58 protein-coding genes (1 of these 58 running past the window's edge) are annotated in these 57,671 nt (G+C 39.1%); 9 read left to right on the top strand and 49 right to left on the bottom strand.

Annotated elements, in window-relative coordinates:
- From PI85_RS06625 to PI85_RS06615, 3 genes are all read left to right on the top strand, one after another.
- Nucleotides 1-663 carry the 3' portion of a PucR family transcriptional regulator gene (locus PI85_RS06625; RefSeq protein ID WP_036124643.1) on the top strand. Its footprint begins 507 nt before the window's first position, so 663 of the gene's 1,170 nt are visible here — the last part of the coding sequence; the start codon falls outside the window, past its left edge; the stop codon is at nt 661-663.
- Between the two features lie 170 nt (nt 664-833).
- Complete coding sequence (locus PI85_RS06620; RefSeq protein ID WP_036124641.1) at nt 834-2,195, top strand: aspartate aminotransferase family protein; 1,362 nt, start codon at nt 834-836, stop codon at nt 2,193-2,195.
- 12 nt (nt 2,196-2,207) lie between these two features.
- Nucleotides 2,208-3,728, top strand: a complete 1,521-nt coding sequence (locus PI85_RS06615) for a CoA-acylating methylmalonate-semialdehyde dehydrogenase (RefSeq protein WP_036124639.1) — start codon at nt 2,208-2,210, stop codon at nt 3,726-3,728.
- Nucleotides 3,729-3,824: 96 nt separating this feature from the next.
- Here the strand turns inward: PI85_RS06615 and PI85_RS06610 are convergent, their stop codons facing one another.
- From PI85_RS06610 to PI85_RS06590, 5 genes are all read right to left on the bottom strand, one after another.
- Nucleotides 3,825-4,157, bottom strand: a complete 333-nt coding sequence (locus PI85_RS06610; RefSeq protein ID WP_036124637.1) for a DUF378 domain-containing protein — start codon at nt 4,155-4,157, stop codon at nt 3,825-3,827.
- A 170-nt stretch (nt 4,158-4,327) separates the two neighbouring features.
- The gene (locus tag PI85_RS06605; protein ID WP_036124635.1) at nt 4,328-4,825 is read right to left on the bottom strand and encodes a methylated-DNA--[protein]-cysteine S-methyltransferase; all 498 of its coding nucleotides are present in this window, start codon (nt 4,823-4,825) and stop codon (nt 4,328-4,330) included.
- Complete coding sequence (locus PI85_RS06600) at nt 4,812-5,726, bottom strand: DNA-3-methyladenine glycosylase (protein WP_036124633.1); 915 nt, start codon at nt 5,724-5,726, stop codon at nt 4,812-4,814. Before PI85_RS06600 ends, PI85_RS06605 begins: the two co-directional genes overlap by 14 nt.
- A 13-nt stretch (nt 5,727-5,739) precedes the next feature.
- Nucleotides 5,740-6,297, bottom strand: coding sequence for a bifunctional transcriptional activator/DNA repair enzyme AdaA (locus PI85_RS06595; protein WP_036124631.1), 558 nt, complete (start codon nt 6,295-6,297; stop codon nt 5,740-5,742).
- A 25-nt stretch (nt 6,298-6,322) separates the two neighbouring features.
- Nucleotides 6,323-7,090, bottom strand: a complete 768-nt coding sequence (locus tag PI85_RS06590; RefSeq protein WP_036124628.1) for an isocitrate lyase/phosphoenolpyruvate mutase family protein — start codon at nt 7,088-7,090, stop codon at nt 6,323-6,325.
- Between the two features lie 193 nt (nt 7,091-7,283).
- On the opposite strand from PI85_RS06590, the gene PI85_RS06585 reads away from it, so the two are divergent.
- A complete protein-coding gene (locus PI85_RS06585) occupies nt 7,284-9,104 on the top strand; it encodes a diguanylate cyclase (RefSeq protein WP_235318464.1) in 1,821 nt (606 codons plus the stop codon).
- Nucleotides 9,105-9,193: 89 nt separating this feature from the next.
- Here PI85_RS06585 and PI85_RS06580 read toward each other — a convergent pair whose 3' ends face one another.
- Both PI85_RS06580 and PI85_RS06575 read right to left on the bottom strand, forming a co-directional pair.
- Nucleotides 9,194-10,492, bottom strand: coding sequence for a nitrate/nitrite transporter (locus PI85_RS06580; RefSeq protein ID WP_036124626.1), 1,299 nt, complete (start codon nt 10,490-10,492; stop codon nt 9,194-9,196).
- Nucleotides 10,493-10,514: 22 nt separating this feature from the next.
- Nucleotides 10,515-12,548, bottom strand: coding sequence for a CocE/NonD family hydrolase (locus PI85_RS06575; protein WP_036124624.1), 2,034 nt, complete (start codon nt 12,546-12,548; stop codon nt 10,515-10,517).
- Nucleotides 12,549-12,835: 287 nt separating this feature from the next.
- Here PI85_RS06575 and PI85_RS06570 point away from each other — a divergent pair, with 287 nt between their 5' ends.
- Nucleotides 12,836-13,519, top strand: a complete 684-nt coding sequence (locus PI85_RS06570) for a TetR/AcrR family transcriptional regulator (RefSeq protein WP_036124622.1) — start codon at nt 12,836-12,838, stop codon at nt 13,517-13,519.
- Between the two features lie 55 nt (nt 13,520-13,574).
- On the opposite strand, the gene dinG is transcribed toward PI85_RS06570, so the two are convergent.
- The 5 genes from dinG to panB form a co-directional block, all read right to left on the bottom strand.
- Nucleotides 13,575-16,346 (bottom strand): ATP-dependent DNA helicase DinG, encoded by a 2,772-nt coding sequence (dinG, locus tag PI85_RS06565; protein WP_036124621.1) that lies wholly within the window; start codon nt 16,344-16,346, stop codon nt 13,575-13,577.
- Between the two features lie 216 nt (nt 16,347-16,562).
- A complete protein-coding gene (locus PI85_RS06560; RefSeq protein ID WP_036124619.1) occupies nt 16,563-18,686 on the bottom strand; it encodes a 5'-nucleotidase C-terminal domain-containing protein in 2,124 nt (707 codons plus the stop codon).
- Nucleotides 18,687-18,958: 272 nt separating this feature from the next.
- Complete coding sequence (panD, locus tag PI85_RS06555; RefSeq protein WP_036124618.1) at nt 18,959-19,342, bottom strand: aspartate 1-decarboxylase; 384 nt, start codon at nt 19,340-19,342, stop codon at nt 18,959-18,961.
- 2 nt (nt 19,343-19,344) lie between these two features.
- Nucleotides 19,345-20,199, bottom strand: coding sequence for a pantoate--beta-alanine ligase (gene panC, locus PI85_RS06550; protein WP_036124616.1), 855 nt, complete (start codon nt 20,197-20,199; stop codon nt 19,345-19,347).
- Complete coding sequence (gene panB, locus PI85_RS06545; RefSeq protein ID WP_036124614.1) at nt 20,196-21,035, bottom strand: 3-methyl-2-oxobutanoate hydroxymethyltransferase; 840 nt, start codon at nt 21,033-21,035, stop codon at nt 20,196-20,198. The genes panC and panB overlap by 4 nt, the downstream gene beginning before the upstream one ends.
- A gap of 419 nt (nt 21,036-21,454) precedes the next feature.
- On the opposite strand from panB, the gene PI85_RS06540 reads away from it, so the two are divergent.
- The 3 genes from PI85_RS06540 to PI85_RS06530 are packed head-to-tail and all read left to right on the top strand — an operon-like array spanning nt 21,455 to nt 23,207.
- Nucleotides 21,455-21,775 carry a PadR family transcriptional regulator gene (locus PI85_RS06540; protein ID WP_008181900.1) on the top strand — a complete coding sequence of 107 codons (321 nt, stop codon included), beginning with the start codon at nt 21,455-21,457 and terminating at the stop codon, nt 21,773-21,775.
- Nucleotides 21,768-22,370: a DUF1700 domain-containing protein gene (locus PI85_RS06535; protein WP_036124612.1), complete on the top strand. Its 603-nt coding sequence runs from the start codon at nt 21,768-21,770 to the stop codon at nt 22,368-22,370. Before PI85_RS06540 ends, PI85_RS06535 begins: the two co-directional genes overlap by 8 nt.
- Nucleotides 22,371-23,207: a DUF4097 family beta strand repeat-containing protein gene (locus tag PI85_RS06530; RefSeq protein WP_036124611.1), complete on the top strand. Its 837-nt coding sequence runs from the start codon at nt 22,371-22,373 to the stop codon at nt 23,205-23,207.
- A 53-nt stretch (nt 23,208-23,260) separates the two neighbouring features.
- Here PI85_RS06530 and PI85_RS06525 read toward each other — a convergent pair whose 3' ends face one another.
- From PI85_RS06525 to PI85_RS06500, 6 genes are all read right to left on the bottom strand, one after another.
- Nucleotides 23,261-24,244, bottom strand: coding sequence for a biotin--[acetyl-CoA-carboxylase] ligase (locus tag PI85_RS06525; RefSeq protein ID WP_036124609.1), 984 nt, complete (start codon nt 24,242-24,244; stop codon nt 23,261-23,263).
- A 143-nt stretch (nt 24,245-24,387) separates the two neighbouring features.
- Complete coding sequence (locus PI85_RS06520; protein WP_036124607.1) at nt 24,388-25,566, bottom strand: CCA tRNA nucleotidyltransferase; 1,179 nt, start codon at nt 25,564-25,566, stop codon at nt 24,388-24,390.
- Nucleotides 25,553-26,698: an N-acetyl-alpha-D-glucosaminyl L-malate synthase BshA gene (bshA, locus tag PI85_RS06515; protein WP_036124605.1), complete on the bottom strand. Its 1,146-nt coding sequence runs from the start codon at nt 26,696-26,698 to the stop codon at nt 25,553-25,555. Before bshA ends, PI85_RS06520 begins: the two co-directional genes overlap by 14 nt.
- A gap of 33 nt (nt 26,699-26,731) precedes the next feature.
- Nucleotides 26,732-27,136 carry a methylglyoxal synthase gene (gene mgsA / locus PI85_RS06510; RefSeq protein ID WP_036124603.1) on the bottom strand — a complete coding sequence of 135 codons (405 nt, stop codon included), beginning with the start codon at nt 27,134-27,136 and terminating at the stop codon, nt 26,732-26,734.
- A 19-nt stretch (nt 27,137-27,155) separates the two neighbouring features.
- Entirely contained in the window at nt 27,156-27,953 is a 798-nt protein-coding gene (gene dapB, locus PI85_RS06505) for a 4-hydroxy-tetrahydrodipicolinate reductase (protein WP_036124601.1), read from the bottom strand.
- A complete protein-coding gene (locus PI85_RS06500; RefSeq protein WP_036124599.1) occupies nt 27,953-28,288 on the bottom strand; it encodes a nucleotide pyrophosphohydrolase in 336 nt (111 codons plus the stop codon). Before PI85_RS06500 ends, dapB begins: the two co-directional genes overlap by 1 nt.
- A gap of 115 nt (nt 28,289-28,403) precedes the next feature.
- Here PI85_RS06500 and PI85_RS06495 point away from each other — a divergent pair, with 115 nt between their 5' ends.
- The gene (locus PI85_RS06495) at nt 28,404-29,273 is read left to right on the top strand and encodes a YitT family protein (RefSeq protein WP_008181565.1); all 870 of its coding nucleotides are present in this window, start codon (nt 28,404-28,406) and stop codon (nt 29,271-29,273) included.
- Between the two features lie 54 nt (nt 29,274-29,327).
- Here the strand turns inward: PI85_RS06495 and PI85_RS06490 are convergent, their stop codons facing one another.
- The 31 genes from PI85_RS06490 to der form a co-directional block, all read right to left on the bottom strand.
- Nucleotides 29,328-30,002, bottom strand: a complete 675-nt coding sequence (locus PI85_RS06490; protein ID WP_008181566.1) for a zinc metallopeptidase — start codon at nt 30,000-30,002, stop codon at nt 29,328-29,330.
- A gap of 60 nt (nt 30,003-30,062) precedes the next feature.
- Nucleotides 30,063-30,659, bottom strand: coding sequence for a DUF1405 domain-containing protein (locus PI85_RS06485; protein WP_008181568.1), 597 nt, complete (start codon nt 30,657-30,659; stop codon nt 30,063-30,065).
- A gap of 242 nt (nt 30,660-30,901) precedes the next feature.
- The gene (locus tag PI85_RS06480) at nt 30,902-31,669 is read right to left on the bottom strand and encodes a menaquinol-cytochrome c reductase cytochrome b/c subunit (protein ID WP_004232669.1); all 768 of its coding nucleotides are present in this window, start codon (nt 31,667-31,669) and stop codon (nt 30,902-30,904) included.
- Between the two features lie 41 nt (nt 31,670-31,710).
- Entirely contained in the window at nt 31,711-32,385 is a 675-nt protein-coding gene (gene qcrB / locus PI85_RS06475) for a menaquinol-cytochrome c reductase cytochrome b subunit (RefSeq protein WP_008181573.1), read from the bottom strand.
- 19 nt (nt 32,386-32,404) lie between these two features.
- Entirely contained in the window at nt 32,405-32,911 is a 507-nt protein-coding gene (locus tag PI85_RS06470) for a ubiquinol-cytochrome c reductase iron-sulfur subunit (RefSeq protein WP_025114703.1), read from the bottom strand.
- 154 nt (nt 32,912-33,065) lie between these two features.
- Nucleotides 33,066-33,515: a DUF2487 family protein gene (locus tag PI85_RS06465; RefSeq protein WP_036124597.1), complete on the bottom strand. Its 450-nt coding sequence runs from the start codon at nt 33,513-33,515 to the stop codon at nt 33,066-33,068.
- A gap of 146 nt (nt 33,516-33,661) precedes the next feature.
- Nucleotides 33,662-34,219, bottom strand: coding sequence for a ReoY family proteolytic degradation factor (locus PI85_RS06460; RefSeq protein WP_008181956.1), 558 nt, complete (start codon nt 34,217-34,219; stop codon nt 33,662-33,664).
- A 14-nt stretch (nt 34,220-34,233) separates the two neighbouring features.
- The gene (locus PI85_RS06455) at nt 34,234-35,502 is read right to left on the bottom strand and encodes a tetratricopeptide repeat protein (protein ID WP_080709379.1); all 1,269 of its coding nucleotides are present in this window, start codon (nt 35,500-35,502) and stop codon (nt 34,234-34,236) included.
- A 96-nt stretch (nt 35,503-35,598) separates the two neighbouring features.
- Nucleotides 35,599-36,885: a 3-phosphoshikimate 1-carboxyvinyltransferase gene (aroA, locus tag PI85_RS06450; protein WP_036124595.1), complete on the bottom strand. Its 1,287-nt coding sequence runs from the start codon at nt 36,883-36,885 to the stop codon at nt 35,599-35,601.
- A 56-nt stretch (nt 36,886-36,941) separates the two neighbouring features.
- Complete coding sequence (locus tag PI85_RS06445; RefSeq protein WP_036124593.1) at nt 36,942-38,039, bottom strand: prephenate dehydrogenase; 1,098 nt, start codon at nt 38,037-38,039, stop codon at nt 36,942-36,944.
- Nucleotides 38,036-39,136, bottom strand: coding sequence for a histidinol-phosphate transaminase (gene hisC, locus PI85_RS06440; RefSeq protein ID WP_036124591.1), 1,101 nt, complete (start codon nt 39,134-39,136; stop codon nt 38,036-38,038). Before hisC ends, PI85_RS06445 begins: the two co-directional genes overlap by 4 nt.
- A gap of 18 nt (nt 39,137-39,154) precedes the next feature.
- Complete coding sequence (gene aroH, locus PI85_RS06435) at nt 39,155-39,523, bottom strand: chorismate mutase (RefSeq protein ID WP_008180391.1); 369 nt, start codon at nt 39,521-39,523, stop codon at nt 39,155-39,157.
- Nucleotides 39,520-40,611: a 3-dehydroquinate synthase gene (gene aroB / locus PI85_RS06430; RefSeq protein ID WP_036124590.1), complete on the bottom strand. Its 1,092-nt coding sequence runs from the start codon at nt 40,609-40,611 to the stop codon at nt 39,520-39,522. Before aroB ends, aroH begins: the two co-directional genes overlap by 4 nt.
- A gap of 3 nt (nt 40,612-40,614) precedes the next feature.
- Nucleotides 40,615-41,796, bottom strand: a complete 1,182-nt coding sequence (gene aroC / locus PI85_RS06425; RefSeq protein WP_036124588.1) for a chorismate synthase — start codon at nt 41,794-41,796, stop codon at nt 40,615-40,617.
- 302 nt (nt 41,797-42,098) lie between these two features.
- On the bottom strand, nt 42,099-42,872 hold the full coding sequence (locus tag PI85_RS06420) for a protein-glutamate O-methyltransferase CheR (RefSeq protein ID WP_036124586.1): 774 nt from the start codon (nt 42,870-42,872) through the stop codon (nt 42,099-42,101).
- Between the two features lie 84 nt (nt 42,873-42,956).
- Entirely contained in the window at nt 42,957-43,187 is a 231-nt protein-coding gene (locus PI85_RS06415) for a hypothetical protein (protein WP_008180398.1), read from the bottom strand.
- A 125-nt stretch (nt 43,188-43,312) separates the two neighbouring features.
- On the bottom strand, nt 43,313-44,938 hold the full coding sequence (locus PI85_RS06410; protein ID WP_036124584.1) for a long-chain fatty acid--CoA ligase: 1,626 nt from the start codon (nt 44,936-44,938) through the stop codon (nt 43,313-43,315).
- A gap of 69 nt (nt 44,939-45,007) precedes the next feature.
- Entirely contained in the window at nt 45,008-45,775 is a 768-nt protein-coding gene (locus PI85_RS06405; protein ID WP_036124582.1) for a 3-hydroxyacyl-CoA dehydrogenase, read from the bottom strand.
- A gap of 14 nt (nt 45,776-45,789) precedes the next feature.
- The gene (locus PI85_RS06400; RefSeq protein ID WP_036124580.1) at nt 45,790-46,938 is read right to left on the bottom strand and encodes a thiolase family protein; all 1,149 of its coding nucleotides are present in this window, start codon (nt 46,936-46,938) and stop codon (nt 45,790-45,792) included.
- Between the two features lie 262 nt (nt 46,939-47,200).
- Nucleotides 47,201-47,617 (bottom strand): nucleoside-diphosphate kinase, encoded by a 417-nt coding sequence (gene ndk / locus PI85_RS06395; RefSeq protein WP_008180402.1) that lies wholly within the window; start codon nt 47,615-47,617, stop codon nt 47,201-47,203.
- Between the two features lie 86 nt (nt 47,618-47,703).
- Complete coding sequence (gene hepT, locus PI85_RS06390) at nt 47,704-48,678, bottom strand: heptaprenyl diphosphate synthase component II (protein WP_036124578.1); 975 nt, start codon at nt 48,676-48,678, stop codon at nt 47,704-47,706.
- 19 nt (nt 48,679-48,697) lie between these two features.
- A complete protein-coding gene (locus PI85_RS06385) occupies nt 48,698-49,402 on the bottom strand; it encodes a demethylmenaquinone methyltransferase (RefSeq protein ID WP_036124577.1) in 705 nt (234 codons plus the stop codon).
- A gap of 15 nt (nt 49,403-49,417) precedes the next feature.
- On the bottom strand, nt 49,418-50,185 hold the full coding sequence (locus PI85_RS06380) for a heptaprenyl diphosphate synthase component 1 (RefSeq protein WP_036124575.1): 768 nt from the start codon (nt 50,183-50,185) through the stop codon (nt 49,418-49,420).
- A 253-nt stretch (nt 50,186-50,438) separates the two neighbouring features.
- Nucleotides 50,439-50,657 (bottom strand): trp RNA-binding attenuation protein MtrB, encoded by a 219-nt coding sequence (gene mtrB / locus PI85_RS06375; protein WP_008180408.1) that lies wholly within the window; start codon nt 50,655-50,657, stop codon nt 50,439-50,441.
- A 62-nt stretch (nt 50,658-50,719) separates the two neighbouring features.
- Nucleotides 50,720-51,289: a GTP cyclohydrolase I FolE gene (gene folE / locus PI85_RS06370; protein WP_008180410.1), complete on the bottom strand. Its 570-nt coding sequence runs from the start codon at nt 51,287-51,289 to the stop codon at nt 50,720-50,722.
- A 220-nt stretch (nt 51,290-51,509) separates the two neighbouring features.
- Nucleotides 51,510-51,782 carry an HU family DNA-binding protein gene (locus tag PI85_RS06365; protein ID WP_004232618.1) on the bottom strand — a complete coding sequence of 91 codons (273 nt, stop codon included), beginning with the start codon at nt 51,780-51,782 and terminating at the stop codon, nt 51,510-51,512.
- Nucleotides 51,783-51,980: 198 nt separating this feature from the next.
- Nucleotides 51,981-53,459 carry a stage IV sporulation protein A gene (gene spoIVA, locus PI85_RS06360; protein WP_036124572.1) on the bottom strand — a complete coding sequence of 493 codons (1,479 nt, stop codon included), beginning with the start codon at nt 53,457-53,459 and terminating at the stop codon, nt 51,981-51,983.
- 92 nt (nt 53,460-53,551) lie between these two features.
- The gene (locus PI85_RS06355; RefSeq protein WP_036124570.1) at nt 53,552-54,334 is read right to left on the bottom strand and encodes a hypothetical protein; all 783 of its coding nucleotides are present in this window, start codon (nt 54,332-54,334) and stop codon (nt 53,552-53,554) included.
- 22 nt (nt 54,335-54,356) lie between these two features.
- Entirely contained in the window at nt 54,357-54,569 is a 213-nt protein-coding gene (locus PI85_RS06350) for a DUF2768 domain-containing protein (protein WP_008180416.1), read from the bottom strand.
- Nucleotides 54,570-54,791: 222 nt separating this feature from the next.
- Nucleotides 54,792-55,808: an NAD(P)H-dependent glycerol-3-phosphate dehydrogenase gene (locus PI85_RS06345; protein ID WP_036124568.1), complete on the bottom strand. Its 1,017-nt coding sequence runs from the start codon at nt 55,806-55,808 to the stop codon at nt 54,792-54,794.
- A gap of 111 nt (nt 55,809-55,919) precedes the next feature.
- The gene (der, locus tag PI85_RS06340) at nt 55,920-57,230 is read right to left on the bottom strand and encodes a ribosome biogenesis GTPase Der (protein ID WP_036124566.1); all 1,311 of its coding nucleotides are present in this window, start codon (nt 57,228-57,230) and stop codon (nt 55,920-55,922) included.
- Nucleotides 57,231-57,671 lie beyond the last annotated feature (441 nt).

The raw sequence follows: 57,671 nt of genomic DNA, 5'->3' as shown, positions 1-57,671 counted from the left end.
ATTATTACTTGCACAACGGTCGGCACTCAAGCCTCCATTGATCGATATGAGGTATTGGTGCAATTCGCTTTTCAAAATCGCTATCAACGCTTCTTAAAATTAAAACATAAAAACTACCTCATCTTTTTAATTGATAAAACACAGATCAATACACCAAATATACCCTTCTCAAAAATCGTTGAAGAAATCTATGAAAAAATTACGTTGAAAAATGGTTGCTTGGATATGATTATTGGAAAAGGCAACTATCACAAAGAGCTTGAAAATGTCCGTAAAAGCTATGATGAATCTTTAACAGTCATTCATTTAGCTCAGCTACACAACAATCGTTTTTTATATAAATATAAAGAAATAGGTGCCTATAAAATTATTATGGCTGTGCAAAATCAAGCACTCATGAAATCCTTCAGCCAAGATATTCTTGGTCATCTCTACCACTATGATGATGTGCACAACACAGATTATGTACCATTTTTACGCATTTTTCTTGAGGAAAATGGCAGTACAAGTAGGATTAGTGAGCGTCAGTTTATTCATCGCAACACGGTTCTTTATAAAATAAAAAAAATTGAAATGCTTTTAGATATGGACTTGAGTAATCCCTTTACTAAGACAAATTTGTATATTGCCTTTTTAATAGAGGATGTTTTAACACATCAATAATAGCTATATAGCCATTTAATTGTCCGAATTTTCTATCAAAAAATATTCCTTCTAAAACTCTTAAGGCATACATATAAAGTACAAATGGGGTCGACTTTGCATTTTTGTTGTCCACATCTGACCTAAGACGTATGCATGTTCTGCCATTATCTGTTTAAGGAGTGAATATAGTGACCAATGTAACAAGACCAAATTGGCAAGTCAAAGATGAACAATTTGTATGGCACTCCATGAAGCCATACAACCCAAAAGCAACGATGATTGTTCAATCTTCTAAGGGCGCATGGATTACTGACACTGAAGGAAAACGCTATTTAGATGCTATGGCAGGCTTATGGTGTGTAAATGTTGGCTATGGTCGAGAGGCAATTGCTAAAGTTGCTTATGATCAATTACTAGAAAATACGTATACACCGTTATCTGTCGGGCATATCCCTGCCATTCAATTAAGTGAAAAGATTAGTGAACTATTAGGAGATGATTATGTCGTCTTTTACTCGAACAGTGGTTCTGAAGCGAATGAAGCTGCCTTCAAAATCGCTCGACAATATCATCAACAAAAAGGACATGTCAATCGAACGAAGATTATTTCTCGTTATCGCGCTTATCATGGGAGCTCAATGGGGGCCTTAGCGGCAACTGGACAAGCTCAGCGAAAATACAAGTATGAGCCATTGGCACCTGGTTTTATCCATGTCACGCCACCTGATTCGTATCGTGCCAATGAAGACCATATTAAAAGTAAAGATCCATGTGCACTGCCATCCGTCCAAGCGATCGACCATGTCATGACTTGGGAAATGTCTGATTCTATTGCTGCTGTCATTATGGAGCCAATCATTACTGGCGGCGGTGTGATCATGCCCCATGAGAATTACTTACAAGGGGTTAAAGCAGTTTGTGAAAAACATGGTGCATTATTAATTGTGGATGAAGTGATTTGTGGCTTTGGGCGTACAGGGAAAGCTTTTGGTTTCCAAAACTACGGCATACAGCCTGATATTGTGACCATGGCTAAAGGCTTAACAAGCGCTTATATGCCACTATCTGCTACTGCTGTTCGACGTGAAATTTATGAGGCTTTTGCAGGGAATGATGATTATGATTTCTTCCGCCATGTTAATACTTTTGGTGGCTCGCCCGCTGCTTGTGCCGTGGCATTAAAAAATATTGAAATTATGGAAGAGGAAAATTTATTTAACTATTCCGCTACGTTAGGAGAAACGCTCCTTAAAACTTTACAAGAGCAATTAAAGGAACACCCATATGTCGGGGATATTCGTGGAAAAGGTCTTTTGATCGGTATAGAGCTTGTACAAGACAAGAAGAGCAAAGCCCCACTAGATGTCACACTCGTTAATAAAGTTATTGCGCAATGTAAGGAGCAGGGGCTAATTATTGGTAAGAACGGTGTAACTGTTGCAGGCTACAATAATGTTTTAACGCTATCTCCTCCACTAATCGTCTCCTCTGAGGAGATTGACTTCCTTGTGGAAAAATTCACCCAAGCCTTACATGCTATAAAATTGTAGGAGGACAGCTCAATGATAACGAATACGGATATTCAAGAATTAGGCCATTTTATGAATGGACAAACTGTTTTAGGAAAAAGTGGACATTTTTCTGATGTATATAATCCAAGCACAGGTTCTGTCATTGCGCGAGTTCCCCTAGCAACACAAGAAGAGGTAAAAGAAGCGATTAATGCTGCCCAAAAAGCATTCCCTGCATGGCGCGCATTATCCGTTGGGAAACGAGCAGAAATTATGCTCAAGTTTCGCCAATTACTAACAGACAATATGGATGAGCTCATCGATATGATTTGTAAGGAAAGCGGCAAAACCAAAGAAGATGCGAAGGGCGAAATTACACGTGGTTTAGAATCGGTTGATTTAGCCATCAATGCCCCACACTTTCTAAAAGGTGAGTATTCCGTTAATGTGGGTGGTCAAATTAATGCTTATTCCACAAAAGCACCATTAGGCGTAGTGGCTGCCATTTCACCATTTAACTTTCCTGTTATGGTCCCACTAGCCATTACAAGCATGGCTGTCGCAGTAGGAAACTGTGTCATTTTAAAGCCATCCGAGCGTGTCCCTTGTTCTGCGCTATATCTATCAGAGCTATGGACAAAAGCAGGCTTACCAGATGGTGTATGGACGGTCATTAACGGTGATAAAGATGCTGTCAATGAGCTGTTATCCAATCCACTAATTGAAGCAGTTTCCTTTGTAGGGTCCACTCCTGTTGCAGAAGCTATTTACGCCACGGCTTCTAAACATGGGAAACGTGTGACTGCGCTAGGCGGTGGGAAAAATAATATGGTTGTCATGCCAGACGCTGATTTAGAGCATGTCGCAAATGCCTTTTTAGGAGCAGCCTATGGGGCAGCTTCTCAACGGTGTATGGCGATTTCTACCATTATTCCTGTAAAGGAGGATACGGCGAATAAATTAGTCTCCATCCTAGCTGATAAAATTGCCAAATTAAAAGTGGGACCTTATACAGACCCCGACGTTGATTTCGGTCCAGTTATTACACAGCATTCGAAGGAAACGATTATTGGCTATATTGATCGTAGCCTACAGGAAGGCGCAACCATTGTTTGTGATGGACGACATCCGGAAATTGCCAAGCAATCAAAAGGGTTTTATCTAGGTCCTACTCTCCTCGATCATGTTAAACCAGGTATGGAAATTTATGAGCAGGAGGTTTTTGGGCCAGCCCGCAATATGGTTCGTGTGGATTCATTGGATGAAGCGATTGCTTTAATCAATGCCCATGAACTAGGTAATGGCGTGACAATTTTTACGAATGATGGTGCAGCTGCTCGTAAATTCACCACTGAAATTGAAGTAGGGATGGTTGGCGTGAACGTACCTATCCCCATTCCAGTAGGCTATCATAATTTTGGTGGCTGGAAACGCTCAAGATTTGGTGAGGGACATATGTTTGGACCAGATCAGGTACGCTTCTTTACAAAAACAAAGACCATTTCAGAAAAATGGATCACACAGGATCATGACACTACATCATCCTTTGCCTTCCCAAGCAATCAAGCATAAAGTTAACTTGCGTAGTCATCGAATGGACTACGCGAGTTTTCCCCTATTTGAAAAAAACTGATGAACCAAATATGGCCACCAGTTTTTATCAAAAGCTTACATATTGTCTTTCTTCTCCACTTTTTTCACTTCAGTTGTCTTCTTTACTTCAGTGAAATCCGCTTCTTCCCCAGCCTCCATGCCATAGCTAGGATTTCGATCGATACGCGTATAAGTATCTATGTCTTCCTCGTCTTCAAATCGCTTCACCAAAATTGGTAAAGTAATTAAACCAGCGATTCCGACTAGTGCGTAAATCCATCGCGATAAAACCGCTGTTTGCCCGCCAAATAAATAAGCCACTAAATCAAACCTAAAGAATCCAATGAGTCCCCAGTTGATTGCCCCTATAATGACTAACACTAATGCGATTCTATAGAGCACGCTCATGAGTACACCTCCTTTATCATTTTTACTCCTAGCTAATTTTTTTAGCAGAGAGGTGTCATAAGAAGCGATAAAATGATAAAGACTAGTCATTAAAACCGCCATATTGACGGTCTTATTTTTTGCAATAACCTCTTTTTTATACAGGAGGTGGCCAGATGGACTAGGTGTAATTAGCCTTTTTTGGCATTGCCCTTTAATTGATGAGATTGTTCATGTTGAAGGAGCCATTCTTTACGCCACATTCCACCACCATATCCAGTCAAAGATCCGTTAGAACCAATAATTCGATGACAAGGAACGACGATACTAATATTATTTTTACCATTGGCACTACCAACTGCTCTCACTGCCTTTTCATTGTGAATAGCCACAGCAATATCTTTATAGGAAGCTGTTTCACCGTAGCCTACGCTAGGTAAAGCATGCCAAACGGCTTGTTGGAAGTCTGTCCCTTTAAAAACATAGGGAAAAGAAAACTCATGTCGTTCCCCACTAAAATATTCATGTATTTGCTTTGCACATTCTAGGAGCACTGCTGGTGTGTCTTGTTGAGGAACATGGATGAGCTCTTCTCGTTCTGCAAAATTAATGCCAGCAATTGCTTCTTCATGTCCTTCGATTTCAATGATGCCAATCGGTGATTGATAATCTAATTTAAACTGTTTCATATAATGACCTCCATAAGTAAAAGGTGGCATAAGCCTGCCATCCTTGCCAATGTTGCGAATAGTGGGTGATCTCCTCAATCGTAGGTTTTCGTTTTAAACCTAATTGCCTTTTTAGAGCATTATGTAGACCCACATCTGCTATGGGGAATGCGGATAGCTCTTGGAAAGATTTCATTAGCACATAATCAGCCGTCCATGCCCCAATGCCCCGAATAGCCATTAAACTGTTTTTCATGTCCTCATAGTCCTTTTTTTGGCGCAGCATTTCCTTTGTCAATTGGCCGCTCGCTATACATTTCGCAATATCAATGATGTACTCTGCTTTTCTTTGCGTAAACTGAAGGTTCCTTAAATCCTCCACTTGGATAGTAGCGATTTTTTCAGGTGTTGGAAATAACCAGTGGCTTTCCCCTTCAAAGGTAACACTTTCTCCAAATTGTTCAACGAAGCGCTTTTTAAGTGTATAGGCAAACGTTAAATTAATTTGCTGTCCAATAATAGCCCACACGAGAGCCTCGAATAAGTCAGGTATTCCCAATAAACGTAATCCTCTATATTTTTCTGTCAATGGCAGTAAAATATTATCCTTGTTAGCCATCTGATAAAAACAAGCCAAATCCGTTTCTAAATCAAACCATTCTATAAGATAGCGGACAATTCCTTCTCTGTCATGGAGTGATGGCTGATTCATCGGAAATTCTACTTTCATTTTATAAGCTTGCTCACTTATTCTACATACAATTAGCTGATCCTTTATTTTTAGTAATTTAAAGAGAACATCCTCTTTTATTTGGTGGAGAATTTCTTGATTGGATCGTTTTAAAAACATCCAACACTCTGTAAAATTAAATTCCGCTGGAGGTTCGATTTCCACATAATGAGCGTGATTCATCCAGTTCATAGCCTACCCCTTTCTATGAAAGATTACGAAATTCTGTGGGCGAGCAATTTTTTAATCGTCGAAACACTTTATAGAAGTTAGACGGACTTTGAAACCCAGCTTTATAGCAAATATCCAAATTTGTATAGTCTGTATGTTTTAAAAGGTGGGCCGCCTTATCAATTCTTATTTTTTCAAGGTAGGCTCGAGGCGTCTCCGCTGTCACTTGTTTAAATAGTCGCTCAAGATGGAATGGACTAATACCAACATGCTCTGCCATATCCTGCAAGGTTACCTTTTGTTTATACGCACTAATGATAAAAGCTGTTACCTGTTGAATCAATTGTGTGTGTGGTGAACATTCGATTTCAGGCTGACATCGTTTACAAGCACGATAGCCCGCTGTCTCGACTTCTTGAATAGATTCATAAAAATCAACATTCATCTTTTTTGGCTTTCTTGATTTACAGGAAGGACGGCAATAAATTTTAGTCGTTTTAACCGCCGTATAAAATAGTCCATCATAGGTTTGATCACAGGCTATAATCTTTTCCCACTTCTCCTCAAAGGATAAATGGATTGCATTATCCATGAATGGCTCACCTCATTTTCATAGATTACACATATAAAGAAGAAGTATCTTGGTCTTTCACTAATTGTGCAGTATGCGCTGTCAAATAGGCAATGATTTTATCCGAAAGTGCATTGCCAAAACTCATGCGTCTTACCCCTAATTCTTTTAATGTTTGGCAATTTGTTAAACCTGGTAAAGAAAGTAGATTAATCGGTGCATCCACATTGCTTGTGATAGCTCTTATTTCATCTACATCTGTTAAGCCTGGGATAAAAACACCACTTGCTCCGCTCTCGACATAAGCCATTGCTCTAGTCATCGTTTCTTGATAAGGCTGTTCAACTTGAAAATACGTATCTGTTCTAGCATTAATAAAAAAATTTTGATAACCACGATTATCTAACATAGACCTCATATTTGTAAGCAAATGACAGTGTTCTGTAAGACTTCTTAAGCCTACTTGATGTTTGAATGAATCTTCAATATTAATTCCAGCTACTCCAACATCAGCAGTCCTTAACACATTGTCAATAATGCATTGTTCATCATGACCATATCCCGCTTCAATATCCGCTGATACGGGGATATTTACTTGCTCTGTTATAGCTTGAATAATGGCCAAATGACGCTGAAAATCAATCAGTTCCCCGTCTGCATGGCCTAGTGAATTCGCAATCCCCCAGCTAGTTGTACCAATCGCCTGAAAACCTGCTTTTTCTAATATGAGCGCTGATAACACATCCCAAGCATTCCCTAAAAATAAAAGCTCCTGCGAGTCATGTAAATCATTAAATTTCTGAATGTTTGACATATTGAAAGCCTCCTATCATTTACTAGCCTCATATTATCAGGAAGTTCCCATTTATTTCGTCCTCAATCTTGCTGTTATAGTCTATAATAAGGAGGTATCAATTAACTTAAATTTCCGAAAAGAGAAAATTAAACAAATGTTGTAGCTATTTAACTTCACCTAGTAACGGTAGAATGGGAGCAATGAATTTTTGATGAAAAACAAAAGGATCAGAAAAACCCTGTTATTGATTTGTTTTACCCTTTCTTTTATCATCCTTATACCTCCTGTAAGTGCTATGAGCCCAACAGATGAGCTAGTAGAACCTATTATAGTAGGAGAGCATTATGAAATTTTTCGAGATCCATCAAAAAAGGTCCCTATTGAAGATATATTGAACGGCACTTATGACCATCTCTTTGTGGCCAGCAATCAACCCTATCCATTCTTTTGGCATACTCAAGATACCATTTGGTTACGCTTATCTATGGACAAGATTTTATTAGATAAAGGGGAACCTTATTGGCTAGAGGTGACAGATAAATTAGATAGCATTGAGTTGTTCTCAGTAAAAGCGGATGGCTCCTATGATGTGCAACGAAGAGGCATTGCTAATCTAGGGGAACAATCACTTCCATCTCGTTCTAATTTATTTCACATCCACGACCCTTCTACTCAAGAAATTTTTATTAAGCTAGATGGTGCATTACCACTAAGTATTACCTCCTTTTTATATACCGAAATAAGTTTTACAAATAAGATGAGTGAATATAAATTTTTAACTGGCATTTTCTATGGTTTTTTATCAGCTCTATTAATTTATAACTTATTTTTATTTTTTTCATTGAAAGATAAAGCTTACTTTTTCTATGTTTTATATATGCTAAGTTTTATTTTCTATCAAGCAACGTTAAATTCGCTAGACATAGAATTATTGGGCAATTGGTTGTCACAAGAATTTTTTATTAAATCATTAACCATTAGCGGCAATCTACTGCTTTTATTTATGCTCCTATTTTGTCTTCAGTTTTTGGAGTTGAAAAAATTTCTACCGTCATTCCATACAATCGGAAAACTACTTTTATGGATCACCATCTGTTCTTTAATGGCATCTTTTATTCTTTCTGACGTTGCATTTATCAATAATTTCACAACTACCTTTGCGGTAGTAGTCTTTATCTTTCTATGGCTATCTGGCATTTTCGTTTTCAGAAAAGGGCAAAAGATGGCTCGATACTATATCATTGGCTGGACAGTTTTACTAAGCTCCATCATTGTTCAAGCGCTGGCGTTTTTAAGTATTATTCCATTCCATCCACGAGTTTTTGAGGAAGTACCAGCCATTGGTGCTATTTTTGAATCCATTTTTTTATCTTTAGCATTGGGCGATAAAATCAACATTATTAAAAAAGAACATCAACTCATGCAAGAAACATTAAATGAAACATTAGAATATAAAGTTCAAGAACGGACAAAAGAGCTTGAATCAGCCAAGCTTGAGCTTGAAGCATTAGCAAACACAGACCGACTCACTCAAATACCAAATCGTGTACGCTTAGATGACGTATTAGAAAAAGAATTTGAACAAGCTACAGAAAATGGCACACCCCTATCGATTATCTTGTTGGATATTGATCATTTTAAAGCTGTGAATGATGAATTCGGACATCAAGTGGGTGATCTTGTGTTACGTCATGCAGCAGACATTTTGAAAAATCACGTACGAGTAGAAGACATCGTGGGTAGATGGGGCGGCGAGGAATTTTTAGTTGTTTGTCCACACACTCGCTTAAAGGATGCTGTGCAACTGTCTGAAAATCTACGACAGCAGCTTGAACAACATTCATTTCCAGTTGTTCATCAAAAAACGAGTAGCTTTGGTGTAACAAGCTTTGTCATTGGCGATACGATTCATTCCTTATTATCAAGATGTGATAAAGCTTTATATCAAGCAAAGGAATATGGTAGAAACCGTGTGGAATTTTTACAGAATGATAAAAATTCAGAGACTAATCAAGAGGCATCCACCCTGTGATTCTCTTGACGAAAAAGATGACTTCGGCTTATACCAAAGTCATCTTTTATTTCATTGGAAGACGTTCTATGAATTTTTTTGAAGCTAAATTAAGTAAGTACTTGTTCCTTCGCAAGCCTTCTTTGCAATGCAATCTCCTTGCGTTTTTCTTTCGTTACACGTTGCCAAATGACTACTGTAACGAATCCAATTATAGCTAAACCTAATAATATACCAAAGAATACTTTATAGCCTGCTGTGCCACCCCAATAATCTAAACAAGCGCCTGCAATGATTGGCATAAAGATTTCCCCACTATAGCCAATAATCATTAGCGGCATGGATACTGTTCCTGTTGATTCAACAGGATAATCTCCTTCTACTAAAATAGCAAAATGCATTGCCTGCAAAGCATACATGGATGTATAAATAATCCCAATAAATATTAAGAGCATCAGGATAAAGGAAGCTTTGCCTGGTAATAAGATGAGTCCCACTAAGCCTAGTGCTAATAATATATAGCCGATTAACACCATATTAGACACACCTATCCGGTCACCAATAATGCCTGCACTAAAACTGCCGATTGGTCGACAATACTGAGAAAAGTAACCTAAAGCAGCAGCAATTAACGTAGATGCACCAAATGCGGCTGTTGCATAAGGTGTGATGTAATAATAGCTAATGATCATCGCATAAGACGTAAAAATAAGAATAGTTGCCAGCCAAGTTGTTGGCATCTTTAATACTTTCCAAAGGACGGCCCAATCAAATGATTTACTACCATCTTTATGCTCACTAGCTACAGTCCCTTGATCGGGGTCTTTATAAAGCATCATAATCATGAATCCTAACAAAAGACAAATGACAGAATACACTGTAATAACCGCTGAGAGCGCCATTTTATCACTCATATGCTTCGCAAAAAAAGCAAATATCCCTAAAATCACAGCAGATTGAATAATATTGGTTACGCCACGGCCACCTTCAAAAAATCCAAAAGCTTTTCCTTGTTCATTTTCAGAACCTAAAGAACGTACTGCTTTTACTAGCGCTCCCCAAAATGTCATAATGGACGTGATTCCCCAAGCAGCATGGATGAGGAGAAGCACTGGATATGGTGGATACAGTAATAATGTAAAACCTAATAGCCCTGTGGCCACTAGAGAAATAGTTAATAAATATTTTGTTTTCCAACGATCTGCACAAAATCCTCCAAAAATATAAGAAATTAAACAACAAACACCATATGCACTACCAAGTGTCCCCATTTGAGTATTCGTCAAATGAAATGCATCGAGAAAGACATCATAATAGTAATTTCTAAAATACGGTAATGCATAAATTAATGCACCTGAAACAGCTAAAATAACTAAAGTAGCTGTATTCTTTTTTAACTTAGCTTCCATATATTTACCCCTTATATGTTATTTACAAGCCATGACGTTTAATTTTTTGATCCCATTCCTTATGGAAGACCTGTTTGTCATTTTCTTTGATCGCCATTTCCCCAACAATTTGGAAGTTCTCTAGAGTAGATGTTTTAGTAACCGTAATATCGGCATCAATCCACCAACCCTCACGACCTATTTTCATTTTTTGATAGATTGTATACTGAGCTGACAATGGATCAGCATTCGTTAAGGTTAATTCCCGCTTCAAATTATGTTCTACCGTGACATCAATGTCATCAAAGCGATATATCCCTTCACCAAAAACGCCTCCAACCCCATCTGTAATACATGTCCATGTATCTGTTAAAATATCGTATGAAATAGAACGATCCACTCTTCCTTCTTGGAGTGTTGTGATAGGTGTTAATGGTGCACTTTCAGGATTCATATTGGGTCCAGCTATTTGATGTCCATGGTAGGTTGGCAATGTGAAAGTAGCTGTTTCAAGATTTAATGTTAATGTAGCATCTTCTGGCATCGGCCAAAACATAGGCCAAAATGTTGTGGCTAATGATAAGCGTAAACGGTGCCCTGCTTTAAATTGATGTCCGCAGCAATCTAATTGCACAAAGGCTTTCACTTTTTCACCAGGAGTTAACAGTTCTACATGGTCATGACCATTCAAATGTGTTAAATTCATCACCCCATAGGATACACGAGTAACAGCTCCATTTGGTGCTACGTCTGACAACTGCGCAAATAGCATTGCATGTTGTTTATCACTCATTAATTCCACTTCAAACTTCGGATAACCCACAATCTCTAGTGGATTCTCTAGCATGTCCGTTTCAAAAACCATAGCCATCCCATCATCAACTCGTTGATCTGCTGAACTTTCGCCAAGTACTCCAGCACCCATCCATTCTCCCGATAATAGACCGTGATTTTGTGGTGTTTTTAATTGCACCTGTTCTTGTTGATCACTACGTTGCTCTACTAATTTTCCATGTGTCAGTTGATACGCCTTCGTTTGTACCTCTTCTGCTGTTGGCCATGATTCCAGTCCAACCCAATAGCCATGGCTAACTGGTTTCTTAACAGATGGTTCCATGCTTTCTTCAACCCAAACATTCACCATTGGTCCATCCATTACATCATTGTCAATTCCTTTTAACCAATGATCCCACCATTTCACAGCCTCTTGTAAAAAGCCCATTGCTGGACCAGGAACTCCATCATGTGGGTAAACATGTGCCCATGGGCCAATAATGCCTTTTCTAGGAACAGAAAGCCCTTCCATTAAACTTAAGACTGTGTTCGTATAGGAATCTTCCCAACCATCTAGTGCAAAAACAGGGATTTCAATGTCATCGTAATTCTCACAAACTGAACCATGCTTCCAGTAGTCATCTCTTGTTTGATGCTCCATCCACTGCGCCATCCATAAAGGCATATTTTCTAAGCGCTCCATCCATTTCTCACGCCAGCAATCCCCAACAATATGAGGATCAATTGGACGGAGTTGATACGCTAACATAATAGCGCCCCACCAGAAGTTATCATTTAATAAACAACCACCCTTATAGTGAATGTCATTGTTATAGCGATCATCCGTGAAGCCTACTGTAATAATCGCCTTTAATGCCTTTGGTCTGCGAGCAGCTACTTGCAGAGAATTAAATCCGCCCCATGATTTCCCCATCATCCCTATATTGCCATCACACCAGCTTTGATTAGCGATCCATTCAATGACTTCAAGCGCATCATCCTGCTCTTGCTTTAAATACTCATCTTTTAATAAGCCATCTGACTCACCAGAACCTCGCATATCTACTCGTACAACAGCATAGCCATGTCCAGCAAAATACCCGTGCATAGGCTCATCTCTCGCTCTCGTTCCATCTGTTTTGCGATAAGGAATATACTCCAGAATAGCCGGTACTTTTTGTCCTGCCGCCACGGTCGGTAACCAAATTCGACTAGAAAGCTTTGTGCCGTCTGCTAATTCAATCCATGTGTTTTCAATCGTTTCATATGTACACTCAAATTGTGTCACAATTTTTTTACTCATTGAATAAATCCTCCCCTTGTGTTTGAACTTTTTGTCCTTGCATCCACTTCGTCTAATTATTTCGAATCTTAATTATTTAGTAATCATGATTATAAAATAATTGTGATTAGTATATCATCTGAAAATCCAATGTACAACACTGAAAATGCTAAAAGCTAATGCTATAATGGGAGATGGAAGTAAAAATTGTTATGCTATAATAAGGTTAAATTAGCTTATAAAATGATAAATATATGAATTAAACTAATAATTTTACATGACCATTGTACGTCGGGGGGGCTATTACTTTGAAAAAAAAGGAAATACAAAGGAGTCGTATGTGGAAATACTTTGTAGACGCCACAGCGGAAATTATTGAAGAAGAAGGAATGGAAAATGTCACGATTAGAAAGGTTGCCGATAAGGCTGGTTATAACAGTGCAACCATTTACAATTATTTTTCAGAAATCTCTCATCTCCTCTTTTTTGCATCGATGAGATGCATGCAAGATTATACGAACGAAGTTGCTCGTTACATAGAAAGAGGCAAGGACCCTATTGATAAATATTTATTAGCTTGGGAATGTTTTTGCCAGTACTCCTTCAAACAGCCACAAATTTTTCATGCCGTCTTTATTATGGATTTAGGGGAAACACCAGAAAAACTATTGGAAAATTATTACAACTTTTATCCTAATGATTTAATTAATATTCCTGAAGATTTAAAGACTATACTGTTTCAGCACAGCCTGACAAAACGGGGGCGTTCTATGTTAGAGATCGCTTTAAAAGAAGGCTATTTAACTGAGGGTAATGTGGATGCCATTAATGAAATCACCCTCTTAATTTGGCAAGGTATGTTTACTAACCTTTTAAATAATCGAAAAAGCTATGATGCCCAACAAGCAACAAAAATCGTTATGAGCTATATTACTAAGATTGTTCGAAATGCCAATCTTTTTGATGAGGAACATAACAACCAACAGTTATAAATCTATTGGTAACCACTTAAAAACCCCTTTTAGCTCATGCTAAAAGGGGTAATTTCTATTTTTGCCAATGATTCAGTTCTTTTAATAATTCGGGTAGCTGCAATTTCTTTACATCGATTGGCGGTAATGCTTTAATAAATTCTTTCCCATAGGATTTGCTAGTTATTCGACGGTCTAGGACGATAAATGCGCCTTTATCCTGAGAGGAACGAATTAAGCGACCAAAGCCCTGCTTAAAGCGCATAATAGCCTCGGGCAATGACAACTCTGTGAAGGAATTGCGTCCTTGTGCGGTAAGATGCTTAGCTCTCGCCTTAAAGACAGGCTCTTCTGGTGAAGAGAATGGCAGCCGTACAACGATAACAGAGGCAAGAGCATCTCCAGGAACATCGACACCCTCCCAGAAACTGTTTGTTCCAAAAAGAACAGCGTGGCTAAATTTTTGAAATGATTTCAGAATGCGCATACGGCTACCACCTGTAACACCTTGCGCAAAAAGCATATAATCATCTAAAAGTTCACTATCTTGAATGAGCTCGACTGTTTTCCGCAGCATATCCTGAGCTGTAAAGAGCACAAAGCAACGACCTTCCGTCATTCTAACAGTCCTCGTAATCGCATGAGCAACTGCCTCAATATATTCTTCTTGGCTGACATGCTGAATGTCTGGCATATCCGTGACAATAAATGCCTTTGCACCTGCGTAATAGGCTGGCGGTGCCTGTAGTTTTATCACTTCAACGCTATCAGAAATTCCTAATTGTCGTGTAACAAAACGCTCATTGCCTGGTACCGTTAATGTACCTGATGTCCATACAATGCTCGCTTGCTTACGAAGAGGTGCTAGCACTTGTTCAATAATCGGTGTGACATTGGCTGGCTTCTTAAAAACATGTAAACTGCCAGGAACACTTCGAACATCGAATTCTAGCCAAACCGAACTTCCATCATGCGATGACAGGAAAATGTCTTCCCACTCTGCAATTTTAATTTTCACTTCTCGAATCCAATAATGCCATTCGGATAAAATATACCTATCATTTTTATCTAATTGCTCAATATTATTTTCAAATGCTTGAGCTGCTTCAGTCGCAAGATCAAGCCATTGCTGCGTTAATTTACTTACTTGTAAAAATGACTCTTTGGCAAGCGTTACATCCTCTATAAATAAGGTACACTTACTACTAGCTCGCTTGCCTTTCATCTGTTGTTGCATGCTTTGTGCAGCTCGTTGAATGGTCTCATCAAATGCACGCTGTAACCGTATAAATTGAGCATCCAGTCGCTGTAAGCTTTGCATGGACACACGTTGTTTCTTCTTCGCCGCTTCACAAAAAAGTTGATAAAGTGCTGTGTCTTCCATTGTGCCAATTTGACCAAAAATATATTTCCATTGCGTATAGGAGAAGACTATTTCATCCTGTTGCATCGCAGCCTGTATAAATTGATGTGCCTCATCAATGACCCAGCCATCTATTTGTGTAAATATCGGTGTTTGACGAACTAAATCACTTAACACCATAGCATGATTTGTCACGATACAGTCAGCAAATGCGCTGTTCTTTAGCGCTTGTTCATAGAAATCAAAGCCTTTAGATGGTTTGTCATTTGGTATTTTGCGGATTTTCTCTAAGAACAGTTGTCCCCCACCTGAAACATTCAGCTCACTTAACACACCGGTCTCTGTTTTCGTCAGCCAAACGAGAATCTGTAAAATAGAAAACGTATCATCATAGGATTCGTCCGCATATGCCATGGATTGTTCAAAACGATCTAGATCAATATAATGCTGCATCCCCTTGAGTACACAAATATTTACTTTTGTTCCCAAGATTTTTTCTATCTTTGGTAGCTCCTCCTCTACAAGCTGTTCTTGCAGATAGGATGTATAGGTACTGATGGCGATTTTTTTATGGACAGTACGAGCATATACGATGGCTGGCAGTAAATATCCCGCCGTTTTGCCAATTCCCGTAGAGGCTTCAATTACACATTCCTTTTGCTCATGTAGAGCTTGCCAAATCGTATCCATCATCTTGAATTGAGCTGGACGTTCCTCAAAATTCGGGAGGGCCTTTGTCATTAATGCCGTTTTATCAGCCACCGTTTGCGGATAATCAATTGTCTCTGATGCATGGTCATGTTTATTACGACCATTACAAATCGCAAAATTCCGGTAATAATGCACATTCTCATTGCTTGTTTTATGTTGACGTTTTATTTGTAAGGCCTCGAAAAAAAGCTGAGAAATATTCGATTTTAAGCGAAATGAACGCTTATGCATTTGTTCTAATGTTAATTGAGGAAGATTTAAAAGCTCTTTCCAACAACATTTGAACAGCTCAGCAGTAGCACGAGCATCGTCGTCCGCTCGATGTGCATTGGCCAACTCTATATTTAATTCTGCTGCCAAGTCACCTAGCTTAAAGCCGAGTGACATCGGAAACAAAATTTTTGCCAGCTCTACTGTATCCATTTTTTTACCTTGCCATTTTGGAAGGCCAGCCCGTTTAAATTCCGCTTGTAAAAATGATAAGTCAAAATCCGCATTATGGGCTACAAATACACAATCAGCCAGTAGCTCATATATGTAATCCGCATGTTCTTCAAAAGGGTATGAATCCTTAACATCCTCATTTGTTATATGCGTTAAATCTTGAATGAACGATGGAATGGCTTTTCCCGGGTTAATAAATTTCGTATAGGTATGCTCAATTTCCCAATCCTTCATAATAACAATGGCAATTTGAATCATCCGGTCCCCATTTGCTGGTGAATGACCCGTTGTCTCCAAATCCACAATGGCATATTTTTGACTTTCCATCATACATCTCAACTCACAGTTCACATTAGATAAGAAGAATTTTATCATATATTTGGTTCAGCGGCATCCTTTCTCCCCTATATGCCGTCTAATATTCAATCCCTTTTGCTGCCGTACAATAAAAAAACCGCAACCTCAGGGTTATCCTTAAGGTTGCGGAAATAGCGATGTGACATACTTTAAAGCGAATGTCGTTTGTAAGCTATTCTTTTGAAGGTATTATTGCTTTTTAGCAACATCAACAATACGACCTTCTGCTGTTGTTTTCACTTCTTTTAATGATAGTAATTGCTCTTGTAGGTTTTCCCAATCAGATAAGCCTAAATCTGTTACACGACCTTCTTCATATGCTTTAGCAAACATATCAAAGCCGTCTCCACCTTTAGCAGTGAAGGCATTTGTTGCCACTGTATATGTTTTACCATCTTCTAGTGCAACATACTTACCAGTTGCTTTATCTAAATATTCGATTGAAACAACACGTGAGCCTGCTTCTTTTGATGAATCATATTGTAATTTCGCTCCACCAATGTGTAGGAAACCACCATTTTCTTTTGGTGCATTTTTCAAGGAAACTTCAAATGCTGCTTTAAGCTCAGCTCCTGTAGCATCCATTAATGCTAATGTGTTACCGAATGGTAATACTGTAATCACTTGTCCAACAGTTATATTGCCAGCTGGGATCGCTGCACGAATACCACCACCGTTTTGTAGTGCCATGACAACTGTTTTATCTGTATATTTTTGCGCTTTTGCCAACATACCATCTGTAATGATATTACCTAGAGCTGTTTCATTGCTACGTACACTTTCTAAGTTTGTTTCAGTTGCACGTGGATTTGCTAACTCCTGAGTAATTTTCACACCGATTTCTTTGTTGTTGACTTCATCAATTTTTGCTTTATATGGCGCTAGTAATTTTACTAATGCTGCATCTTCAGCAACTTTACCAAGGTCGATTAATTCGCCACCATACTTAGTGACAACACCTTTGCCATCAAATGTTACATCCAATGTTCCTAAATATTTTACATATTCATTAGCTTGTACGATTAATGTTGCATCTTTTGCTTCGCCTACAGTATTTGTATCTACAACAAATGGCTCGTCTAATTTTGTATGGTCATGTCCACCTACAATTATATCGATTCCTGGTACGTTTTTAGCTAGTAAAATATCATTATCTACATTTGGATTATCATTGTAACCAATATGTGTTAAAGCGATAATTTTATTAACGCCCATACCCTCAAATGCAGCTACTGCCTTTTTCGCTTCTTCAATATAGTTAGTAAATTTCACTTTACCTGGAGAAGCAATATCCAAAGTTTCTTCTGTTGTTAAACCGAAAATACCGACTTTTTCTCCATCAATTTCTTTTACAATACCTGAATAGATTTTACCGTTTTCAGGCTCACTTGAAACTAAATCTGTAAATAAGCCTGTAAATTTATCATCCGCTGAGAAATCTGTATTGGCACCCACAAATGGGAATTTAGCACCTTTAACAAAGTCTGCAAGTGCTTGATGTCCTTCAGGCGATGAACCTAAATCAAATTCATGGTTACCAAATACCATAGCATCAAAGCCAATTTCATTTAATAGCGCTAAATCTGCTTGACCATGGAATTCGTTGAAGTATAAAGTACCGCTAAATGCATCGCCAGCATGTAATGTTAAAACATTTTTCTTTGTTTCACGTTGCTCTTTTACAGCAGTTGCTAGTTTCGGTAATTCATTTGCGCGAGCATGTGTATCATTCACATGTAGAACTGATAATGTAAATGCATCTTCCGGTTTTTCAGGCGTTTCTGTGTTTAATTTTGTGAGAGCTTCTGCAATCAATGTTGCTAGTTGTCCACGTGTTACGCTTTTACTAGCTTCGTGATTTTTAGCACCTTCTAATTCTGGTAAGTTAGGAATAGATGATAAGATTTTTGCCAAATCACCATGTGTAATCGTTTGGTTTGGACGGAATGTGTTGTCTCCATAGCCTGAAACAACTTTTAATCCTACTAATGCAGCGATTGGACCGTAATACGTATTAGCTGTATCAATATCCTTAAAGTTTGGATTTACAACTTCTTTCGTGTCTAGCTTTAATGCGCCTGCAATCATTTTTGCAGCTTGCCCACGTGTGACATTTGTATCAGGTTTGAATGTACCATCTGGGAATCCACTAATAATACCTGCCGCATAAAGTGTCGAAATGCCCTTATAATCTGCATGACTTTCCTTTACATCCGAAAATGGACTAGCTGCTGATGCTGGTGCTGCTGCTACCGCTGTGATAGCCAATGCTGCTGCAGTAGCTGTTAAAAATTTGTTACGTTTATTTTCCATTACAAATGATACCTCCACTAGTAAAATGATGTACTAACAACTAAATTCTACATAAATATCTCATAAAATACTAGAACATTTGTAAAATTTTAATTTCACAAACTAGTTTAATAGTTAGAAAAACAAAATTTTACCAGTACTTTTGTAGTAGTTTTAACCACATAAAAAAGGAGGATGGCTATTCGGCTACACTAATTGAGCCTTGCCATCCTCCTATTTAATTCAATTTCCAGCAACTTTCCTCATTGTTGATTCTGGACCATTCTCTTGTCTTACATCACTGTTGCTTCGGGTTCATAGGAAATCATTTCTTTAATCGTATTACCTGCTCCCATAATGGCCACAGTCGGTTTATGATTCTTTGCCTCATCATTATCCACATACGCATAGGAAATTATAATGACAATATCGCCACGCTGTACGAGTCTTGCGGCCGCTCCATTCACACAAATTACACCTGAACCACGCTCACCTGCAATAATATACGTTTCAAAACGAGCGCCATTATTATTATTAACAACATGTACCTTTTCGTTTGGCAGCATACCGACTGCATCTAAAATATCCTTATCGATTGTTATAGAGCCCACATAATTTAAATCCGCCTGCGTCACTGTTGCACGGTGGATTTTACTATTCATCATCATTCGTAACATATTTATAGTCCCTCTTTCACAGTAAAGATACTATTATCAATTAAGCGAGTCTGCCCAATATACACAGCAGCTGCCAACAATACTTGTTGTGTCGTTTCAGTCACTGGTATCAAATCTGGGTAGGCTAATAATTCGATATAGTCAATTCGGCCATGAGTTCGTGCCTGAATATGGGCTTTGGCCTTTGCTAATGCGTGCCCAACCTCTCCAGTCGCTAAAAAGCTATCCTGAGCCAATTGTAGTGCTTCATGTATGGCAGGAGCCTCTTCTCTTTCCGATTCGCTTAGATAAATGTTGCGAGAAGACTTCGCTAGCCCATCTTCCTCACGAACGATTGGTACAACACGCATTTCTAACGGAAAATTAAAATCACGTACCATTGTTGTAATAATGGCCACTTGCTGGGCATCTTTTTGGCCGAAATAGGCTCTTGTTGGAAGCGTAAGGTGGAATAGTTTAGCTACAACCTGTAACACACCATTAAAATGACCTGGACGACTGGCGCCACAAAGAATCATAGCCTGTTCACCAGCATGGATACGAATTCCGCCATCCTGTGGATACATTTCTTCTACACTTGGAGCGAAGATAAGATCAACACCGACAGACTCTGCCAACGCAATATCTCTTGGCAAATCCCGTGGGTAACTTTCAAAATCTTCATTTGGCCCAAATTGAGTGGGGTTAACGAATATACTCATAACAACTAAATCATTTTCTGCACGTGCTGTTTGAGCCAATGTTAAATGGCCTTCATGTAAATAGCCCATAGTTGGAACAAGGCCAATAGTTTTATGGGCTTGTTTTGCTGCCTGAATTTCAGCTGTTAATGCTTGTATCGTTGTGATGACTTTCATGATTTGACGCCCCCATATAGCTGGTCGAGAGCATCCTCTTTCATTGTGAAGAAATGCTTTTGAGCTGGGAAAGTACCCGCTTTGACTGCTTCCACATAGCGAACCATTCCTTCACTTGCCTCTTTCCCCATATCCGCAAATTGTTGAACAAACTTTGGCACATGGTGTGACCCATAGCTTAGCATGTCATGATAAACTAACACTTGGCCATCTGCTTCGACTCCCGCTCCAATACCTATTGTTGGAATAACAAGACTAGCAGACATCATTTCTGTTAGCTGATGTGGGATACATTCTAAAACGACCGCACATGCACCAGCCTCTTCACACTGCTTGGCATCCTCAATCAACTGCGTTGCCTGTTCTGCCGTTTTCCCCTGCACCTTATAGCCACCAAGTACTCCTGCTGATTGTGGCAGCAAGCCTAAATGAGCAACCACTGGAATTCCTGCAGCTGTTAGCTTTCGAATGACCGGAATGACATCACCAGCCCCTTCCACTTTTAAAGCGTCAGCACCTGTTTCTTGCATCATATAAATGGCTGTTTTCAATGTTTCATTGACATCACCATGATAGGAACCAAATGGCATATCCACTACAACAAAAGTGTCCTTTGCACCACGTCGCGTTGCTTTCGCATGATGAATCATATCTGCTACCGTCACTGGCATTGTAGAATCATAGCCAAGGACAACCATTCCAAGTGAATCCCCTACAAGAATCATGTCTACATTAGCAGCCTCTGCAAATGTAGCGGCTGGATAATCATAGGCAGTCACCATCACAATTTTCTCGCCTGCCGCTTTCATCTTTAAAAAATCTGTTGTCGTTCTCATTTTGTAGTCCTCCTTTTTAAGGGAAGAAAACAGAAAAACCCCTCGGTTCCAAAATGGACAGAAGGGTTGTGATTCGTTCGTTAGCAAAAAGCCCCTGCATAACTCAGCAAGAGGTACTAGCTTCACTTAGAAAGTAAGCTACTTTTTGAACGCATTGTTTTCTTCCGTCCCTGTCATAAAGATCAAGGCAGATATTTGTTAGTATGTGATCTTACGTTTTGAAGGTGCCGTTCACAATGGATACTGCCCTTCAGCACATACTATAACAATAAAACTTGTAATCTTCAAATGTTATTTTCTAATAGTAAAAACATTTATTTATAAAATTTGACAATCAATGCTATACGTCATATACTATCCACATACTATATGGCATATAATATAAAATGAAGTATAAGTAATGAATGTGAGGTGGAAAGATGACATTTCAGCTTGGCTCAGCTTTACTGGATGCTTGTGTATTGGCCATTGTTGACAAAGAGGATGCTTATGGCTATTCCTTAACGCAGCAAGTACAATCAGTCATGGATATTTCAGAGTCTACATTGTACCCCGTATTACGTCGCTTACAAAAAGCAGATTACTTAACTACCTACGATCAGCCCTATCAAGGTAGAAATAGACGCTATTATCAAATTACAGAGCATGGCCGTATACGCTTATTGGAGCTTTTAAAAGAATGGCGTGTCTATAAGGAAAAGGTTGATTGTGTACTTTTAGGAGGGAATATAGATGGATAGAGCTAGTTATTTGAAAAAGCTACGAGGGAAATTACGGCGCCTTCCTGCGCAAGAGCTGGACGCTGCTCTTGCCTATTATGAAGAATACTTTGATGAAGCAGGAGAGAATAATGAGCAACAGGTTATTTCAGAACTAGGCTCCCCTTCTCATGTTGCCTCACAAATATTGGCTGATTTTGCCTTAAAGGATTTAGAAAACACTTCAGAGAAATCAACCAAAAAGAATATGACAGCTTTATGGCTTATTATTCTTGCTATACTTTCTGCACCACTTTCTTTACCACTTCTTGCAACAGCTATCGCCCTTATATTATCATTTGGTGCTGTCATTATTAGTTTGATTTTTGCGATTGGAGCAGGTATTTTAAGTATTTTTATTGGGGGAATTGCAGCCCTTATTTCAGGCATCTTTATTTTAACAGAGCATTGGCCAACCGCCTTATTATTTATGGGTATTGGCTTAATCATTACAGGGTTGAGTGTCTTACTCTTTCCATTTGTTGCCCGTTTTATTAAGAAAACCGTCCTTCTCTCTGTAGAAACATTGGGCAGATTGTTCCACAAAATAACGAAAACAAGGAAAGGGGGCTTGTAAATGGCTTCTAAAAATTCCCTTATTGCCATGACCATAATTGCGTTAGGTATTTTACTAGCATTGGTCGGCTATTTTTCAGGCGGTCGATGGTTCATTATCAAAGATGAGGATGGCATTCACGTGCCAGGAAGCAATAAACTAGTTAGTGAATCGTATAACCTAGATAAGTTTACTAGTATAAATATAGCGAATGATTATGGGGATATTACCGTTGTCGCCACTGAAGACCAATATAAACTAGAAACGAATGTACTCGAACAACAAGACGTCTCATATCGTATTGAAAATGGAACTTTACAGGTAGAAACAAAGGCTAAGAAAAAAAATGGGTTTGAATTTGGCTTCTCTAGCTTTTCTTCTCCCTCTATCAAAATCTATGTTCCAGCAAATACTAACCTCAAGACGATTGTAATAGATAGTGATTTTGGCGATACAACCCTTCGTAGTTTGCATTATCAACAGCTGAATCTGATGCAAAATTACGGAGATATTACCTTCAACAACATAACTGGAGAAAACACAGAGATTACACAAGACTTTGGTGATTTAACTTTCAAGCAATATTCTAGTAATGGTGTAAACATCGAAAGTGAGCATGGTGATATTCATATTGCTGGAACTTTAAATGGGACATCAACTATTACATCTAGCTTTGGAGATGCAACGCTTCACTTACAAAATAAACAAAGTGATCTTGGTTATGAAGTAAAAACAAGTTTTGGCGATATAACGGTTAATGGCACAGAAGAAAGTGGCACAATCACTCAGCTTTATAAAAGTGATGACCAGCTAAATGTTTCTTTATCGCATGGTGATGTCAATGTTTCACTCCAATAATAATAATTGAAGTCATCAAAAAAGCTGCAGGTACGCACCTTGCAGCTTCTTTTTTATAGTATTTTGATATCTCCTGCATAAATGGTGCGGACCAATCCATCATCTTGTGTAAGCTGTAGCACCCCATCATCTGTAATTCCACTAGCAATTCCTTCAAAGCGCTCTCGTATTGTCGTTACCTCAATACGTTGACCAATTGTACAAGACAGCTGTTCCCATAGAATTTTCATACTAACAAAGCCTTCTTCGATATATAGCTCTGTAAATTGCTCTAGATACTGTAAAATTAAGGCTACAAGTGCCGCACGATTAATTTCTTCTCCTGCTTCTAATCGTAGGGAAGTAGCAATATCTGCAATTTCCGGTGAAAAATCAGCCGCCTCCTGGTTAGCATTTATTCCAATGCCAACTAGCAATGCCTGTACCAGATCTGCCTCCGCCTGCATTTCCGTCAAAATACCTGTACATTTTTTACCATTAATTAATAGATCATTTGGCCATTTAATAGCTGGCTCAATATCGCTATATAGTGTTTTAATGGCCATAGTGACAGCGACTGCTACAACAAGCGTAAAAGAGGATGCCTGTTGAGGTGTGACATCCGGTCGAACGATAACGGTCATCCAAATACCACTACCATGAACTGATTCCCATGGACGAGCCATCCGACCGCGTCCTGCTGTTTGCTCTTCACCAATAATGACTGTGCCATGTGGTGCGCCTTCCTGTGCCAGCTTATGGGCAATCGTTTGGGTTGAATCTACGACATCGAAATAATGAATTTCTCTTCCGAAATGCTCTGTTTTTAAAAAAAGTTCAATTTGAGTGGGACTTAAACTATTTGGTACACCCGTTAATACATATCCTTTTTTCTTTATTGTTTCAAATGTGTAGCCCTCTTCTTGTAACGTCTGCATATGTTTCCAGACAGCGGTCCTTGAGACGCCAAGAGAATCCGCTAATTCTTGACCTGAAACCGCTTCTCCATTGGCAGCTAGTATTCTTTTTAAAATTTCATCTTTCATGGACATTGTCATGTTCACATCAATCCTTTTGTAAACTCTGCTTTTTATGTAACTAAATTTAATCATACTGTAAATCAACTGAAATGACCATCAGTGATATAAAAAACAAGCCGTCCCACACTTTCCTGAGATGGCTTGTTGTAAGGTATATATACTCATGTTTCATGGAAATAGTTGTGATCAAGCCAGTTTTTTATTTGCTGTCGATCATTTGCTAGCTCATTATGAAGTATTGCTTCCAGTATGTCCTCTAGTACTTCTTTTACCCAAGGGCCTCCTTTTTTGCCAGACCATTTAAGTAAATCCGCCCCATTCACTGCAACTTCTTGCTTTTGTCGAATCGGCAGCTTGTCCTGCAATATACGAATAGGCTCGCTTGGTAAACAAACGTCCGCTTGGAGCAGTTTTGCAAAATATATCGCTGCTTCCAGCTCCTGTTTTTCGTAGGTAAAATAATGGGAGTTTGTCCAGCCACTTTTTAACGCTTCATATGCTGTCAAAACAGATTTAACAAACGCCATTTCTTTGTTGGACAATCGATAATCCCGCAAAATCTCGCGCCAGTTTGCTCCTTGAAGTAGTGCAAAATAGGCCCAGCCTACATGCTTGTCCTCAGTCTGAAATTCATACCAGCGCTCAGCCTGAAAACTTCCTTGTAAATACGCTGCCAAGCCACTTTCCTCTAATTTTTGTAGGCCACTAAAAACAGTCGTTCCTAGCCATAGCTTATCTAGCTCTGCCTTGATTCGCTCTTTCGCAATAAAAGCGATATCGGCCGCTCTATTTTGTATCGCCATCAATGTATCTTCCGCTATTGTGAAATCAAGCTGCGCTGAAAAACGGATTGCTCGTAACATACGCAAGGCGTCCTCAGCAAAGCGTTTTTTAGCATCTCCAACAGCTCGAATAATACGAAGATCAATATCTTGGCGACCACCATAATAATCAACAAAAGAGCCATCACGTCGCATAGCGATGGCATTCATTGTAAAATCACGGCGTTGTAAATCGTCTTGTAGAGAGCGAACGAATTGCACTTTATCTGGTCTTCGATGGTCTGTATATTCCCCATCTGTACGATAAGTAGTTACTTCAACTGGCCCAGCAGGTACGATAACAAGTACCGTCCCATGCTGAATTCCAATATCAACTGTCCGTTGAAAAACTGTTTTTACCTCTTCAGGCAACGCATTTGTCGCTACATCGACATCATGTGCAGGACGATTCAGTAAAGCATCTCTAACAGCTCCGCCAACAATAACCGCCTCAAAGCCCGCTTGTTCTAATTGTTCTATTACTGAATAGGCTGTTTGCCATTCTTTATTGTTTTGCATGATTTCTTTCCGCAACCTTCTCGTACAGATTTTCGTATTGTTCTACAATTTTGGACGAGTGGAATTTGTCACTGACTGAATGAATGGCCGCTTCTCTGAAACGCAGTAATTTTTCCTCATCTTGTAATAACTGAACAGCATATTCAGCAACGGCTTCCGTATCTCCTAATTCCACAATAAAACCGTCCACGCCATGTTCAATGACTTCCGGGATACCTCCTACATTTGTTCCAATACAAGGCACTCCACAAGCCATTGCCTCTAATAAAACCAATCCAAACGATTCCTGCTGAGAAAGTAACAGCTTTAGGTCACTAATTGCATATAGTTCAGCTAAATTTTCTTGCTTCCCTAAAAATAGAACATCCTTCATATATGGACTTTCCTTTACTTGGTCCATTACACGATGCTTTTCTGGCCCATCACCGACTAATAAGAGTTTCGCCTTCACATTAGTACGGATTTTCATAAAGGCATCAATGATATGCGGAAGATTCTTGATTTTACGGAAGTTAGAGACATGGATGAGGACTTTTTCATCTTCTTGAATACCAAATTGCTCTTTTAGGTTTCCTGAATTACGAGGGAAGTACTCACGTTCATCCACAAAGTTATAAATTGTTTCAATGGGCTTAACTGTATCAATTAATTCATAAGTTTGTTCTTTTAATGCGTGTGACACGGTCGTCACAATATCAGATTTATCAATCCCATACTTAATGGCCTGTGAAAGCGTAGAATCCTGCCCAAGCACCGATATATCTGTGCCATGAAGTGTTGTAACGATGCCAATATCTCGCCCACTCATTTCACGTGCTAACACAGCACATACTGCATGTGGGATTGCGTAATGCACATGCAACACATCCAACTCTTCATCCTTGATGACGTCTGCCATTTTACTCGCTAATGCAATATCGTATGGTGAATATTGAAACACTGAATAATTATTAACTTCGACTTCATGGAAAAAGACGGTTGGATAAATTTTATTCAATCGAAATGGTACGCTTGAGGTAATGAAATGAATTTCATGTCCTCTTTCTGCAAGCATTTTGCCTAATTCTGTTGCTATTACACCAGAGCCTCCAACTGTTGGATAACAGGTAATGCCGATTTTTAGCTTTTTCATTCGATGATCATCCTTTCTAAATCACGTCTTTTATTAGTTACGTCTTTCTTGTATCAGTCTCCAATCCACAAAGCCTTCTTGTAGGCCCTTTAATAATATTTCTGCTGTCCCCATATTTGTCGCCAGCGGCACTTGGTAAACATCACAAAGACGGATAAGTGCAGAAACATCTGGCTCATGTGGTTGTGCTGTTAATGGATCACGGAAAAAAATAACCATATCCATATCATTGTTGGCAATCATTGCGCCAATTTGTTGGTCGCCACCAAGTGGGCCTGAGCGAAAACGTGTTACCTCTAAACTAGTGGCTTCAATGACACGCTGTCCTGTTGTACCGGTAGCATAAAGTGAATGTTCAAGCAAAATTTCTTTGTAAGCAATAGCAAACTGTACTAAATTATCTTTTTTACGATCATGTGCAATCAATGCGATTTTCATATAGCTTCCATCCCAATCTTTAGATGATGTTTTCTAAACCATAAACAAGCTGATCCATTTTCATAACCTCTTCTACACAAAAGGCAATGCCTGACATAAAAGAATTTCGATTCAATGAATCATGGCGAATCGTTAAAAGCTGCCCATCTCCACCAAATAATACTTGCTGGTGTGCCACTAAACCAGGTAAGCGAACAGAGTGAATGCGCATGCCATCAAAATCTCCACCTCTTGCACCTTCTATGGTTTCTTTTTCTTCTGGATGCCCCTGAGTCTTTTGCGTACGTACCTCTTGAATTAATTGAGCCGTTTTCACTGCTGTTCCAGATGGTGCATCCAGTTTTTGATCATGATGCATTTCAATAATTTCTACATCTGGTAAGTATTTGGCCGCTTCTTTCGCAAATTTCATCATCAGGATAGCGCCAATCGCAAAGTTTGGTGCAATAATGCAGCCCAACTCTTTTTCTTTAGCAATGGTTGATAATTCTTCTAGTTGTGCATCAGTAAATCCTGTTGTACCAATTACAGGTCGTACATTTAAATTCAATGCTTCTTTAGTATGATTATATACAGCATGTGGGTTCGTTAAATCCACTAACACGTCTGGAGAAGTTGCTTCTACAAGATCATGCATTTCCGTAAATACAGGTACTGTATAGCTCGCTGGGAACATGTCTAAATCAGCTAATGTTCTTCCTACTTCCTTATAATCTAGTACAGCTACTAATTCCATTTTGTCATGTTTCATGACCGTATGTACAGCCTCAGCCCCCATTTTTCCTCTTGCTCCTGCAATAGCTACACGAATCGACATCATTCTTCATCCTTTCTCGTCCAACGATCCTTATCCCTTGTTTCAAATTTATGTATGACTCTTAATAGAGCTTCATCTAATTTAATGCCCTGAGCATTGGCAAAGCATATTAAAACAAAGAAAAAGTCACCAAGCTCTTCTTCAATACTGTTTATTTCCTCTGTATTCTTTTTCTTTTTTTGTCCATATACATCCTGAACCTCGCGAGATAGCTCTCCTAATTCCTCTGTTAAACGAGCTAGCAGTTCAAATGGTGGGAAATATCCTTCTTTAAATTGTCCTATATAATTATCAACACGTTGTTGTAATGCTTGCATAGTTAGTTGATCGGTCATTTAAATCACACTCCTATTTACCATCCTATATAATTTACACCGTTGTTGTCAAAACCAATAAAATGTCAGATAATAGATATCACTACTTCATTTGTTTGGAACTACAGGAGGTCAAATGTTAAAACAGATTAAAATACGTAATATTATCGCAATAATGCTCGGAGCAGCCATTTTTAGCTTCGGCTTTGTTCACTTCAACATTCAAAATCAGCTAGGTGAAGGTGGACTAAGTGGAATTACACTCATACTATACTTTACATTAGGATGGGACCCCGCCTTAATGAACCTATTATTAAATATTCCCATGTTTATAATTGGTTATCGATTACTCGGAAAGAAATCTTTTGTCTATACGCTTGTTGGCACTTTATCTGTTTCTCTTTTTCTAAAGATTTTCCAGAAATATCAGTTTACCATTCATTTAGAAGATGACATGTTACTCGTTGCTCTGTTCGCGGGTATATTCGTCGGTCTTGGCCTAGGAATTGTCTTCCGGTTTGGTGGCACTACCGGCGGCGTCGATATTTTGGCACGACTTGGGCATAAATATTTTGGCTGGAGTATGGGTAAAACGATGTTTGTCTTCGACGCCATTGTCATCATCCTTTCATGGCTTACATTCTTAGATGCGCGTTCTATGATGTACACATTAGTCGCTGTATTTGTTGGCGCTCGTGTTATTGACTTTGTACAGGAAGGTGCCTATGCAGCGCGTGGTGCTCTCATTATATCCGAGAAGTCAGGTGTTATTGCGGAAACAATCGCCCTACGAATGGAGCGTGGGATCACTATATTAGAAGGTCATGGACACTTTACTAAACAGCCTAAGGAAGTTATTTATTGTGTGATCGGTCGGAACGAAGTTGTACGCCTAAAATCCATTGTTCATGAAGTGGATCCGCACGCTTTCGTTTCTATTATAGAAGTACGTGATGTAGCAGGAGAAGGCTTCACTCTGGATGATCAAAAACAACCGCTTCATTAAGTGTTTGAAGATAAAAAACTTGTTATAGTGGTGTACCACCATAACAAGTTTTTTTTAGTCATCGCTACGCATATTCGTAAAAATTAAAATTAAACGTAATAACTCTAGTACAGCTACTGCTGCGGCTGCTACATATGTTAATGCTGCAGCACTCAATACTTTTCGTGCTGGTCGTTCTTCTTCATTTGTAATAATGCCAAGTGAATTCATTTGAACTAATGCTCGCTTTGAAGCATCAAACTCCACTGGAAGTGTCACTAATTGGAAAACAACACCTGCTGCTAATAATATGATACCTAAAAGCAAGAAATTCGTACTACTTGCAAAAATACCAATCATTACGAAAATCCAAGACGCATTCGAAGAAATATTTGCCACGGGCACTAGCTTACTACGTAATGTAAGCATAGAATAAGCTTCTTTATGTTGGATGGCGTGACCTACCTCATGGGCAGCTACCGCAGCACCTGCAACACTCGCTTCATAAAAGTTACTTTCTGATAAAGCAACTGTTTTGGTTGCCGGATTGTAATGATCAGACAACACACCTTGTGTTGGCACAACTCGTACATCATATAAGCCGTTCGCATCTAAAATCGCACGCGCTACCTCTGCACCTGTTTGGCCTTTCATTGTACGTTGTTTCGCAAATTTATTATACGTGCCTTTTACTTTCATTTGTGCATAAAGTGGCAGCAGCATAATAATAATAAAATAAACAATATACATGCTTGTTGACAATATTCTAACCCCTTTCTACCTCGATACTATAATTCTATAATTTATACCCTAATTCGGCAAATATTTGCGCCACCTAATTGAGAAAATCGCAAGGAGAATACATGCAATTGATAACCAAAATGTAAAGTAGCCAATATAGCTTGTGTACTTGACTAAATCCCCATACATAGGCATCTGTCCAAACACATAGTCAATGACATCATTATGGAGCGTCCAGACAGCTGCTATCACTACATGCCAATAAGTGAATACATATTTCTTCATATATAATATAGCTTGAACTGCCATTGCAAAATGTGAGCCTACTAGCATCCAACCTTGCCAACCGATCGATCCTGTTTCAACTAATGTCCAAATATTCATGACATCAGCCCACAAACCATATTTCACTAATGTTACAAGCGCTAATACTTCCATTAGCGGCCATCTTTTCCCCATAATCCAAGCCATTAACACAAAGCAAAAGAATAAGCTGGCTGTCGGGCTATCAGGAACAAAAATATAAAAAATAGGCTTAGTCATAGCAAGCTGCCATCCATACCAATAATAGCCATAAATTGTGCCTAATAGATTAATAATAAGCAGCGCTATTAAGAATGACTTATGGTTTAGAAGATACCAAAGATTTGCCCGTGTTATTTGCATAAATTCAACTCCTTGCGCTTTACTAATATTTCTTTGTTATGTATAGGGAAGATTTTTATTTCCAAGTGAAATTATTTCCACAACATCAATATGTGCTAATGGATTAAATTCATTCGCTTTTATCTATTTTTCGACATTTTTCGCTAAATTGCTTAGGACAAGGGAACCTTTTCGCCTAGCTTTCAGTCCCAATATTATAACAAGGTCGAAAAAAAAGAGCCAGTTTCCTGACTCTTTTACTATTACTCAGCTTTTAAACTTTCGATAAATTCAGCAAGTTTCTGAAGATCTTCATCTGAACCTGTCCATAATCCTGGTGGCATGTTACCACGACCATTATGAGCAATGTCCTTAATTTCATCAGCTGTTAATCCAGTGTTCATTAGAGATGGTGCACCTGCTCCACCTTCTAATCCTTCACCGTGACATGTAATACATGCTGAACCAGCGTATAGTTTATAACCTTCTGATTCTTTATCGAATTCAACTGTTTCTACGATTGCACCCATAGCTTTTTGAGCTTCCCAGTCGTGGTTAACAACTGACTCCCAAGTTAGGTAGAACATAGCAGCTAGAGTTAATAACATAAACGCTGTCGGTAATGGACGTTTAGATGGACGACGTTCTGGACCCTTGTCTAAAAATGGCATTAATAATAGCGCTCCAAATGCAAGACCTGGAATTACAATTGCTCCAATTACATTGTATGGACCAGAAGCAAATGAGTATTTTAAAAGTTGATACATGAATAAGAAGTACCAGTCCGGTAGCGGTGTATATGCTCTAGTTGGATCTGCCGGCCCTTCAAGTGGTGACGGGTGAGCGACAGTTAATAATAAGTATCCAATTAAAAATACAGCACCTACCATCCATTCCTTCAGTAAGAAGTTCGGCCAGAAAGCTTCCGTCTTACCTGGATATTCGGAATAATCCTTTGGAACATTCGGCATTCTGTGATTCGCTTTAATACGAGAATCGCCGACAAATTTCATTCCTTTTCCGCGATGCATAGTGTCCCCTCCTTTTAAAGATCATCGAACCGTCAAGACAATTACAACGGTCCTGAAATTCCTTGACGACGAATCATGATAAAGTGTGCTGCAAGTAACCCAAACAATACTGCAGGCAAGAAGAATACATGAATCGCAAAGAATCGAGTTAACGTTTGAGCACCAAGAATTGTAGTGTCACCCGCTAATAATACTTTAATCATCGAACCGATAAACGGTACAGATGCTGCAATTTCGATACCTACTTTAGTAGCGAATAATGCTTTCATATCCCATGGTAATAGGTATCCTGTAAAGCCAAGACCCATCATTACACCAAAAATACCTACACCAACCATCCAGTTTAACTCACGAGGTTTCTTATAAGAACCTGTGAAGAATACACGAAGTGTATGTAAGAACATCATTACGATAACTAATGAAGCTCCCCAGTGGTGCATACCGCGCACGATTTCACCAAACGCTACTTCGTTTTGTAAATAATAAACTGATTTCCAGGCATTCACAACGTCTGGTACATAATACATTGTTAGGAACATACCAGAAAGAATTTGAATTACTGTGATGAAGAATGTTAATCCACCGAAGCAGTAAACGAATGCTGAAAAATGATGTGCAGGGTTAACGTGCTCTGGCACTTCGTGGTCGGCAATATCACGCCAAATAGGTGTAATATCTAGGCGTTCATCGACCCAATCATAAATTTTATTTAGCACTGTTGTCGTACCCCCTTACTTATTTAACTAGAGTATTTGCTTTAGCTGGACCAATCATTAAATAGCCATCTTGTTCTTGTACTTCAAATTCATCCAACGGACCTAGAGGCGGTGTACCTGCAATGTTTTTCCCGTTTTTCTCATAACGTCCTGCGTGACATGGACAGAAGAATTGACCTGGGTGTGCAGAATCTCCATTCCAGTCAACCATACATCCTAAATGCTTACAAACAGGTGAAAGGGCAATGATTTGATCGCCACTTTTATAAACCCAAGCTACATCTGTAACCTGTGATTTGTACCATGCATCCACTTGTTCATATGAAAAGTCAACTTTTACAGGCTCCTCAGTCAAGTCAGCGATTTTATGCTCTGTTTTTACAAAATCTCCACCCTCATGCTTTTGTAGCACAGGATCAATTGCAAAGCGAAGCATTGGCATTAGCATACCTGCCGCCATAAATCCACCTACACCAGTAAGAGTATAACTTAGAAATTGACGACGTGAAACTCGATTATTACTCATTATTTTCCCCCCTCTAACTTAAAGGTCAGTCCAACGGACATACTTTTACAAATAGTAATACTAGGACATATATATGATATATCAAGTCCATAGCTTGGTCAATATAGCATTCTGTGGAAAGCTGGAGAATGTGAACATTTATTGAAACTAATTGTTAAATCTGTGCCCATTTGGTCGAAAGCATCGGAACCACTTGTCGTAATTGATCTTCGAGAATGGATTTTTTCACACCTGCATCCATACTTTCTAACGGAATTGCTGGTAACCAAATAATATTTACTATATCTCCAATATTTGTCCAAGAGTGGTCACAAGTAATGAAGAACACATGCTTAAAGCCAGCATTATGTAATTGTGTTTCAAATTGCTTCGGTAATTCTTCGTTTTTTAAAGAAGTCATATAAGAAAAAGGTGGCATGACTAGTAAACGGCCTTTAAACTGTTGTTCTATGAAAGAAGTTAAAGACATTAGAAAATCTACCTCAGCACCACTTTGTTTCATTTTCTCAGGAGCCAAATCGATGGATATGAGCGGAACTATCGCAGTATCGATGAAATCCTTCTGTCCCAAAAACGATGTCACATCGTTTGCATTAAAGTACATTCAACAAACCTCCTTTGTCGCATAATAAAAAATGCCCTTTTCCACTCTTCAAATAGGATACCCAATTAAAAGTGAAAACAATCATTCATTCACTAGTAATGTTACCATATTGAAGTGGGTAAAGGACATTCAATTTTTACCTATACCTAAGGTAAATTAGCCGTTTCCTTTAATGCTTGTAACAAATTAGACAATTCATAAAAACGTTCTTCATCTCCCTGATCGAGGGCTTCATCAATTTGTGCAAGTAATTTTTCTTCTTGGAATACGAGTAAGCTATTGGAAAGCAGTTCTTCTGCCAGTAAACGATCTTTTTCACTAACTAACAGTGTCTCTGGCATATAAGGGTTTTCTTCTAGAACTGCTAAGTATTGTGCACTTGGTGGTATATTTGGAAAATTCAACTGTATATACATATCTTCTTGCTCGTGTAAGCGTAAATCATGGAAAGACTTTTCAGCGTCTGCTGTCATTACATTGCCTTTATAGAAACGAAAAGGAACACCTGTTGAATCAACTGTTGACATCACCATTGCTCTCGGACAATAGTGAGCTTCTTCCACGAATCGGATTCGCTTTAATAAGTCATCATTGCTAAGTAAGTAATTTAAAATCCAAACACACTCACGACGTTTCAATTGATAATTTTTTAAAAACCATCGAACAAATGCTTTTTTATCAACAACTGATACAGAAGCAGTCATACCCACTCCCTCCTTTACTCAAATTCTAAGGCTTCTAACTTCTCTTGCCATTCTGGTTCACCTGGTTGAATGTTCATTAATTGTTCAAGAACCACTTTCGCCTCTGAACGTTTTCCTTCCTCTAATAAAAAGTACACATATTTTTCTAAAAATGTTGCGTCTTCCTTAAAATCATTATATGCCAAACGGTAAAATTCGTATGCACGGTCGTACAATTCTAAATTTTCATATGCCTCCGCCGCAAATGGGTATAATGTGCTCCATTCAAAATCATTTTGCTGTAGAGTCTCAAATAATTCGATAACATCTTCATTCCGTTCTTGTTGACCTAACACAGAAATTAGTGCTAATACGGCTTCCATATATTCAGGATCTAACGCTATTGCTTCTCGTAAATATTGCTCTGCATCTACTGGCAAACTATTTTTCAATGCCATTTTCCCAGCAAATAAATAGAGTGTTTTATCATATTCATCGCGTTTTAATCCCTCTTGGATTGCCGCATAGGCTTTTTGATTTTCCTCTGTCATCGCATAGCTTTCTGCTAGCAATAGGTAAGCTGAGAAGTAATCAGGATCTAACTCTTTCAATTCCTCTAATTGTTTAATAGCCATCTCGTATTTTTGGGATTGGAAGGCTGAATATGCAGCACCAAATAAAATATCTGGTTTTACCTCATCCTCAAGCGCCTTTAAATAGTAATCCAATGCCGTTTCGTAGGCAGCCCCGGCACGATAAACCTCCGCCAATCGCTCCACAAGATGAATACCAGCAAATTCAGCTTGTTGTTCATATAATTCTTCATACAATCTTGCAGCTTCTAAAAAACGACCTGTTTCAAATAACAGCTCGGCTTTGGCAAAATGCAGTAATGGCTCGTCTGGTAAAATTGCTAGTGCTTCATTTATACGTATTTCAGCTACTTCAAATAACCCCTGCATCTGATAATAATCAGCTAAAACTAATAATGCTTGAGGATATTCTGGTGATGCTTCTTCAATTTCAAGCAATAAATTTAATGCTTCATCTTCATCACCAAGCTCCATTAAAACATTTGCACGATCTATTTTTAACTGTGCCTCTTCTGGGAATAAAAATTGTAAATGCTCCAGAACGCGGTCAGCTTCTTTCATGTACCCATATTGCATAAAAATTTCTGCAAGTGCGTAAATTTCCTCGGGTAGCTCCTTCACTAAAAATGTTTCAAGTAGCTGATCTATTAATGCTAAGTCTCCCTGTTCAAGTGCTTGCATCATTTCAGTCATCGCATTGTTCACAGTCATTCACCTATTCTTTCTTTGATACCTTTATGCTACAAAACATTTACCACCGAAACAAGAAAAAACTCCCCAAAAACTTGGAGAGTCCATCTTCAATTGTTACCTTACTGCCTCAATATGTTCAAAGAATGATGGATACGATACAGCAATACACTGTGCATCATCTAAAGTGACTGAGCCTTCGGTAATTAAAGCAGCCACAGCACCCATCATGCCAATTCGATGATCGCCATATGTTTTGAGACTTGCACCCTTCAATGGTGTTGGCCCTTTAATAATCATACCATCATTTGTTGCTTCGATGTTAGCACCCAGCTTTTTTAATTCTGCTACAACCGCTGTAATACGATCTGTTTCCTTTACTTTTAGTTCTTCGGCATCTTTAATAATCGTTTGACCGTGTGCCTGTGTAGCAAGTAAAGCAAGGATTGGTATTTCATCAATTAAACGAGGAATCAACTCTCCCTCGATTGTTGTACCAGATAAAGTAGACGTTTGAATTTGAATGGTCGCTGTCGGTTCAGCTTGACGATCATCGTTTGGAATCACTGTCATCGTTGCGCCCATTTTTGAAAGAACCTCGATAATTCCATCACGCGTTGGATTAACGCCAACATTTTCAAGAGTTAATTGACTAGTATTGCAAATTGCCCCTGCCACTAAGAAAAAGGCCGCTGACGAGATGTCCCCTGGTACAGAAACATGGGTCCCACTTAATGTTTGTCCACCCTCTAATGAAACGACTCCATCCTTCACTTCGACGTCGGCACCAAATTGACGCAGCATTCGTTCAGTATGATCTCTTGACACTTCTGTTTCTCGAACAATCGTTGTACCCTCAGCACGCAAGCCTGCAAGTAATATAGCGGATTTAACTTGAGCACTAGCTACTGGCATTTTGTAATCAATGGCCTGTAGTTTTGTACCTTGAATGGCTAACGGTGTATATTGACCGTTTGCACGTCCCGTAATATGGGCTCCCATTAGACGCAGTGGATCAATGACGCGTCGCATTGGTCGCTTGCCAATTGATGCATCCCCTGTCATGACTGAATGAACTGTCGAGCCTGCTAAAATTCCAAGCATTAAACGCGTAGTTGTACCAGAGTTACCTGTATACAACACCTCTTTAGGCTCCTGCCAGTTATTCATCCCTGGACTTTCTATCGTTACATTCGTTCCTTCCACCTCAATATGCACACCAAGCTTCTGGAAGCAATCAATGGTACTTAAACAATCTTCCCCAAGTAAAAAACCTTCTACTGTTGTTGTCCCAGTAGCAATGGAACCAAACATCACAGAACGGTGTGAGACCGATTTATCGCCTGGAACAGTTAGTGATCCCTGTATAGATGGCTTATTGTATTGTAAAACTTTTTCACTCATTCATTTTCCCCTCCAATATGAAGACAGAAAGCGCCGTAAAGCCGACGCTTTCTTTTCTATGAAATATACGTTTCAAAATTGGCACGTTTTTGAATACATGCTGCAGCACGTTCACGGTCATTTTCGCTTTGGAAACTAATGACCAAAATACCGAAAACATCCTCTCTTGACTCGACAATTCTTAAATTCGTAATACTTATTGCCTCATCAGCCAGCAAACCTGTTACCTCGGAAATGACACCTGGATAGTCTGGAACATCGACGTATAAGTCAAACGCTGTATACATAGCTCCTGCGCTAATTGGTAATTCATCTCTCAGTTCTTTGGCAATAGAAAAATAGTCTTCAATATCCCGAGAAGTCCCATTCGTCAGCAATTCCTTAATACGGCCCATTTCTTTTTCCCAGCCTTCTAGCTGAGTCAGTAGCTCATCACGATTTTGTAAAGTGATATCTCGCCATAAAACCGGGTTGGAAGAAGCTATACGCGTGACATCACGGAAACCACCCGCGGCAAGGGAGCGAGTCATAGGGTATTCCCCATTCTCCCCTCCTAATTGATGCACAAGGGAAGCTGCAATGACATGTGGGAAATGACTCACCACAGCTGTCATATGGTCATGCTCATTTGCAGAAACACTCACCACTTTTGCATGCGTGAATTTTAATAGGCTTTCCAGCTGTGCCATATGAACAATTTCTTCACCAGCAAGCGGTGTAAGCATATAGTATGCATTTTCAAAAAGATGCGCCTTTGCAGCTAATACGCCACTTTTATGTGAACCTGCCATAGGATGTCCACCAATAAACGTAATGCCAAGTTCACGTAATTCCCCAGCTTTTTGCATAATTAATTTTTTTGTACTTCCTGTATCTGTTACGATGACTTTATTTTTTAATGGCCATGATTTTAATTGCTCCATCCATTCAAGCGTTGCATTAACTGGTGTACCGAAAATAATGATATCGACATCACCTGCAATTACCTGTGGATCCGTCACAGTGTCATGTACAATATTTAAAGCTTGCGCATGCTCACGCGTTTGAGCATCCATGTCATAGCCAAAAATCTTTGTGTCTGGTGCCTTCTGTAAAGCAAGGGCAATGGAGCCACCAATTAATCCCAGCCCAATTACGAGCACATTGCGTGTCATGCAAATACTCCTTGCTCTTTTAATACATTGTCAAGTTGAACTAGCAATGCTGCATTTTGGGCTTCGGTACCGATTGTAACACGGATAAATCCTGGTAATCCTAAAGCATTACCACTGCGCACAATAAAGCCCTTTTTCATAAGCTCTTGGAAAATGACATCACTATCAGCCTTTGTATCAAAGAAAATAAAGTTCGTATCAGATGGGAAGAATTTTAGATTATGTTTTTCACAGAATTCAACATATTGCTTTTTACCATTTTCATTTGCTTCACGACATGCTTCTATATATTCCTGATCACTTAGTGCAATAGCAGCTACAGCTTGGCTTAAACTCGTATTATTAAACGGACCTCTGACCGGATCAAGCTTTTCAATGACAGTTGGCTGTCCAATCGCATAGCCAACTCGGAACGATGCCAAACCATATGCTTTAGAGAATGTACGTAATAAAAGAACATTTGGATATTGATCGATGATTGGTAGCGTATCCTTATGTTCAGGATGCGTCACGTATTCAATGTACGCTTCATCTAATACGACAAGTACATCATTTGGTACCTTGGCAAGGAAGGCACGTAAAGCCGTATCTGGAATTACAACACCAGTAGGATTATTCGGACTACATACCCATACGACAGCTGTTCGATCATCAATTGCAGCCGCCAATGCATCTAGATCATGTGCACCATCTACACAAGCAATTTTACGAATTTCAGCACCTTCAATTTCAGCATTATGCCAGTATTGGGAGAATGATAGATCAGCCATGATAGTATTTACCCCTGGATACAACAATGCACGAGTAATAATAGCAATGATATCGTCAGAGCCGTTACCAAACAGAAGCTGTGTCTCTTGAACGCCTAGATGATTTGCAACAGCTGTACGTAAATTTTGTGCATAGCCATCTGGATAAAGGGCATGATTCACTGCATTATTTTGTAAATATGCTGTCACCTTAGGTGAGCATCCAAATGGATTTTCATTTGATGCCAATTTAATCACTTCTTTTAAGCCATATTCACGTTGCACTTCTTCAATTGGTTTTCCTGGTTTATACGCTTGCATACCGTCCAATTGTTGTTTCCACTTCATCTAAAACATCTCCTCTACTTATTTAGCTTGTGCTAAATCTGGTCTTAATTTCACTGCATCATTGAGATACAAGTGCTTCACGTCTTTTTGTGCTACCTCTACATTTGCATGAATTAATACTCGAATACATAATGGTAGTGCATTCGGCACATCCATTTCATGCGTACACATTACTGGAACATATTGCCACCCTTCCATTAAGCGTACTGCACGAGCAGGAAATGCTGAGGTAATATCCGGCGTAGTAGAAATCAAAATGGAAGCAATGTCATCTATTTCTACATTATTTGCTGCCACAACCTCACGCACTAATCTTGCTGTCTCATCCCATACAAGCTCTGGCTTGTCAGATTCAATTGTAATTGCCCCTCTAAGTCCACGAATCATACAAGCACCTCCGCTAATAACTGTCTATATTCGGCATCTACTTCTTGGCATTCTTCTAAATCAATTGCCCGCACAAATGGTTTACCTATTTTTTCCAATAAAACAAATTGTAGAATGCCATACTCCGTTTTTTTATCTTTCATTAAATAGCTTGTTAATTGTTCAAATGTATAATCATTAACAGCCTCAAAAGGATAGCCATTTTTAACTGCAAATTGTAAAAACGCTTTGGTAAACGAACGGTCTAGCTCCCCATATCGTTCACTCAATAATAAGCAATACACAAGGCCAATCATGACGGCCTCACCATGAGCTACTTTGCCGTAGCCTGCAGCCGCTTCAATCGCATGTCCATATGTATGGCCCAAGTTTAAAAACTTTCGAACAGATTGCTCTGTTTCATCCTCGGCTACAATTTTTGCTTTAACCTCAATCCCTTTTTTTAACTGGCTCGCTAATTCCTGCTGATTAAAATGGATAACGGAATCTGCTGCCATTAATTCCTCTAACCATGCTGGATCAGAAATCATCGCATGTTTGATTAACTCAGCTGTTCCTGAGCGGATTTCGCGTACAGGTAGGGTTTCAGAGAAAACTGTATCGTAAATAACACCTTCTGGCTGATAAAATGCGCCAATCATATTCTTTCCTAATGGATGGTTAATAGCGGTCTTCCCACCTACTGCTGAATCATGCGCCAAAATAGTTGTTGGAATTTGAATAAATGGAACTCCACGCATATAGGTTGCTGCAACAAACCCCGTTAAATCTCCAACAGCCCCGCCACCAAAAGCAAAAATAAATGATTTCCGCGAGCATTTTTGCTCTAGTAAAAAAGTTTGAGCTGCATTATATTGCTCAAAGGTTTTGCATGCTTCGCCACCAGGCAAAATAAACATTTCAAAATCATATGGGAAATTTGCCTTGAAATAGGCTCCCTGTGCCTCCCATACATGAGCATCTGTAAAGACAAACAGTTTATCTGCTTTTTTTAGCTGAACCGCAAATGTTTGAATAGCTTTAGTTAGAAATCGATGGCCAAGTACAACCTCATAATGATGTGATTTTGTTGCAACTGGAACACGCATAAATCAGAACCCCTTCGTATATTGACGATGTTCATCAATTTGAGCTTTTAGTTGTGGTAATTGATCACTATGGAATTGCTCCAAAATAACATTCGCTATTTCCCAGGCAATAACATGCTCAGCTACTACTGATGCTGCTGGTACCGCACAGCTGTCAGAACGCTCAACACTCGCTTTAAATGGCTCTTTTGTTTCGATATCCACACTTTGTAATGGTTTATATAATGTAGGAATTGGCTTCATTACACCGCGTACAACAATTGGCATACCAGTAGACATGCCACCCTCTAAGCCACCAAGTCGATTAGTCGCACGTGTATAGCCTTCTTCTTCAGTCCAAATAATTTCATCATGAACTTCTGAGCCTTTACGACGTGCCATCTCGAAACCAAGTCCAAACTCAACACCTTTAAATGCATTGATAGATAGCATTGCCGCAGCCAACTTAGCATCAAGCTTACGATCATAGTGTACATAAGACCCTACACCTGCTGGCATACCTTCCACAATGACTTCCACAACACCGCCGATAGAATCGCCAGCTTTTTTTGCTTCATCAATCGCTTCTACCATCTTGGCAGAGGCGACAGGATCTACACAATAGCAAGGATCCGCTTCTACGATGGCACGAATTTCATCGACTGTTTTCCCTGCCACTAAGGATGTATCAGCCTTAATTCCAACAATCTCCGTAACATGTGCGACAATGGAAATACCTAATTCATTTAATAAAGCCTTCGCCACTGAGCCAACCGCTACACGTACAGTTGTTTCACGAGCTGAAGAACGCTCTAATACATTTCGTAAATCACGGTGTCCGTATTTCATACCACCAACTAAATCCGCATGACCTGGACGAGGTCGTGAAATTTGACGTTTGATATCCTCAGGATTCACATCTTCTGCTAATGGCTCAGCACCCATAATTTTTGTCCAATGCTTCCAATCATCATTGGTTACAACTAGTGCGACAGGTGATCCAAGTGTTTGTCCATGACGAACGCCAGCGACAATTTCTACTGTATCTGTTTCGATTTGCATGCGTCGTCCACGTCCATGACCTCCTTGACGTCGTTTTAAATCGTGATTAATTTTTTCTGCTGTAATGGGTAAGAGTGACGGTAAACCTTCAATAATAGTTGTTAGTTGGGGGCCGTGTGACTCACCCGCTGTTAAGTAACGCATAAACGCTTTCTCCCTTCAACTCGCTAAAGTATGTATTTTTCACTATAACATATATTCTTTAAAAAAACAGTCCTTTTGCAAATGTCTTTTAAGTTCATTCTATTTACATAACCTAAATGCGAATATTCTGAACGACTTGCATAAAACCTTACTACACTACTGAAGTGAAGTGCTAAAATTTATAAAAAATACGCCTTTGCTTAGGATAAGCGAAAAGCGTACGAATTATCTATGTTAATGCTTTAGTTACTATATGTACATGATGAAACCATTCATTTGTACAAAGCTTTTCATTCATATTATTAACTGTTTTTTCGATAGAAGAATGTATCCTCTACTTCAAATTCGTAACGAGATGGATTAAAAATTTGCTCTGTCGATCCTACAAATAGTATGCCATCCTTGCGTAAGGCTTTACTAAAATCGTTATAAATTTGATCTTTGGCTTCTTCCGTGAAATAGATCATTACATTGCGGCAAACTATTAAATCATAATTGCTATCATAGGTATCATTTAGCAAATTTTGTTTTTTAAAGGTCACACAACGCTTAATCTCATCCTTCACGCGGTAGTAGGAGCCCTCTTGTTCAAAATATTTAGCTTTAATTTCATTTGGCACTTCTGCTAATGAGCGTTCTGGATAGACACCTAATTTCGCTTTTTGAATGACATTTTCATCTAAATCTGTAGCAATAATTTGAATTTGAGATAAAGGCACTAATTGAGATAAGACCATTACTAATGAATACGGCTCTTCTCCTGTTGAACAAGCAGCACTCCAAATTTTTAAACGCTTATTTGTTTGTAATAGCTTCGGTAATATTTTCTTTTGCAATACGTCCCAACGTTTTCCATTACGATAAAATTCAGAAACATTAATCGTCATACGATCTAAAAACTCATTCATTAAATCACGATCTTGTTCAAGTGCCTTTAGAAAGTCAACAAAATTTCGATAACCTTTTTTTTCATAAAGTGAGGTTAATCGTCTTTTCATTTGCGCTTCTTTATATAACGCTAAATCTATTCCTGTTTTGCGCTTGATACCTTCTATAAACTGTTCATAATCAGACATATGGTCATCTTCCCCTCTAGCGTCGTAGTTCCATTATAGCGGAAAAGAGACAATCCTGAAATAGTCTTTCTCATGTATACCCATCTACTTGCTTGAGTTTTGTTTTTCCTCTAATAGTAGCACCTTCGACTGTTCTAATTCAAGGCGCATTTTTTCCGTTTCAATCGTATAGGTTTCTAATCGAAGTTTTTCTAATTCCACTTCTTTTTCGATAGCCTTTAATTTAATTTTTTGCTGTCTCGTTCGAGAATCTGTAAAAATCCCAGCTAAAGAAATAATAACCCCACCAATAATCGCTACAATGGCAATTGACAATACGTCCACTTCCTTTCGTTATTCAAATTATACGGCAAAATGGAAAAAATAGTTTCACTTTTCAGGAATTTATTTCAATTAAAAAAAGAAGGTAGCTTTTCACTACCTTCATTCTAGCTAATTGACTAAACTTGTACACGGTAGTCTTTTAAATCTTCTCGTAATTTCGCCTTCAAAAATTTACCTACAGATGTTTTTGGTACTTCCTGAATGAAAACAATATCATCTGGAATCCATGTTTTATGGAATTGCGCTTGTAAATTTTCGATGAGCTCCTCTTTAGAAATGGAATCCTTATATTCTGGCTTTGGTACTACACATGCTAAGGGACGTTCCAGCCATTTTTCATGTGGGATAGCAATCACAGCTGCTTCAAAGACTTTTGGATGAGACATTAAGGCATTTTCTAACTCAACTGACGAAATCCATTCACCACCGCTCTTAATTAAATCTTTTGTACGATCGGTAATTTTTATATAGCCATCCGGCGTCATTACCGCAATATCCCCTGTATAAAGCCAACCATCCTTAAAGGCTTCATCTGTACGCTCATCTTGATAGTACTCATTTGCGATCCATGGACCTCGTATCGTTAGCTCTCCCATTGTTTCGCCATCCCATGGGACCTCGCCATTTTCATTAACAACACGAGTTTCAAGAAGGGGCATGGTCATCCCTTGGGTAATGCGAACATGCATTTTTTCATCAGCCGTGTAGTCCTGCATATGGGTTAAATACGTTGATAAGCTTACAAGTGGAGAGGTCTCCGTCATCCCATACCCAGTCATATAAGGAATCTTCAGCTCCTCCTCGAAGCCCCTTACAAGACCAATTGGTGAGGCAGATCCGCCACAAACAATTAATCGCATTGACGATAGGTCACGAGGGTGTAGACGTTGCTCCTGTAAAACACCGAGCCAAATGGTAGGTACGCCTGCCGTCAAGGTTACTTTGTACACGTCAAAAAGCTCAAGTAAAAGCTGAGGCGTAAACATAGGCCCTGGTAATACCTGAGTGGCACCAAAGGCTATACTAGCAAAGGGGAAGCCCCACGCATTGGCATGAAACATTGGTACAACAGGTAGTACAACATCCGACTCACAAATGGCAATACTATCTGCAAGCCCAGCGGTTAAACTGTGAAGGACAATACTGCGATGTGTATAAACTACGCCCTTCGGCATACCAGTCGTTGCACTCGTATAACACATGCCAGCAGGTGTATTTTCATCTAAATCTTCTGGAAATGTGAAATGCTCATTGGCATCTGCAATTAGTGCTTCATAGGATAAAGCATTTGGAATGGGGATAGATTCTAGTGCCACAGCATCCCCCATAATAATAATGTGTTTAACCGTTTTTAACTGTGAAACAAATGGTGCGATAAGGGGTACTAAATTGTCGTCAATTAATAATATTTCATCCTCCGCATGATTAATAACATAGACAATATGCTCTGGTGCCAGTCGAATATTGATCATATGCAGAACTGCTCCTGCACATGGTACAGCAAAATAGGCTTCCAAATGACGATGATGATTCCAAGCAAATGTCCCAACCTTCGTGCCCTGCTGCATACCTAATTTTGTAAGAGCATCCGCTAATTGACGAGTTCGTTTGACATACTCTTTATACGTAAATTCATGAATAGTTGTAGCGCTTGTTCGCGAATATATTTTCTTTGACTGAAAAAATCGTTCTGCTCGATTCAAAAAACTTGTTAATATTAAAGGCGTATCCATCATATGCATGTTACCGCTCCCCTTCGCTGACAAATTTTTGAAACAACCGAGGCTGACTGCTGCTACAATTAAAAAGATTTACTTAGGCTGCATCCGAATGGCTCCATCCAAACGAATGACCTCACCATTTAACAAACCATTTTGGATAATGCTTTCTACCAGAAGTGCATATTCGGATGGCTTACCAAGTCGTTTAGGGAATGGCGTCATTTGTGCAAGAGCTGTCCTTGCAGGCTCTGGTAAAGATGCAAACATAGGTGTTTCAACTAAACCAGGTGCAATAGTCATCACACGCACACCATACTCAGCAAGCTCGCGTGCAATTGGTAAGGTCATGGCTGCTACGCCACCCTTTGACGCACTATAGGCAGCCTGTCCAATTTGTCCGTCAAATGCTGCTATGGATGCCGTATTAATAATAACGCCGCGCTGTCCATCCTCGTTCGGCTCATTACGCTGCATTTTCTCAGCTACTAGACGAATGACATTGAATGTACCGATTAAATTAACCGTAATTATTTTTTCAAATAAACTAAGTGCATGAATTCCACGCTTAGAAATTACTTTGTTCGCATCGGCAATTCCTGCACAGTTCACCGCTACATTTATAGGGCCAAATGCTGCTATGGCTTGCTCAAGACCTGTTGCTACATCTTCCTCCTTCGTAACATCTACTCGTACATAGATTGCATTTTCCCCTAATTCCTCTACTAGAGCTTGTCCACGTTCATCATTCACATCAAAGATGATGGATTTGCCACCTTGTTCGACGATGTGACGAACAGTTGCCTCTCCTAAACCGGATGCCCCACCTGTTACAACTGCAACTACTGCATGCTTCCTCATTGCACATACCCCCTTTACATTTTTTCAATGATCGTAGCATTAGCCATCCCCATACCTTCACAAATAGCTAGTAAGCCGTACCGGTAATTTTCTCGTTCCATGCGATAGAGCAAAGTCGTTAACAATTTTGTTCCGGTAGCACCTAATGGATGTCCTAGTGCAATTGCTCCGCCATCTGGATTGAGCTTCTTTGGGTCCCCACCAATTTCCTGCAACCATACAAGTGGCACAGGTGCAAAGGCTTCATTGACCTCATACGTATCAATATCCTCTATGTTCAAGCCCGATCGTTCTAACGCCTTTCGAGTTGCTTCGATTGGTCCCGTTAACATCAATGTCGGGTCAGAACCTACAACAACTCTTGTGATAATTTTAGCGAGTGGCTGAATACCAAGTTCCTGTGCCTTATCCAATGCCATCACCACTACTGCTGATGCCCCATCACTCATCTGACTAGCATTACCAGCCGTAATGACACCATCCTCTTGAAAAACAGTTTTTAAACCATTTAATATGTCAACTGTAGTTTCAGCACGAGGTCCCTCATCCTTAACAACTGTTGTGACAGTGCCATCTTCTTGAATGACTTCAATAGGTAGAATTTCGTCTTTGAAAGACCCTGCTTCAATGGCAGCTAGTGCTCGCTGATGACTCTCGTAGGCATAACTATTAAGCTGCTCTTTTGATAAGGACCATTTTTCGGCTATTTTCTCTGCTGATAGTCCCTGATGTATAATATTATAATTTCCCTGTAAGCGATTACCTAAATGAGCATTTTTCATGTTAGTTCCCATAGGCACCCTAGACATACTTTCCACACCGCCAGCAATTACGATATCCATATCCCCCGCTAATATAGCTTGTGCAGCGAAATGCACGGCTTGCTGACTTGAACCACATTGACGATCAATGGTCACACCTGGCACACTATCAGGAAATCCAGCCATTAACAGGGCTGTCCGCGCAATATTTCCTCCCTGCTCTGCAGTTTGCGTCACACAGCCTAAAATAACATCATCCACTTGTTCCTTATTTATGCCTGCCCGTTGTACAGCCTCCTGCAACACATCGGCTGCCATATCATCCGCCCGAACATGACTTAATACTCCCTTACTTCGCCCCACAGCCGTTCGCACAGCCGCAACAATCACCACTTCTCTCATCTCCATTGCCCCTTTTCCTCGTCATCCTTCACAGTTTATTGACAAGACTATTAATATATTCCTCACTTAATTATCAGAATATTATAGCATTTATTGTACATGAACAAGAAGTTTTTAACAATTCTATATGGTTATAGAAATAGATGATTCACTAAGTTGACTGGCCCATCTAAATAACCACTAACCTACTAGCCATCTCCATTTTTAAGCGAAAAAAAAAAGCAACCTCAATTGTATTGAGATTGCCTAATCTATTCGCAAATTAAACTAAATCTTCACCGAAGAATAAAGCGATTTCGCGCTCTGCAGAAGCAAGAGAGTCAGAACCGTGGATGATGTTGTGAGAAACAGTTGTTGCATAGTCACCACGGATTGTACCTGGGTTAGATTCCTCAGGTTTTGTTGCACCCATCATTGTACGTGCAAGCTTAATTACGTTTTCGCCTTCCCATACCATAGCGAATACAGGACCAGAAGTGATGAAATCAACTAGTTCACCAAAGAATGGACGCTCAGCATGTTCAGCATAGTGTTTTTCTGCTAAATCTTTTGAAATTACCATTAATTTAGCACCTTTCATTACAAAACCGCGACGCTCGAAACGATCAACGATGTCTCCAACTACTTGACGCTCAACGCCATCTGGCTTAACCATTAAAAAAGTTTGTTCAATTGCCATGTTTAAAACACTCCTTAAATTCTTCTAACAGGTTTTACACCTACCGATAAATATTAACAAAAAATGAGGCTTTGTACAACAAAAAGCTAGAATTTGCGCTTACCCATGAACAATGCGACATCACGTAGCTTTTTCTTTACGGGATGTTTTGGCAAAGCATCTATTTCTTGTAAAGCCTTTTTCAAATATTTATCACTCATACGATTAGCTTGCTCAATTGCATGAGATTTACGCACATACTGCAACATATTTTGACGTTCGGCTTCTGTTAATGTACCGGCAAATACTTTTACCAAGAATGGTTGCATCTCCGGATCATCCTTTAACAAGAGAATCGGTAAGGTAATATTGCCTTGTAATAAATCACTACCTGCCGGCTTTCCTAGCTCCTTATCTGTTGCCATAATATCTAACACATCGTCGATAATTTGGAAGCTCATGCCCACAAAGTAGCCGAAGCGTTTTAAATGACGTACAGTTTTAGCATCAACGCCTGCCGCAACAGCCCCTAACTCACAACTAGAGGAAATAAGTAGAGCTGTTTTACGTTTGATTCTTCTAAAATAATCCTTTAAACCTTGATCAAGTCTAAATTTATCTTCAATTTGAATAACTTCACCGTTACAAATCTCAACCATGGTACGTGCTAAAATTTGATGAACTAGTGGGTCTTCTATTTTTGTAATATATTCGAGAGCACGTGCAAAAATAAAATCGCCCGTGTACATTGCTACTCGGTTATTCCATTGCGCTTTGACAGTTGGGCGTCCTCTTCGCATATTGGAATCATCAATAACATCATCATGGACAAGTGATGCCATATGAATGAGCTCTAATGGGACTGCAACATCCTTCATCTTCTCAATGTCATATTCACCAAATTTTGCACCTAGTAATACAAAAATTGGTCGTATACGTTTGCCACCAGCTTGTAATAAATGGAGAGAAGCATCGTTGATCAAATATGAAGATGAGTCCACCGCATTTTCTAACTCTCGTTCAATGATATCGATATCTGATTTCAAATCGGAATAGAGTAGTTTTAACTTCATCTTTTCCACGTGTGAAAACCTTCCCCCATTAACGTATCTTTTTAAAGCCTATATGCATTGCCGCAGCCCCGCCACTGTATGCTTTGTACGATACTTTTTCTAATCCTGCCTGCTCAAACAATGCCGCTAACTTTTTCATACCTGGGAAATCATTCGCAGATTCCTGAAGCCAAGAATACTCCTTGTAACTTTTCGCAAATATTTTACCAAATATCGGCATTATAAATTTAAAATAAAAACGGAATAATTGACGGTAACCAGGAATTTCAGATTGAGATGTTTCTAAACAAACAACCATTCCACCTGGTTTTACGACACGGTGCATTTCCTTTAAGACTTGCAAATAATCTGGTACATTGCGTAGACCAAAGCCAATTGTCACATAATCAAACGTATCATCTGGGAAAGGTAATTCCATAGCATTTCCATGAATCAGTTCAATTTGTGGGTATGATTGTACTTTTTTTTCGCCAACTTTAAGCATGTTTTGACTAAAGTCGAGTCCTTTTACTTCTCCACTTTCTCCAACTGCCTCAGCCAATGCGATCGTCCAATCTGCCGTACCACAGCAAACATCCAATGCCTTTGACCCAGGTTTGACAGCCATGTGTTTCATCGTATCGTTACGCCAACCAATATGCATTTGGAAACTAATAACACCGTTCATTTTGTCATAATTATCCGAGATACTCTCAAATACTTCGTGAACGTGCTCTGCTTTCGTTTTAGCCATTTTGAAAAACCTCTCTTATCCGTTAGTAGAAGCAATAGAAGCCTCTACATGTGCATGTAAAGCTCGTTTCACATCACTTTGTAAAAATGATGCACTCTCCACCATCTTCGACAGCTCTATTTTTAAATGCACTATTTTTTCCTTGATGACGCTATTAAAAGTAGTACCATGACGTTGAACACTTTCTTCAAGTGCCTTACCTATTAAGGACGTTTGTCCACGTTGATAGGCTGCCATTTCTTTTTCTAAACGTAAGATCAATAAACTTTTTTCCATCAACGGTATATATTCACTAAAGGAATAAAGCTCGAAAAACTGAGCAATTAATCCTGATTCAATATTGCACATCGAAGCATACCATTGCTCGATTGTTCTTTGTTCGGTCTCATACACCTTTATCTGGTTTTCACATCGTGTCACAATTCCTTGTGACAAATTTCGTATCAATGCGACATTTCCAGACATCGCTAATATTTCGTAATAACGACCACTATAAAAATCCCCAGCTAATACTGTAAGCTGCTGTTCTTTAGAAGTAGCATCTAATTCTTTTATGTGATCGTGTGCCGCCAATGCCGCATACACAATGCCAACAGTAATGGCAGCCTCTTGTTGCTCTTGTTGCCACTCTTCACCATTCAAAAACGGGACTAACAAATAAAACAATTGATTTTCATCTAACACAGGCATTCCTGTGTATTTTTGCAAAGTTCTATGACGAACATCCATGAAAATCTCTGTTTTTAACTGGGCAATTGAATTTTGAATGTATGTTGCATTCATAGACCTTACTCCATTTCACTTTCAAATACGTTAATCCTATTGAAGGCTTAACGTTTGCTTACTGAGTCATTATAGCATACGCAACGATGCGGAATAAAAAAATTTTGCTTTCTTCAAGAGGATAGGCAGTAGAGCTTTCCCATGAAAAGGGAATGCTACTGCCCATATAATTAGTTTTTCACATCTAACTCTTTTATATGTGCCTAAATGGCACAGGATAAAAACTATTATGAAACCATATCTTGTCTATTTATTATTTTTTTGCTTCGCTATGAATCACACCATGTGCTGTATGAATCTGTGCTTTCCCTCGAATCTTCATCGCAGAAGTGTGTTCTGTAAATTGAGCAATCATAACTTCGCCGGCATCTAATTTTTCAGAATGATGGAACTTTGTATCTGTTCCACGCGTTAAACCAATGACATGTACACCATCTTCTTCAGCTTGAATAACAATATAATCTTGTGACATTCTTGTACACTCCTTAAATCCGACAAATTCTTAGTTCATCATAACATAATTAGACAAGCAATTTAAGACATTTGAATAAATGATAGAACTTCTCTACGCTTCACTTCATCTTGCTCATAAACACCACGTGCTACAGATGTTACTGTCTTAGAGCCTGGTTTTTTCAGCCCTCGCATAGTCATACACATATGCTCAGCCTCAATCACCACATACACTCCTTTTGGTGCCAACATTTCCATAATGGTATCAGCGACTGAAGATGTAATACGTTCTTGCAACTGTGGTCGACGAGCAATTGTTTCTACTGCACGCCCTAATTTGCTTAGTCCTGCAACAATGCCGTCATTTGGTATGTAAGCGACATGTGCTTTTCCATAGAACGGAACTAGATGATGCTCACACATCGAATAAAAAGGAATATCTTTAACAAGGACCAATTCTTCATGATCCTCGTGGAACACTGTTCTAAAATAGTCTTTGGCATCTTCATGTAAGCCACTAAACATCTCAGCATACATTTTTGCGACACGTTTTGGTGTATCTAATAAACCTTCTCGATTTACGTCTTCACCTACCGCCTCTAAAATCATTTTTACTGCTTCTTCTATTTTCAATAAATCTATATTCGACATTCGAAAAAACCTCCTGCGTATCAAAACATTACACATTTCCCTATGCATCGTAGCACATCCAAAAGGTAAGCGCAAAATGACTTACTTGTTTCACAAAAAAATTGCTGCAAGTTAGCAAATCTAGCTTTTATTATCATTATGTATAGTCAACTTGAAGTTAAAAAGAGCAGTCTCCATGTTGTTCACATGAAGACTGCTCTATGTAACTACTAGACGTGTATTATTTTACCGCGTCTTTAAGCGCTTTACCTGGTTTGAAAGCAGGCACCTTGCTAGCAGCGATTTCGATTTCTTTACCAGTTTGTGGGTTACGACCTTTACGAGCCGCACGTTCACGTACTTCGAAGTTACCAAAACCAATTAATTGTACTTTGTCACCCTTTGCAAGAGCATCTTGAATTGTATCAAATACAGCTTCAACTGCTTTAGAAGCGTCTTTTTTAGAAAGACCTGCAGCTTCAGCAACAGAGTTTACTAATTCTGTTTTATTCACACCATTCACCTCCTCTCAAAGGGTCATGAACCAATTCTGTAAAAAGAGTAACACATAGAAAACCGCTACGCAACTGTATTCATTCATGATTATAACCAAAAAATCAGTTTTTCACCCAAAAAATCAAAAAAAAGGACTTTTCGCATAAAAACGAAAAGCCCTTTTCCTATTTTTTACACTTATTTTTATTTTTTATCACTATAAAATAAATGTGACTAACCCTCGATCACCTTCGTTTACCATACGTTCGATCGTTTGACGCATCCGTTTTTTGGCTGTATTTGGAACTGCATCCATTTTATATCGAATACCTTCTTTTAATACTTCATGTAATGGTGTGCCAAAAAGTTGTGTATTCCATAGAGCATCACGGTCATGTAAATAAGCATGGTTCAAATCTTTTAAAAGTTGCTGACTATGGAACTCAGAGCCGATTAACGGGGCAAATTCTGAATCCATATCGACACGAATAATGTGATAAGATGGCGCCTTCGCTTTCATTCGTACACCAAAGAAATTATTTTGCTTAATTAATTCTGGGGCTGTCGGCTCAAATTCCTGCATCATTGGTAATGTAACGCCATAGCCTGTCGTATCCGCATCATGAATGGCACTTTTAAAGCGTTTTTGAGCTTCTTTTGCCTCTGCTGCTTCTTTAATAAACAGTAGCCAATCTTTTTTCGTTTCAATCGGTTCTTCTAACCACTCATTACAAACCGATTTATATAGTTCACCCTGTAAGGACACACGAATTACAGCTGTACCAATACCCGCATCTACATGGACTACTTCACTTTGATCAATAAAATCAATAGCTTTAAAAGCATCGGATGCTTGTTGCACATCTCTAATTTTCATAACGGAAGAAAGTACTTCTTCCATCGAATCAATCAATGCAACATTTAATGGATGTGAGGCATCTAGTACATCTAACCAATCTGGCTTCTCCACCTCTATCGTACGGATTGGGAATTCAAATAACGCCTCTTGTAAAATATACTGAATATCAGTTTCTCTCATTTGATCAATTGAAATGGCGATAACGGGAACATTATAACGTTCAAACAACTCATTGCGCAGTTGAACAGTTTCTTCTCTAGCTGGCATTTGGCAATTAAGTAGAATGACAAAAGGCTTGCCAATTTCCTTTAGTTGCTCAACAATCTCTTCTTCTGCCCTCTCAGCAGCTCGACGACTAATACCGTTAACCGTTCCATCAGTTGTTACTACAATTCCAATATTCGCATGATCGCGAATTACTTTATCCGTACCTATTTTCGCTGCTTCCTGGAACGGAATAGGCTCTGTATGCCAAGGAGTATGAACAAATTTCGGACCATTTTCATCTTCATAGCCTTTTGTTCCTTCGATAATGTAACCCACACAATCTGCTAATCGAATTTGAAATGGCATTTCATCGTCACCGACCACAATACGGGTTGCTTGGGCAGGCACAAACTTCGGCTCAGCAGTCATAATGACTGGCCCCGGAGAACTTTGTGGCAACTCATCCTGTGCTCGCATTCTTTCTGTTTCATCCACAATGTTTGGTAACACGACGGATTCCATTACCTTTTTTACAAATGTTGATTTACCTACACGTACTGGACCGACAACACCAATATAAACATCGCCATTTGTTCGCTCTGCAATTTCTCTAAATACTGCTTCACTCAAGGTTTCTGCCTCCTTTATCTACGCTTTTTCACTATATGCGAGCCTGTAGACAAATATGAAAAAGCCCCTCACAAATGTAAGGAGCTTGTTGATTATTCTTCTTTTTTCTTAGCGGCTTCTGCCTCTTGTTTTTGTCGTTCTTGAGCCTTCTTAACATCTGCCTTATACGTGTCCATATCATAAACTGGCTCACCCTTCTCGTCCACTGTATACGGAACAGAGTAGGCAGGTACTACAGGAAATTTATCGACAAGTAATTGGCGAATATCATCGCCAGGCTTGACATCCGGCTTGTCTTCTTTTAGAAGTTGTCCTAAATCAATGGAATAATCTACATGCAATTCACCGTCACCAGTCATAAAGAGCGGTAATTCGACGCCCGAATAGGGACTTTTCACAGTAACCTCTGTTTTATAGCCCAAATCCTTATAATTAATTTGGTACACATTATCAGATGATGAACCTGTTATTGGTAAATATTGTGTAGATAGTTTCCGAATTCCTATTTCGCGAATGCGCTCTGCAGCGTTTAAATCTACTAGTTTAACGGTCGCTTCATGCTCAGGATCCCAAATAATATACTGATATATACCGCCTTTTTCATAGGCATTTCCAGGGATCGTCGACAAATACTTCGGCATAAGCTTTTCAAAATCAATTAAATACTTGATATATAAATCTGTATCTAATTCGCTATTTTTAATGGGTACTAGCCCACCAGTTGCTTCACGGTATTCATTAACAGCACGCTGTACAGCTGCTAGTTGGTCCACATCAGGCGTAACCTTCGCCCTTTTCTCGTCTTCTGGGTACGCACACCCGACTAACAATATGGCGGTTGCAATTACCACCAGAAAAGTACCTAGTTTTTTCATGTTACTAACACCTCGTTATTTATTATGCTGGCCATGTGGCAACTATAAGTACCATTAAAAATGTGCCGAGTCCAAACAGTATGTATGCACATAAATTTACGATTGTTCGTAAAAATACATTCGAAATCTTGTTACGAGCTAAATAAATTAAGCCGACTGATATTATCATAAAGCCTATACAATAAAACGATACCCACATTACATCCAAAGCAGGCATATGAGCTAACGGGCCCATTACAAATAACCACCTTTCTTTCTATGTCAAGACACAACAAAGTATATTATACTATGTGTCTTTGTTAAAAAGAAATAGTTGTCCCATAACTATCAAGAAATGGACAACCTTTTAAAATGCTTTAACTATTCAATTACTAGCACATAATAAGGTGTCTCAGTAGATTCACCGAGACACCTTATTTATGTCCGTTTCATGACAAATTTAATCATAAAAATAATATTAATGCTTCATCTCGTCAATTTCACGTTTCTTCATGCGCATCATAAGTGCGTCTACTGCCACTTTCGGCTCTACCTCATTAAAGAGTACACTATAAAGCTCTGTGGAAATGGGCATTGCCACACCATACTTTTCTGCTAATTGATAGGCAGCCTTTGTCGTACGTACACCCTCTACAACCATCCCCATTTGATCGAGAACCTCTTGTAACTTCATGCCCTGCCCTAACATATTACCTGCTCGCCAGTTTCTTGAGTGAACGCTTGTACACGTTACAATCAAATCACCCATGCCTGTAAGCCCTGAGAACGTAAATGGATTACCACCCATTTTTACACCTAAACGAGTAATCTCCGCAAGTCCTCGCGTAATTAATGCGGCTTTCGCGTTATCCCCGTAATTCAAGCCATCAGTAATGCCTGCAGCTAAAGCGATAACATTTTTCAGTGCCCCACCAATTTCTACTCCAATCACATCGTCATTTGTATAAACACGGAAAAATTGATTCATAAATAAATCCTGTACTTTTTCAGCAGCATCTATGTCCGCACATGCAGCTGTAACCGTTGTAGGATGATGAAGGACTACTTCCTCAGCATGACTAGGACCTGAAAGCACTACAATTTCATCCACTTTTTCAGCAGGTAAACTCTCTGCTAATATTTCAGAAATTCGTTTTAAAGAGTCAGGCTCAATTCCTTTTGAAACATGTACAAATAAAACTTTTTTAGTTAATTCAGCCGTCAATTTTTCACAAACCTCACGAATTGCTTTTGTCGGCACAGCGACAACGATTGTTTCAGCATGTGTTGCTGCCTTTGCAATATCACTCGTAGCATGTAAATTTGTTGGCAATACCGTTTCAGGTAAATATTTTTTATTGGTATGCATACGGTTGATTTCTTCTGCCTGTTCAGCTCGATGTGTCCATACAAGCGTATCATGGCCATTTTCTGCCAGTACCATTGCCAGCGCAGACCCCCAAGAGCCTGCCCCTAACACACAAACTTTTTCCATAAAAAAAATCCTCCCTTATTGTGGGTTGTCTACACTACTTTATTTTCTTGTAAAAAGACGCCACCCAACAATTGTGTCGGGTTGGCGTATTGTATGTGTATGACGATAACTTTAAGCACGAGCACGTGTAATTAAACGAATCGGCGTTCCTTCAAAGTCGAATGTTTCACGAATACGATTTTCTAAGAAACGTTCATAAGAGAAGTGCATAAGCTCAGGTTCATTAACAAATACCACAAACGTTGGTGGCTTAATTGCAACCTGTGTAGCGTAGTAAATACGTAAACGGCGACCTTTATCGGTTGGTGCAGGATTACGTGCTACAGAATCTTCTATAACTTCATTTAAAATAGAAGATTGAATACGCATCGCATGATTCTCACTAACACGTTGGATAATCGGTAAAATCTGATGCACACGCTGTTTCGTATTAGCCGAAACGAAAATTATCGGTGCATAGTCTAAAAATAGGAAATGCTCACGAATTTGCTGCGTGAATACATTCATCGTTTTTTCGTCTTTCTCGATAGCATCCCATTTATTGACAACAATCACAACTGCTTTTCCGGCTTCATGTGCATACCCAGCAATTTTCTTATCTTGCTCCTGAATACCTTCTTCCGCATTCAGTACCACTAACACAACGTCTGAACGTTCAATCGCACGTAACGCACGCAAAACAGAATATTTTTCGGTCGTCTCATAAATTTTCCCTTTTTTACGCATACCGGCAGTATCAATAATGACATATTCCTGATCTTCATACGCATAAGGTGTGTCAATTGCATCGCGTGTCGTACCCGCAATATCACTAACAATTACTCGATCTTGACCTAAGAAAGCATTCACTAAAGATGATTTCCCCACATTCGGACGACCGATTAATGAGAATTTAATTACATCATCTCCGTACTGCTCTTCATCCTCTTTCGGGAAATGTTTCGCACATTCATCTAATAAATCCCCTAAACCTAAGCCGTGAGAGCCAGAAATTGGCCAAGGCTCACCGAAGCCCAATGCATAAAAATCATAAATCATTTCACGCATATCAGGATTATCGATTTTATTGACTGCTAGTACAACGGGTTTCTTAGTTTTGTATAAAATTTTAGCTACTTGCTCATCGGCTGCCGTTACCCCTTCACGACCATTTGTCATAAAAATAATAACGTCTGCTTCTTCAATGGCGATTTCAGCTTGTTGACGAATTTGCTCTAAAAACGGCTCGTCCCCAATTTCAATCCCACCTGTATCAATAATATTAAAATCGTGTGTTAACCACTCTGCCGAACTATAAATACGATCACGTGTTACGCCTGGGATATCTTCCACAATAGACACACGCTCTCCAACGATACGGTTAAAAATCGTCGACTTACCTACGTTCGGACGACCTACGATGGCTACTACTGGTTTCGTCATCTGTACTTCATCCTTCCAACTTCTTGTCTTTCGCTATTATACACGAAAAATGCCATTATATCATATCATATCCATAAAGTAGAACGCTATGTATGGCTTTACCAATCCAAACGATTTATTTTCGCGGTTTTATAATGTGTTTTGAATGCGTGAGTGGAAGGTTTGTTGAAGGTAGGTCCGTTGATTTTTGGTTTTTATCAATTGGAAGGTTTTTTCGTTATATTGGGGTTGTATCCGTCACTTTATGGATTTCCTTCTTCGACGCTTTTATCCATCACTTTTGGTGGCTTATCCCGCTTCGTTGCCTCACCCTTGTAAGATATATCCGCCATTTTGTGGATTCTATCTGTCACTTTATAGGTTTTCTCCCATTTCATTGATTCTATCTATCATTTTGCAAATCCTATCTCATCACTCCAACAAAAAAGAGGCTGGGACAAA

Origin of the sequence: Lysinibacillus sp. A1 (assembly GCF_000801965.1) — a bacterium.
GTDB classification, from domain to species: Bacteria; Bacillota; Bacilli; order Bacillales_A; family Planococcaceae; genus Lysinibacillus; species Lysinibacillus fusiformis.
The sequence above is the reverse complement of the archived record's forward strand: the minus strand, read 5'-3'. Positions and strand labels throughout refer to the sequence as shown.

Excerpts from the sequence above, each read along its gene's own strand:
- PI85_RS06615 (WP_036124639.1), top strand. The coding sequence starts at position 2,208 with ATGATAACGAATACGGATATTCAAGAATTAGGCCATTTTATGAATGGA.
- PI85_RS06610 (WP_036124637.1), bottom strand. The coding sequence starts at position 4,157 with ATGAGCGTGCTCTATAGAATCGCATTAGTGTTAGTCATTATAGGGGCA.
- PI85_RS06605 (WP_036124635.1), bottom strand. The coding sequence starts at position 4,825 with ATGAAACAGTTTAAATTAGATTATCAATCACCGATTGGCATCATTGAA.
- PI85_RS06600 (WP_036124633.1), bottom strand. The coding sequence starts at position 5,726 with ATGAACTGGATGAATCACGCTCATTATGTGGAAATCGAACCTCCAGCG.
- PI85_RS06595 (WP_036124631.1), bottom strand. The coding sequence starts at position 6,297 with ATGGATAATGCAATCCATTTATCCTTTGAGGAGAAGTGGGAAAAGATT.
- PI85_RS06590 (WP_036124628.1), bottom strand. The coding sequence starts at position 7,090 with ATGTCAAACATTCAGAAATTTAATGATTTACATGACTCGCAGGAGCTT.
- PI85_RS06585 (WP_235318464.1), top strand. The coding sequence starts at position 7,284 with ATGAAAAACAAAAGGATCAGAAAAACCCTGTTATTGATTTGTTTTACC.
- PI85_RS06580 (WP_036124626.1), bottom strand. The coding sequence starts at position 10,492 with ATGGAAGCTAAGTTAAAAAAGAATACAGCTACTTTAGTTATTTTAGCT.
- PI85_RS06575 (WP_036124624.1), bottom strand. The coding sequence starts at position 12,548 with ATGAGTAAAAAAATTGTGACACAATTTGAGTGTACATATGAAACGATT.
- dinG (WP_036124621.1), bottom strand. The coding sequence starts at position 16,346 with ATGATGGAAAGTCAAAAATATGCCATTGTGGATTTGGAGACAACGGGT.
- PI85_RS06560 (WP_036124619.1), bottom strand. The coding sequence starts at position 18,686 with ATGGAAAATAAACGTAACAAATTTTTAACAGCTACTGCAGCAGCATTG.
- panD (WP_036124618.1), bottom strand. The coding sequence starts at position 19,342 with ATGTTACGAATGATGATGAATAGTAAAATCCACCGTGCAACAGTGACG.
- panC (WP_036124616.1), bottom strand. The coding sequence starts at position 20,199 with ATGAAAGTCATCACAACGATACAAGCATTAACAGCTGAAATTCAGGCA.
- panB (WP_036124614.1), bottom strand. The coding sequence starts at position 21,035 with ATGAGAACGACAACAGATTTTTTAAAGATGAAAGCGGCAGGCGAGAAA.
- PI85_RS06540 (WP_008181900.1), top strand. The coding sequence starts at position 21,455 with ATGACATTTCAGCTTGGCTCAGCTTTACTGGATGCTTGTGTATTGGCC.
- PI85_RS06535 (WP_036124612.1), top strand. The coding sequence starts at position 21,768 with ATGGATAGAGCTAGTTATTTGAAAAAGCTACGAGGGAAATTACGGCGC.
- PI85_RS06530 (WP_036124611.1), top strand. The coding sequence starts at position 22,371 with ATGGCTTCTAAAAATTCCCTTATTGCCATGACCATAATTGCGTTAGGT.
- PI85_RS06525 (WP_036124609.1), bottom strand. The coding sequence starts at position 24,244 with ATGACAATGTCCATGAAAGATGAAATTTTAAAAAGAATACTAGCTGCC.
- PI85_RS06520 (WP_036124607.1), bottom strand. The coding sequence starts at position 25,566 with ATGCAAAACAATAAAGAATGGCAAACAGCCTATTCAGTAATAGAACAA.
- bshA (WP_036124605.1), bottom strand. The coding sequence starts at position 26,698 with ATGAAAAAGCTAAAAATCGGCATTACCTGTTATCCAACAGTTGGAGGC.
- mgsA (WP_036124603.1), bottom strand. The coding sequence starts at position 27,136 with ATGAAAATCGCATTGATTGCACATGATCGTAAAAAAGATAATTTAGTA.
- dapB (WP_036124601.1), bottom strand. The coding sequence starts at position 27,953 with ATGTCGATTCGTGTAGCTATTGCAGGAGCAAGAGGAAAAATGGGGGCT.
- PI85_RS06500 (WP_036124599.1), bottom strand. The coding sequence starts at position 28,288 with ATGACCGATCAACTAACTATGCAAGCATTACAACAACGTGTTGATAAT.
- PI85_RS06495 (WP_008181565.1), top strand. The coding sequence starts at position 28,404 with ATGTTAAAACAGATTAAAATACGTAATATTATCGCAATAATGCTCGGA.
- PI85_RS06490 (WP_008181566.1), bottom strand. The coding sequence starts at position 30,002 with ATGTATATTGTTTATTTTATTATTATTATGCTGCTGCCACTTTATGCA.
- PI85_RS06485 (WP_008181568.1), bottom strand. The coding sequence starts at position 30,659 with ATGCAAATAACACGGGCAAATCTTTGGTATCTTCTAAACCATAAGTCA.
- PI85_RS06480 (WP_004232669.1), bottom strand. The coding sequence starts at position 31,669 with ATGCATCGCGGAAAAGGAATGAAATTTGTCGGCGATTCTCGTATTAAA.
- PI85_RS06470 (WP_025114703.1), bottom strand. The coding sequence starts at position 32,911 with ATGAGTAATAATCGAGTTTCACGTCGTCAATTTCTAAGTTATACTCTT.
- PI85_RS06465 (WP_036124597.1), bottom strand. The coding sequence starts at position 33,515 with ATGTACTTTAATGCAAACGATGTGACATCGTTTTTGGGACAGAAGGAT.
- PI85_RS06460 (WP_008181956.1), bottom strand. The coding sequence starts at position 34,219 with ATGACTGCTTCTGTATCAGTTGTTGATAAAAAAGCATTTGTTCGATGG.
- PI85_RS06455 (WP_080709379.1), bottom strand. The coding sequence starts at position 35,502 with ATGACTGTGAACAATGCGATGACTGAAATGATGCAAGCACTTGAACAG.
- aroA (WP_036124595.1), bottom strand. The coding sequence starts at position 36,885 with ATGAGTGAAAAAGTTTTACAATACAATAAGCCATCTATACAGGGATCA.
- PI85_RS06445 (WP_036124593.1), bottom strand. The coding sequence starts at position 38,039 with ATGACACGCAATGTGCTCGTAATTGGGCTGGGATTAATTGGTGGCTCC.
- hisC (WP_036124591.1), bottom strand. The coding sequence starts at position 39,136 with ATGAAGTGGAAACAACAATTGGACGGTATGCAAGCGTATAAACCAGGA.
- aroH (WP_008180391.1), bottom strand. The coding sequence starts at position 39,523 with ATGATTCGTGGACTTAGAGGGGCAATTACAATTGAATCTGACAAGCCA.
- aroB (WP_036124590.1), bottom strand. The coding sequence starts at position 40,611 with ATGCGTGTTCCAGTTGCAACAAAATCACATCATTATGAGGTTGTACTT.
- aroC (WP_036124588.1), bottom strand. The coding sequence starts at position 41,796 with ATGCGTTACTTAACAGCGGGTGAGTCACACGGCCCCCAACTAACAACT.
- PI85_RS06420 (WP_036124586.1), bottom strand. The coding sequence starts at position 42,872 with ATGTCTGATTATGAACAGTTTATAGAAGGTATCAAGCGCAAAACAGGA.
- PI85_RS06410 (WP_036124584.1), bottom strand. The coding sequence starts at position 44,938 with ATGCATATGATGGATACGCCTTTAATATTAACAAGTTTTTTGAATCGA.
- PI85_RS06405 (WP_036124582.1), bottom strand. The coding sequence starts at position 45,775 with ATGAGGAAGCATGCAGTAGTTGCAGTTGTAACAGGTGGGGCATCCGGT.
- PI85_RS06400 (WP_036124580.1), bottom strand. The coding sequence starts at position 46,938 with ATGAGAGAAGTGGTGATTGTTGCGGCTGTGCGAACGGCTGTGGGGCGA.
- ndk (WP_008180402.1), bottom strand. The coding sequence starts at position 47,617 with ATGGCAATTGAACAAACTTTTTTAATGGTTAAGCCAGATGGCGTTGAG.
- PI85_RS06385 (WP_036124577.1), bottom strand. The coding sequence starts at position 49,402 with ATGGCTAAAACGAAAGCAGAGCACGTTCACGAAGTATTTGAGAGTATC.
- PI85_RS06380 (WP_036124575.1), bottom strand. The coding sequence starts at position 50,185 with ATGAATGCAACATACATTCAAAATTCAATTGCCCAGTTAAAAACAGAG.
- mtrB (WP_008180408.1), bottom strand. The coding sequence starts at position 50,657 with ATGTCACAAGATTATATTGTTATTCAAGCTGAAGAAGATGGTGTACAT.
- folE (WP_008180410.1), bottom strand. The coding sequence starts at position 51,289 with ATGTCGAATATAGATTTATTGAAAATAGAAGAAGCAGTAAAAATGATT.
- PI85_RS06355 (WP_036124570.1), bottom strand. The coding sequence starts at position 54,334 with ATGAAAAAACTAGGTACTTTTCTGGTGGTAATTGCAACCGCCATATTG.
- PI85_RS06350 (WP_008180416.1), bottom strand. The coding sequence starts at position 54,569 with ATGGGCCCGTTAGCTCATATGCCTGCTTTGGATGTAATGTGGGTATCG.
- PI85_RS06345 (WP_036124568.1), bottom strand. The coding sequence starts at position 55,808 with ATGGAAAAAGTTTGTGTGTTAGGGGCAGGCTCTTGGGGGTCTGCGCTG.
- der (WP_036124566.1), bottom strand. The coding sequence starts at position 57,230 with ATGACGAAACCAGTAGTAGCCATCGTAGGTCGTCCGAACGTAGGTAAG.